We start from the raw sequence: 57,671 nt of genomic DNA, 5'->3' as shown, positions 1-57,671 counted from the left end.
CGCGAACTTATCGTCAAACATGACGGCAGCAGGATCATTAGATTAAGTGAAATTGCCAAAGTGACCGACGCTCATAAAGAACGAGATAGCATTACTCAGGTCAACGGCGAAGAAGCCATCGAAGTTGCTATCTACAAAGAAGGTGATGCAAATGTGGTTAAAGTCGCCGAACTAGTGCTAAGTCAACTCGAAGTAGTTAATGATATACTTCCAAAAGGACTAACTTTAGAGCCTATATATAACCAAGCGACGTTTATCGACTCAGCCGTAGATGAAGTACAAATTGCAGCCGTGATTGGTGGCTTATTGGCTATGTTGATCCTGTATTTGTTTCTGCAAAACAGTTGGACCACATTTATTGTTTCGCTTTCAATTCCAGTTTCTGTCATCGCCACTTTTAATTTTATGCACGCTAATAGCATTTCTCTTAATATTATGAGTCTTGGTGGTATTGCATTAGCCATCGGTCTACTTGTCGATTCTGCTATAGTTGTACTCGAAAATATCGCCCGTTACAAAGAACAGGGTTTAGAGCCAAAAAAAGCAGCAGCGATTGGTACCAAAGAAGTGGCGACTGCCGTAACTGCATCAACACTGACCACTATGGCCGTATTTTTTCCACTTGCATTTGTAGAAGGCATCGCAGGACAACTATTTTCAGACCAAGCACTTGCCGTAACGTTTGCGTTATTTGCATCGCTAATTGTTGCCATCACATTAATTCCAATGTTAGCAGCAAGAGAAACTAGAAAGTTTGAAGAAGAGCAAGACCCATTTATCCAACCTACAATTAAAGAAAAACCAACTAATAAGATTGCATTGGCGTTTTGGTATTTAACCTGGCCTATTAAAAAGCTAATTTTAGTCGTGGTTTATTACATTCCGTTAATTGTCACTATTGTATTAAAAGCCGTTATACGCCTATTTGTTAAAATTATTTCCTTTATTATGGTGCCATCAGCTAAAGGTTTTAATTTTGTTTACAACCGTTTGAGTGAGGTGTATCAAAATACCCTAATTGTCTCTTTAAAGCGGCCTGCGTTAACGATAACTGCTATCTCATTATTAGCACTAGGTAGCGTGCCGTTAGTTAAAAAGCTTGGTTCAGAATTATTACCTCCGATGGCTCAAGGTGAATTTTTTGTAGACGTATTAATGCCAACTGGCACTAAACTAGAAGAAACAGAAAGACGTTTGACGCAATTAGCAAATGTTGCCAAAACCCTCGAGGCTGTTGAAAGAACCTATAGCGTCGTAGGAACAGGAAGTTTGATGAATGCGTCACCAGGTCAAAGTGGTGATAATTGGGGGCGTCTCAATGTTGTCCTTAAAAAAGGCCAATCATCAGAGCAAGAAAGTATTGTTATGGCTAATTTACGTGCGGAACTAAATCGTATTCCTGGCGTAAATGGCACTATTGACCGCCCTAAACTCTTGACCTTTAAAGCACCAATACAAGTTGTTCTTTCTGGCTATGACTTATCCATGTTGCAAACACAAAGCAATAAACTGGTCGCCCTATTTGAGTCAAACAATTACCTAACCGACGTCAATCCAAGTTTAAAAAAAGGCCACCCTGAAATAAAACTTGAGTTTAATCACGGTAGACTAGCCCAACTTAATTTAACTGCGGCTCAAGTCTCTGACGTTGTTGCGGCACAAATTGGCGGCAAAGTCGCAACCAAGTTGTCTGTTGGCGATAGAAAAGTCGATATTTTGGTTCGCACAAACGAAAATGACCGCAATTCAATTAACGATTTAAAACAGTTAATCGTCAATTCAAATTCAACAATGCCAATTTCGTTAGCCGATGTCGCAGAAGTGAGTTTAACCACAGGTCCAAGTGAAATAAATCGGTTACAACAGCAACGAGTTGCCCTTATTGATTTAAATGTTACTGGTATTGATTTAGCAAAAGCGGTCACAATCGTTAACGGCATTATTACGGAACAAAATATGCCACTGTCAATTACATGGGCTGTGAAAGGGCAAAATGAAGATATGCAAGTTTCCTTTGAATCATTAACTATTGCCCTCATCTTGGCCGTATTTATGGTGTATATCGTAATGGCGTCACAGTTTGAGTCTTTATTACACCCGCTCATTATTTTATTTACTGTGCCATTAGCAGGAGCCGGATCGATTTACGGTCTGTACTTAACAAACAGTAACATCAGTGTTGTCGTCTTTATTGGTTTTATTATGTTGGCTGGTATTGTTGTCAACAATGCCATCGTCCTAATTGATAGAATAAATCAGCTGCGAGAACTCGGTATTGAAAAACGACAGGCTATTTTGGAATCAGCGCAAAGCCGATTGCGTCCTATAATAATGACAACACTGACAACAACTCTCGGACTGCTTCCCCTAGCGCTAGGACTGGGTGACGGAGCAGAATTACGTTCTCCAATGGCACTTACCGTCATTTTTGGACTGATATTTTCTACCTTGCTGACGTTAATTTTTATTCCATCGTTATATTTACTGATCGATCGAAAACGATTTGTTGCTCCTGTCGATGAACCTGTTAATCACCTTGACTCAATTGCTCAGTAGGTTGAAATGAATAATTTAAATAACAACACACAAACTGCCAGTAAATCATTGGCAAACTGGGCGATTAAAAAACCCGTAACAACCATAATTATGTTCGTGTCATTGCTTATTTTGGGTATTTTTGCCAGCCGGTTACTGCCGCTAGAAAAGTGGCCAGGGATTGATATTCCAGAGTTGTATATTAGTGTTCCCTACCCAAATTCGACACCAGCTGAAGTAGAACGCCAAATAACTAAGCCAGTGGAGGAGGCTTTAGCAACGATTTCCGGTATCCAGCAATTTAGAACTTGGTCCAAGGAAACCGGCGCAGACATTTCTATCCAGTTTAAATGGGACGAAAATATAAACGCTAAGTCTATTGAAGCGAGAGAAAAAATTGATGCAATTCGCGATCAATTGCCCGATGATCTAGAGCGCATTATGGTATTTCAGTTTAATACGAACGATATGCCTGTCTTTAACTTGCGTATATCTTCGGATCGAGATCTGTCATTAGCTTATGACTTACTTGAACGTAACCTAAAACGCCCTATCGAACGTGTAGCGGGCGTTTCTCAAGTGACCCTATATGGTGTTGATAAACGCCAAATTAGCATTCGTTTAGATGAAAATAAAATTGCGTCTTATCGTTTAAATTTACCCACGGTCGTAGAAAAACTTCGACGCATGAACTTCAGTCAGTCAGCCGGTTATCTTAATACCTCCGACGGTAAGATAATGATAAACCCAAATGGTAAATTTGAATCCGTAGAAGACGTATATAATCTTTATATCGAACAAAACATCAAACTTGGCGATATTGCCAATATTCAATTGGAGTTGCCTGAACGTCAAGATGGTCGTCATTTACATCAAACTTATGCCATTGGCATGGATGTCATGAAAGAGTCCGGCGCTAATTTAGTACAAGTTGCGTCCGATGTAATGGAAGTCGTAAATGAAGTTTCTAATAGTGCGCAATTTAACGGCATCAACTTGTTCGTAATGCAAAACACTGCCGAAGATGTTACCAACTCCCTTAGTAATTTATTGGAAGCCGGTTTAATCGGTGCCCTTCTGTCAGTTATCGTTTTATATTTGTTCCTGCGTCATGTGGCGACAACGATAATCGTTGTTTTGTCCGTACCTTTTGCAATTTTTATCACGTTAGGTGCGATGTATATGCTGGGCTATAGCCTCAATATATTGTCGCTTATGGGCTTAATGTTGGCCGTCGGTATGTTAGTGGATAATGCGGTGGTAGTTACCGAATCTATATTTCACGAACGTCAAAATGAAAAAGACCAAATAAAAGCGACAAACCAAGGCGTACAAAATGTATCACTTGCTGTTATTGCAGGGACTTGTACTACAGCGATCGTTTTTTTACCAAATATCATAGGTAAAAAAATTGATATCACTATCTTCTTAGAACACGTGGCTATCGCTATTTGTATTTCCTTATTCGCTTCACTGTTTATAGCGCAAACATTGATCCCATTGCTAACCAGCAAAATTAAAAACATCCCGATTAAAAAGAACAAAGAAGACGGTAAGCTAATGAAGTTTTACCAAAAATCGTTAAATTGGGTGATGAACCATCAGAAAAAGTCGTTTTTAGTTGGATTTTTACTGTTTGCTTCTATGGCTATTCCTATGGGCGCCGTGACGAGTGATGAAGCCGACGGTGTCGATAACACACGCATGTTTATCAACTACCAACTGCAAAAAAACTATTCTAAAGACGAAGTTGAAAAAATAGTAAACCGAATGGAAGACTATTTATACGCCAATCAAGACAAGTTTGAATTTGATTCAGTCTATAGTTATTACACTAATGGTTACGCGAACTCTGTAATTAATCTAAAAAAACAACTTACGCGCTCTGCTAAGGCCATCAAAACTGATATCGAAAAAGACTGGCCAACCTTTGTTCGGGCCCGACCACAGTTTGGCTGGGGTGGCGGCAACGGCGGCGGCATCCAAGTGACCTTAAAAGGCAATGCGACGGAAGTATTGATGGAAATTGCAGACCAATTAATTCCTGTTATCTCAAACATTGAGGGCTTGGAAGATGTAAATTCTGAGGTCACTGGTGATCAAAAAGAAATCCAAATAATTATTGACCGAGAACGTGTGCAACGTATTGGCCTTAGTAGCCGAGATGTTGCTCAAGCAGCGGGGACGGCACTTCGCGGTTTAAACTTGCGTACGTATCGTGACCGTAATTCTGGTGAGATCCAAGTACGGTTAATGTTTGCACAGGACGTTGAAAAATCACTTGAACGTTTTCGTTCTATCGTTATCCATTCCGAAGACGGTATTGACTATCGTCTTGATCAACTTGCTGAGCTCAAAATAGTACCTAGATTGAGCCAAATCAGTCGATTTGAACGCCAAACCAGTTTAAATATTGGTGCAAACATGGCGGAAGGCACAACCTTAGAACAGGCAAAACTACGAATAGAAGAAACCTTAAACCAAATACAACTCCCTACTGGTTATAGCTGGAGCCTCAATGGCAGTTTCGAAAGACAACGTGAAGCTGAAAGCGTCATGGAAGTTAATATGTTGTTGGCCTTAGCCATGATTTACATCGTAATGGCTGCATTATTCGAAAGTTTGATCTTGCCTACTGCGGTTATCACCTCGTTATTGTTTTCGATTTCAGGCTTGTTCTGGGCACTCATGCTAACCGGCACCAGTATGTCAATCATGGTAATGATTGGGATCTTAATTTTGATGGGTATCGTCGTAAACAACGGAATTGTATTGGTCGATAGGATTAATCAATTACGGGAACAAGGTTATGCAATTAAAGAAGCCGTTTTAGAAGGCAGTCGTAATCGTATTCGTCCAATTTTAATGACTGTGGCGACTACCGTTTTAGGTTTATTGCCACTTGCTGTCGGCAATGCCAACATTGGCGGCGCAGGCAGTCCTGAATATTCACCAATGGCCATAGCGATTATGGGCGGGTTAATGTTTTCAACTGTGACCAGTCTTTATTTTATACCACTTGCATACGTGCTTTTGTTAAAACTCAGAGACCGAAGCCATCGTTTGTTCGCCCGCAGTAACAAAATTGTAGGGAAAGTTATTTAAACTATTTTAAAACGGCTAGATTAAAGTAATCTAGCCGTTTTATTTGGTTTTAGAAAAAAATACACAAGCCATTATGAATATAGTGAAAAGTCGGTTTTCACTAAAATGATGCAACCTTGCACAGTTGTACCTCATATCCTCCAAGCCCTTTTGAATAGTTAATTTTTTTCACTTATATAACAACATGTTAATTTGTGGAATACAACTTGCCATTACTTCTTACCTAAGTACTTAGTTTTTAGCGTGTGTTCCTGTTCATAAGCAATTTATGGCATCGACCGTTAAAATCCACACCACATTTTTATAAGGCAATGCGATGTTAACATTGCTTAACAAGGAATATTTATGGGCAATATTATTTTTTATCCTGTGTCCCTGTTACTAAAATCAATTGGGATAAGAAACTGTTTTGTCTTAGCGATTACGTCCCTGTCGATTTATCTCACATTAAATATGTTAAATATTTTCAATGTGCTGTCGATTGGAATTGTCCAAATAAATATTTTATGTTTACTCTCTAGCTACCTTTTATTTGGCACTTTATATGTCACTTACCACTATTTGAAAACATCCCTTAGTTTTCTTGATGAAATAGACATAGAACAATTTGATCCCCGTAATATAAAATCTTTAGCCAGCCAAAATCATCCACTTGCTGCTAAATTTGTCGAAGTTCTCCGCGAACTAAGCCGCTCCAATGAACAAAACACTGCAAGATTAAGAGAGGTGGCCTACTCCGCCCAACAAGTGATCGGTACAGCCAATTCGGTTAGTGAAAACGTACAGCGTCAATCTGACGCCACTACAAGTACTGCGTCGGCCATAATAGAAATGACACATTCTTTACAGGAAGTCAGTAACAAGATAGAACTGGTTCATAGTGCCGCATGCGGAGCGAGTAGTACCGCATCACTAGCGAAAAAAGAGCTCATCAATTTAACTGAAAAGTTACATAACGTTACTATCGAAGCCCAGGATACGCAAACTAGAATGGAAAAACTGAACGTTATGGCGACATCCGTTGAAAAAGAATCCCATGCCATTCAAAAAATTGCCCAACAAACCAACTTACTTGCGCTCAATGCATCTATTGAAGCAGCTCGTGCTGGTCAGTTTGGCGTTGGGTTTGCCGTCGTCGCCGAGGAAGTGCGCGAACTTGCTACCCGCTCACACCTTGCAGCTGACAGTATTGTTCGGGCGGTCTTAGAGGTATCTAATCAAACAAAACAGATATTAGACAGTATGACCACCGTTGTTATAGAGACTCAGCAAAGTTGTGATGGCGCAGTGATAGTAGATCAAGCCCTAACTCAAATAGAACAAACAACAAACGATGTTCAGGAACAAATTGCCATTGTAGCGACCAACGCCGAACAACAAGCTGTTGCGACAAACGAGATTGCAGAGCATGTAGATTCAGTTGTGGTTGTTGCAAAAGAAAATGCATTAATTGCAAAACAAACAGAGCATGTCGCAGCACATTTGGAACATTTAACTGAGCAGTACGCCTAAAACTATAGGGAAGCTTATGATAGAAATTTGTATTTATTCAGCTGTTATTTTTAGTTTTTTTGTTTATTTTAGATACACAAAAAAGCGACAGCTGGTCACTTCACAGTGTCGAGGCGTTGCTCAGATAAGTCAGTTAAAAGATCTCATTTCTCTCACTCAAAAACATCGAGGAATGAGTTCAGCTTTATTAAACGGCAACACCCAAGCTCGCACTGATCTGGTAAAAATAAAACGAAACATCAAATCCGTACAGTCTAATCTTGCTAAACCTGAGTTAGAAATTAACCATGTTCGTTGGGATAGTTATATTGATCACTGGACTCGGCTACAAAAAAATACAACAACGATTACAGTTTTAGAAAACTTCAGTCAACACACCAAATTAATTGAAAATTTACTGTATCTATTAGAGGATATTGCTGAGAATAGTGCATTAAATGGTACGCAATTGCCCTCATTACCTTCCGTTGGATTCACTTGGCGCGAGTTAATTCAAACGTCGGAATTTGTTGGTCAGTGCCGTGCGATTGGCGTTGGTATAGCCACTATGAAACACTGTAGCCAGGTCGATAAGATTAGGCTAGCGTATTTACAACAAAAACTAACCAATACCACTGAACACGTTTTAGACCATTTATCCTCGGTGGATCCCTATACCTTTGAACAAAAACAAAAAGTTGAATTAGCAAAAAAACAAATAAACCAGCTCAACGGAACAATCTCCAATGAGTTTATTGATGCATCAACAATTGTGGTCGAGCCAAAAGTCTATTTTGAGTTTACGTCCGTGACGATGGCGACATTAAATGATATTTTTGAATTGCAGCTACGTCAGGTGCTAAGTGCATTAAATCTCACTAAAACTCAGCAATCAATAGTACCTCTGAACGGCGTTAGTAGTTCTGTATAGCGGAACTCGTAAGCTATTTGATCGCGTTTAATTAATGGAAGCAGACCAACTTGACGCCACCGTCACATCAGTTGTTTTTTTAGCGACCGGTTTAACACCTGTAAAGCCCCAACCGGTATGTTTTAACGCTTGTTCTATCAAATTTATGAGTGAATAAGCCAAACCAGTTGATAGTCCTAACGTTAAACGTCGCTTATTTGTGCAGTCTATGTGAAGGGTTTGTTCATCTATTTTTATACCGCAAGCTAAAATTGGCTCACCTTCATCTAAATCAACTTTAATTGGTTCCGCCGATTTATTGATCTTGCCTTGTAATTCAGCCTGCTGCTTTTGAAATGCCATGATCTCAGATTTATGGGGGCCAGCTGTTTGCTCTTTTATCACCGGATCGTTTTGTGTTGTTTGGTTTAATTGCGCTAAAAACAACATTACAAAACGTCGTGTCAACCACACTTTGTGGATGTCTCCCTTAGCTTTAATCGACATTATCATTCGGTCGTGTACTGCATTATATCCGACTTGGATCTGTTCCATTAGGCATCTTAATTGGTAAACAATGGGGGTTAGTATAACGTTTCCAGGTCACAATAAAAACCGGCAGACTCGTTAAGAAATTTCAAAGGTAAACAAAAAACGCTGTTAACGAACAAAAGGAGAGAAATTGGCCAATCAAATAATTGACCAATAAGTTAGTGAACTTAATCGGTAAATCTATAAAATATGCGCTGATATACGCATTTAGACAACTCGTTTATATGTTGTATAGCCATTAGTTGGCGCAGTATTGGGTTTAAATATAGCAATTGAAAGTGGGGCCATTTCAACTGCCAAATAAGATGCTGAAATTCTAAGTTGAGTGGGATACATGCCGAGTAATTCAACCATGTTCCCCATATTCATTAATTTTGAATAAGGGATCATCAACTGTTCTTTCACTGACTCGTTTTTGGGATTCACCACTATAATACAGGCATCTTCCACTTTGTCCGTATAGCGCAGAAACGCAATTAAATCCGATGAATGGACCGTTTTAAATTCGCCAATTCGAAGCGCCCTATTCTGTTTGCGAGTTGCCACTAATTTTAAGGTCCACAACAACATCTCGTTATCTTTCGTCACTTTATCCCAGCACATCGGCGCTCGCATTTCTGGATCATCTCCCCCAATCATTCCCAACTCACTGCCATAATAAAGATTTGGTGAGCCCGGAACGCAAAACTGCAGCGCCATAGCGAGTTTACGCTGTGCAATATCAGGTACTAACGTCGCCAGTCGCGCAGTATCGTGATTGTCTAGTAGAACCCAGGACTTTAATAATCCTTCATAATTTGAGTCTACAACCATCTGATTAAGTTGTTTATTCGCTAAATTTGCTGGGATAGCACCGAGAACACTTTGGATTATCAAATGCCGCATTGTAAGATTCATAATGCCATCAACACTGCCTAACCATTGCTGTGGATAGCTCCATACTTCACCAATAATAAGCGAGCCGGGTTTATGCTTGTGGGCCTCATACGTTAATTCAGCCAAGTAATTAAAGCCAATGTCATGAGCAACATCCAAACGCCATCCATCAACACCGTCTGTGAGATAACTTTTAACCACAGAGTCGTCATCTAAATATACATATGAACGCACAGCTTCATTTTCTAAGTTAAGTTCAGGTAAATTGGTCGCATTATCCCAACTTCGATACCCCACTTCATATTCATCACTGAAACAAAACCAGTCTCTATATATAGAGTCAGGTTTATCTTGCGCTTCTTGAAATACCGGCGCATTTTGACCCATATGATTAAATACTCCATCAAGCACGATTTTTAAGCCTTTTTGATGAACAGCATCTATTAACATTTTTACATCTGATTTAGAGCCAAATTCTGGTGATATGTTTTTAAAGTCCAAACTGTCGTATTTATGATTGGTATACGCCTCATGAACCGGGTTTAAATACAGAACATCTACCCCAAGCTGCACGATGTAATCCAGTTTGTCGGTAAGTGACTCAAAATCCCCACCCCAAAATTCTATTTCGTGACTCCACAATTTGTGTTGTTCTAAATAGTGTCCGTGTTTAGGCGTTTCATTCCATCTTTTTAGAACTTTGGGTTCAGGGTAAAGCCCACATTTATTTTCGAGTTGAGAAGACGGTGCAAATCGGTCTACCAAAACTTGGTAAACGACGGCACCTATTCGCCAGTCTTTTTCTCGATTTGTAAGTATTTGGTTAAGTTCTGTTTCCGATTGAGTGGCGTACGTCATGAGTTCCCTGTTTGCTATATCACTTTTACGATTTAAATTAAGCAGAAAAATTATTCATTGAGGATCATTTGAAACCCACCAAATATTATGCGAGTCATATCAAAAGGCATTTCCATGTCCATTCTTGGGTCTTGCATTAGCCCTTCCATACCCGCATCTCGCGTTTTTTTATCTGGCCAAGTAACCCAACTAAATACTACGGTTTCGTTGGCTTCACATTTAACGGCCATTGGAAATGACGTTATTTTACCGTCTGGCACATCATCTCCCCAACATTCAACCACACGTAAAGCACCGTATTCTTTAAAAAGTGCAACGGACGTTTTAGCATGTTCTAGATAAAGTTCTTTATTTTCAGTTGGTACCGCTGCGACAAAGGCGTCTATATAATCCATTTTAAATTCCTCTTTTGTATACCCTAATTAAGAAAATAACGTCAATGATGAAAGCTGACTTGTTATATCATTTTTTTAACTCAATTAACTTTAGGCTGATTTTAGAATAATTCAAATAACTAAATACATGAATTTTAGATTGTTTTAATAATCAATAGACTTAAAAGGATGAGGGTTTAAAATGGGTATAGAAAGGTTAATCTTAAATGAAGAACAGTTTGCTTTTTGTCTATAAAAAGCAAACTGTTATTAGCGTTAAGGCTTAAAACATCGACTAAAACTGCATTTCAGGCACGTCACCATTAATCCGTAATTTACCCGCTGTTTTTTGCTTTATTTCATCAACGGACACGCCAGGTGCGCGCTCTAACAAAACAAACTCGCCTTCGATTATTTCTAAATAAGCCAAATCAGTTATAACCTTAGTAATGCAATTTACACCAGTAAGTGGCAAGGTACATGCTTCAAGTAATTTAGACTCACCATGTTTATTGGCGTGAGTCATAGTAACAATAATATTGTCAGCTCCGGCCACTAAATCCATAGCGCCCCCCATGCCTTTAACTAATTTACCAGGGATCATATAGCTTGCAATATTACCATTTTGATCTATTTCAAAAGCACCTAAAACTGTTATATCAACATGTCCACCGCGGATCATAGCAAAGCTTTCAGCCGAACTAAAAATTGCCGCGCCCGTGGCTGTGGTTACTGTTTCTTTGCCCGCATTTATCATATCGGCATCAACATTTTCTTTTGTAGGGTATGGGCCCATACCTAACAATCCATTTTCTGATTGCAACATAACTTGCATGCCGTCAGGTACAAAGTTAGCAGCCAAAGTTGGAATACCAATGCCAAGGTTTACGTAATCACCATCATTAAATTCGCGAGCAACACGTTGTGCTATTTGTTCTCTAGATAACGCCATCAGTGTGTCTCCTATTAATCTGCTGTGGTAATTTTTTCGATACGTTTTTCAAACGTACCTAAAATAATGCGGTCTACATAAATCCCGGGCGTATGAATTTCGCTTGGGTTTAGTTCCCCAGGTTCAACTATCTCTTCAACTTCAACAACAGTGATCTTACCTGCTGTTGCCGCCATAGGATTGAAATTTTGCGCCGTGTGACGATAGATACAATTACCATAACGGTCGGCTTTCCACGCTTTGACTATTGCGAAGTCGCCTGTAATGCTTTCTTCTAATATGTAGTTGCGGCCATTATATTCACGTACTTCTTTGCCTTCACCAACTAACGTGCCGTAGCCGGTTGCAGTAAAGAACGCAGGAATACCCGCACCGCCGGCTCGCATTTTCTCTGCAAGTGTTCCCTGTGGCGTTAATTCAACTTCCAATTCACCATTGAGTAATTGCTTTTCAAATAACGCATTTTCACCCACATACGAAGACACCATCTTTTTGATCTGCTTGTCTTCCAATAAAATACCGAGTCCAAAGCCGTCTACACCACAATTGTTTGATACAACTGTCAGGCCCGTTGTGCCTTTTTTCTTAATTTCAGCAATGAGGCCCTCTGGGATACCACATAAACCAAATCCACCTGCGATAACGGTCATGTTGTCTTCCAATCCCGCCATGGCTTGTTCATAGCTTGTCACTACTTTGTCAAACCCTGCCATTTTCAACCCTCTTATTTTATTAGTATTTTTATCTGCCAATAGTTACATAACTCTGTCACTGACCCAATTTTTTAGCGCACGGTTGTCTCAATTAAGAACCATAGGTAAGTAAACATCTTTTGACACATTTTGTTTCGAAGTCATTACACGCTTTATTACAGTGTAGGCATTAATCTCCTAAAGTCATTGCTACTTTAGAACACCAAGGCCACTAAATTTGGCCTGTGTGGCACTTTAGTAGTAATTTTTTTCACCCCATTATTTGGTATTGTCATAACATCAATAAAAATAAAAGGGTTTACCATGTTAAAAGGCAAAATTGCGTTAGTCACTGGGTCTACAAGTGGCATTGGTTTGGCAACTGTTGAGGTTTTGGCAAATGCCGGCTGCCATATTGTTGTGCATGGATTAGTGGAAGATCATATTGGTGAGCAAATCGCCCAGGAATTAGCCGAAAAATATAACGTTCTAAGCTATTTCTCAAATGCAAATATGGCCGATCAAAACCAAATTTTAGAGATGTTCTCTTTTATCGAACAAGAACTTGGCACTGTCGACATCTTAGTTAATAACGCAGGTATACAGCACACGGCACCAGTTCATGAATTCCCTAAAGACAAATGGGATCTAATATTAGCCGTTAATTTATCCTCAGCATTTCATACTACTCAGGCTGTACTACCAAAAATGCAGCTCAAAAAATGGGGACGTATCGTCAATATTGCGTCTGTACACGGATTAGTAGGCTCAGTTAACAAGTCTGCTTATGTCGCCGCTAAACATGGTTTAGTTGGACTAACGAAAGTGACCGCTATAGAAAACGCTAATATGGGTGTTACGGTTAATGCCATTTGCCCAGGTTGGGTGGAAACACCATTAATCAATCAACAAATTCAAGATATTGCAGATAAAGACGGCTCTGACCTTGCGACTGCTAAAGCAAAACTCGTCACAGCCAAACAACCCCGTGCAGAAATGGCAGCACCATCGCAAATTGGTGAATTGATTCAGTTTTTATGCAGTGATGCGGCGGCTGGAATAACCGGAGCATCGCTACCTATTGATGGCGGTTGGACAGCTCAATAAATCTATTTTACGTTTACTTAATAAAAAACGCAGCTTTGGCTGCGTTTTTTATTACTATAAATTGTGAATCAAATCTAAAACCCAGACCTCTATTATTCAGCTTGAACAAACCGACTAATTTCACTATACAAAGATTGGCATTCGTCTGGGACAAGGTCTTCGATGTTCATAAAGGCGTGAATCATCCCTTCAAACTGTACGTGTTGAGTCTCAACGCCTTTGGTTATCAATCGCTCTAGATAAGCTAGACCTTCATCTCTAAGAGGGTCACACCCTGCTGTAATAATTAGTGTCTTAGGGTAGTTCTCAGGTAACGGGCCAAACAAAGGCGACGCTAATTTTCGGTCTTCATTGGCAGTAAAATAATGATCGAAATACCATTTAATTCGGGTATTTTCCAACAAGTATCCCGTGCCATTTTCTATATAGGACCCCGTGGAGCCGGTGTAATCAACACTTGGATAAATTAATATCTGCTTGTCTATCGTGACACCAGATAAAATAGATCCATAACTGGTTTGACGCATCAAAATACTGGTACAAATTGCGCCACCGGCACTATCACCAGCAATAAAAATTTGACCATTGTGCTGCACGTCGCCCAACACCTGTTGAATATTTTTAATTGTGATCTCGGCATCTACCAAACCACAAGGGTACGGATGCTCTGGAGAGCGTCTATATTCAACTGCCACAACATGGCAATGGCTATGAATGGCAAGTTTTCGACACATAGGATCATACAATTCAATATCGCCACACATATGCCCACCACCATGAAAGTACACAAGTACTGGCAAGGGTCGTTGAGTATCGGGACTAAACAATCGTACGGGCACTGATAAGGTTTCATGACGAATTTCTTTATCCGCAATAAAGGAAATTTCCGGAACCTTAGTTACAAAAGCTGACAGTTTTTGTAAATTTAATCTCGCCTGCTCCGTCGTCAGCGTTTGACCAGATGATTTAAACGCTTTGGCTGCAACGTTTACCGTTGCAATAAAGTCCGTTAGCTTTGGTGATAATTCGCCACGCATGCTTATTGTCCTATTCTGTCGTTGGTTCAGTTTTGTCAGATAAATCAGATTTCGGATTGGTTTCAGGTAAAAAGAAACTACCTAGAAAGAAGCTTGAACTAACAAAACTTATTAATACAAATGCATAGAAAAAATCCCCCTGGTGCCAATCGACAACGAGGCCAAACAACCACAAGACAAGGGTTGCCACCGAATAACTGATTGACCAGAACAAACTGAAGACTACGGTAATTTTACCCGCGCTCATTTTTTTCATTTCATGTGGGATAGAAACCAATGCCGTTATAGGGAAAAATATAAAGAACCCCAGTAAGATAGCGGAGCCTGTTTGAATTAATGCGTTTTCTGAAAACGACAACCCTATAACCATTACCGTTTGGATTAAGCCTGACCAACGAATAACGGGGACTCGCTGTTTGATTTTACGGCTATATAACATGCCCGCAATCGTGCCTATAATACCCGCGCCTATAACCCATTTACTCGCGGATATTCCGGCTGTTGGATAAAAGGTAAACAGGCAAATATAAAACGCCAGCAAACCAGAATACGTTAAAGCGTACGCCCAGTTAAAGCTATCGGTGATACCAGACTTATAACTATATTGAACTGCGCCTTCTTGTTTCTCTTGCGCTGCAGAACTAGTCCCATCAAATTTAACGAACAACCAAAAAATTGCCAGCAATCCACTTAAAAAAGAAAACAATACAAGCGTATTTTGCCAACTACCGGTAAGCGCATTGATGTCGTTCATACACCACAAAACAATCGCCGTACCAACATTAAATGCGACTGCATTTAGACCATTAATCGTGGCGCGTTCCTCTACTGCAAACCAATTCATCACAATTGGATTGAAGTAAACAATCATTAATGCCCCGCCAAGTCCCATTAAAAATCGACTAACCAATAACCAGTCGTAGCTAGGCGCATAAGGAGTCATCAACCCAACGGTGACCAATAAGCAAGAAACAAAGAACGCTCCTTTTATTCCAAAACGAATAGCAAAGTAAGCCGCGCTAAACGTACCGACTATCTTTGCAAACGTGACAGCCCCTGAAATAAAGCTCGCCGACGCCAAACTGGTCAAATCTAAGTTGGCCATTATTTGGCTCATACTTGCAGTTCCCCCCACCCATGCCATCGCGAACAAGACATAACTAAGAAAAACAATCGCTTCCACTAGGTATTTGTTACTAATATTCATATATGCTAATTTTTCATTTAGAAAAGTGATGGTAGGAGATTAACGCAGGGTTTATCAAAAATATCTTCTACCTTAGTACACTATGCTTATCCGCAGTCTGCCTTTAAGCTAACGATTCGCTTATATTTTGGGGTAATACTTTGTTTACATGGCTGTCTGTCGATACGTGGTTTATCGGGTTGTTGTCTCTCGGCTATTTATTGCTGCTGTTTTTTATCGCCTATTGGGGACAACAGGGCAAAAACTCTAGATGGACAAATCACCCTTGGATTTATAGCTTGAGTCTGGGCGTGAGCTGTACCTCTTGGGCGTTTTACGGGATCATTGGTCAAGCTGCAACAAGCGGTCAATGGCTTGCTTATATCTATTACGGTACGATAGCCTGTTTTATTCTAGCGTGGCCGATGCTGTTAAAAATGCTCAGAATAAGCAAACAACAAAATTTAACCTCAATTGCGGATTTTGTTGCCTGCCGCTACGACAAATCATTAAACATTGCGGGTATCGTTACCGTTATCGCCCTTTTGGGGACAATTCCTTATATTGCCCTACAACTTAGAGCCATTAGCCAAAGTTTTGATTTAGTGACTGGCAGTTATCGTTCAGGGGTGAATACCACCATTATCGTCGCTATGGTACTTTCCGTATTTAGTGTTTTATTTGGTGCTCGGCATGTTGTTGCAAATAAACAAAATAATGGCCTGACTTTAGCTATCGCTTTTAGTTCTATAGTCAAGTTACTCGCCATCACCACAGTCGGCTATTACATTACGTTTGGCGTATTTGACGGGTTTTCCGATTTACTTGTTCAACAGCAGCAACTTCCTCAAGCCGAAGTCAAAACGACTTCGTTTTATATGCCAATAGCGCAGATTGCCCTTGGTTTTATTTCAATTTTTATTACCCCGCAACTGTTCCATGTCATGGTGATAGAAAATCATAACGAACAACAATTAAAAACCGCCCGATGGCTTTATCCATTGTTTCTGATATTAATTAACTTGTTTGTACTTCCAGTCGCAATTGCGGGACAAATCACCTTCCCAGGTGGCAGTGTCAATGCCGATACTTATATATTAACTTTGCCACTATATTTTCAACAAGAATGGTTAAGTATCTTTGTTTATATTGGTGGTCTTGCGGCTGCAACGAGTATGGTTATCGTTGCCTCAATTGTACTTTCAACTATGGTTTCAACCGAATTAATTACCCCGAGTCTATTACGCTTCAACCCCAAATATGTAGATCAAAACCAGCGCTTTTCTACTTTATTGTTAAATTTTCGTCGATTTGCGATTGTTGGCATTTTAATGCTGTCATTGCTATTTGAACGGATAGTTGACCAACAAAGCCATCTTTCAAGTATTGGTATCTTATCGTTTGTGTTACTGGCTCAATTTGCCCCAGCTGTGATAGGCGCATTGTATTGGCGCAGTGCCAGTTCGAGCGGCGCCCTTACCGGTATCGTTGTCGGTAGTTGTCTATGGTGTTATACCTTGTTATTGCCCACAGTATGGCCTAATTCATATCTCGTTGAACAAGGTTTGTTTGGCATTTCATGGTTGCAACCGACCAATTTATTTGGTCTAGGAATGTTAGATGTCACAAGTCACGGCGTATTTATCAGTCTCGCCATCAATACTCTGTGTTTTGTGTTGTTATCGCTAAATAGTCGGCGCTCTGTTGGTGAAAAAATACAAGCGGAGATATTTTTAAAAAAACCAACAAATAGAGTTACTTACCAGTTAACCCCAGATGACCTGTACCGTTTGTTAAATCGGTTTGTCAGTCTAGAAGCTGCAAATGATTTAATGCTGCATGTAGATGCAAATCTATCAAAACAATCTCCTGCCTCACCACAATTAACAGAGTTCGCACGTAAAAAACTCGCCTCTGTTTTAGGCTCAGCATCAACAAAATTAGTCATGAACGCCGCGGTAGAGGACAGTAATCGGCACATTCAATTAGAAGATGTTGCGAACATTGTCGATGAAGCAAGTCAGTTATTTCATTTTAATCGAGAATTACTTCAAGCCGGTGTTGAAAACATCGAGCAAGGTATAAGTATCGTTGACGCCGATATGCGACTAGTTGCCTGGAACTCACGTTATATTGAACTACTTGATTATCCCAAAGACCTAGTCAAGATTGGTATGCCTATCCAGGAGCTTATTCAATTTAATGCTGAACGAAAAATGCTTGAAGGCGACGACATAGAAACTATGGTCGCTCGACGTATCGAGCATATGCAGGCCGGGAACAATCACTATTTCCAACGTGTATTACCCACAGGGGTTGTTCTTGAAATCAGAGGCCAAGCAATGCCAGGCGGTGGTTTTGTGAGTACTTTTTCCGATATCACCCGCCATATCGAGGCTGAAAAAGCCCTACAATATGCCAATGAACATTTAGAACGTAAAGTTGATGAACGAACATTGGCACTGAGTAAAGCCAAGGCGGAAGCCGAACTTGCAAACCGAAGTAAGACCCGCTTTTTAGCCGCGGCAAGTCATGACTTAATGCAACCATTTAACGCGTTGTCGTTATTCACAGACATGTTAAAGCAACAAGTCAAAGGGACAAAGTCTGAAACCATCGCAGAGCATATCCAAGATTCTTTAGGTGTTGTAGAAAGTTTGTTAACCGATCTCGTTGAAATTTCAAAACTGGAAGGTGGCAGTCAAAAAATTGTTGAAGAACCTTTTGCTATTCAAGACGTTCTAGATCCACTATTTCATGAGTTTAGTCTGTTGGCAAAACAACAAAACATTCGCTTTGATTTTCAATCAAGTTGTTTATGGGTGAACTCAGATATTCGTTTATTGCGCCGCATTGTGCAAAACTATTTGTCTAATGCGTTTCATTATTCACCTACTCAAAAAGATGGCAAACAAGCTCGAGTATTGATTGGCGTTCGTCGTTATCCCGATAAAGTCCAAATTCAGGTGTGGGATAACGGGCAAGGTATCCCTCAGGAAAAACAAGACGTAATCTTTCAAGAGTTTGAGCGTTTAGAACAAAACCGCGACAAGCCGGGCTTAGGTTTAGGTCTAACCATTTCTAAACGTATCGCTCAATTGCTCAATATTGAATTGGCTGTGCGATCAGTTGTCGGTAAAGGATCGGTATTTAGCGTTACACTGCCCACTTGTGCACCTGAAATAAAAAGCCAAGTAGAAAGCCCAGAGCTAATCGAATCAAATAGCCCATTGTTTAACGGGCATACAATATTGGTTATTGATAATGATGAGTTGCTATTAGAGGCGTTAAAACAACAATTAGAAAGCTGGGGGTTTACCGTTTTAGCGATAAAAGATCGTCAACAATGGCAAGAATATTGTGAATCAAAGCAGATAGATACGCTTTCAGACTACAAACCTAAACTGGCGGCAGCTATCGTTGATTACCACTTAGATGACGGCGACAACGGCATCGACTTTTTCAACCACATTTTAGCCTATTCGGACACCCCTATACCTTGCATTGTTTGCTCTGCAGATACATCGGAACAGGTACGGGAACAAGTTAGCTTAGGTGGCTTTCAATTTACCAAAAAGCCAGTTAAATCACTGGCTTTAAAGAAACAACTAAAACAGTTACTGTTTAATTGATGGGACAGGCTGCGCTATATAACGGGAGAATCCCTTCGTCCATATATTGTAAAACGACTAGTTTAACGTTAACTGTTGGAAAGCCATTCCTGCCATAGTGCGGTTAGTGACTTCTAATTTTAGTAAAATAGCAGACACATGTTTCTTCACTGTCGTTTCTTTAATATTTAAGTCATAAGCAATTTGTTTGTTCAATTGTCCATCTGCGATTTGTGATAAAACCACATACTGTTGCGGTGTTAGCAATGCTAATTGTTTAGCAAGTTTTTTATCATTATGATTGGTTTGACTCGGTAAGTTGGCATCTTTTGGTAACCAAGTATCCCCTTCTAGTACCGCAGTAATTGCATCGGATATTACCGTTAGATCAGCCGATTTAGGAATAAAAGCCGCCGCCCCAAAGTCGATGGCTTTTTGCATGATCTCAGGGGCATCATCGGAAGATACCATAATAATAATGATATCCGGGTGATGGTTCTGTAAACGAGTTAAACTCGTAAAGCCATTATTCCCTGGCATATGCAGATCCAAAAACATAATTTCCAGCTCTGGAGTTGACTCTACGACACTAAACAACTCATCTACACTATTTGCTTCTAGCATAGTCACGTTGGGCAAACACTGACCTACGGCTTGTTTTAGTGCGGTCCGAAATAACGGGTGGTCATCGGCAATTAATATTGTGGAAGCTAACATCATTTGTACTCTGTAAGGCAATTAATTTTATGGTAAAAAAAAGAGCTGGATGACGCCAGCTCTTTTTACAGCACAACAATAAATAAAACTGTCTAGTTTAGAAACGGTAACCAATGGTGATATGAGCCGTGCTCGGATCGCCATAATAACCGATTAACGTTTGGTCAAACCCAGTACCTGGTGTCCAGTTACCGTCGTCGTCTTTACCGACAAACGTATAGCCACCAACTAAGTACTCTTCATCTGTAATGTTTTTCAGATGAATAGCGCCATACCAATCGCCATTTAAGCTTTCCCAGTTCAAGCTTAGGTTTAATAGCCCATAAGCATCTTGAGATAAGTAGTCTGTCTCTTCATACAACACGTATTCATCACGCATGTAGTAGCTGCCTGACAAGATAAAGTAACCTACATCAGTATCCATCAAGTAATTAGCCGATAAGTTAAGCGTATAATCTGGCGTACTTGCTAGCCCAACGAGTTCAGTTGCTATGTTTTCTGCTTGAGTTAGCTCAGCGTCTAAGTACCCTAATGCAACGTCAAAGGTCAATTCTTCAGTTGCGGCAAATGTCACTTCCGCTTCAATCCCTTGCACTTTCGATTCAGCCGCGTTGGCTAAATATTGAGGGATTGATGTTGCATCATCTGTATCAGCTAATACGATATATTGACGGTCTTTATGGTCGATTGAAAATACCGTGATATTGGTTCTTAATACGTCGTTCCAATCTTTTTTCATACCAAATTCAATTGAATCAACAACTTCTGGATCTGCAGCTTCTTCGTTACCTTCAGCACGAGGATTAAATGTACCTGACTTAAACCCTTGTGAGTAGCTCGCAAAATACATAGTTTTAGCATCTGCTTGATATTCCACACCAATACGTGGAGTAAAACGAGACCAGTCTGCTGATTTTGCACTGTCGAGCACATCATCACCATTGGTATCCATACCCAATGTCATCGTTTCAGGTAAGTCTGCAGGTCTCACATAGCCGTCAGTCCAACCAGATTCTGGGTAATGTTCTCCCCAGTGGACCGTGTTATTAACAAATGCAGTTTTCTCTTCAGTTGTATATCGAGCACCAACTGTTAACGATAATTTATCAGAAATGTTGTAGCTACCTTGAGCGTATGCCGCAACACTATCGCTGTTGTTACATCCGGTAACTTCTCGTGTAAATGAACTTGCGCCAAATACTCTGCCCAAATGCCCCAAAATTGCGTCATAATGTCCACACGACGTCGCATCAGACATAAACAAACCACCCACTACCGTATAATCATCACCAGTATGAGATAACTGTAATTCATGACTCGAGTTCTCATCGTCATAAATGGCTGGAACATCAAAAATATCTGTTGCCGTGTTGTCAAAATCGATATTGGTTTCAGAATAACTTTCTCTAGAAGAGCCGATATATTTAATCGAAGTATTATTGTTAATATCATAACGAGCCATGAAACTTATACCTTCGAGCTCAACACTATTCCAAGTTGGCATATTGGTATTCGAATCATATATATTGGTTGCTGCCGGATTGGTGTCAATAAGACTCGGCAATAAACGATGTCCGCCTTTGGCGTTGGAATCATCAACAGTTTTATCCCACGCTAAACGGAAAAACAAATCATCCGTTGCATGATACTCAAGGGTTAAACGAGTTGCCGACAGATCTTTATTGTAGTTTTCTTTGTCCTGGCCGGTTGGCGCAATAACAAATTCGCCAAACCCATCTCGGCTAAGATCTGCATGGCCAAATCCAACGTAAAGTTTGTCTTCAATTAAAGGCATTTGACCTGTAACTTTGATGTCTGTTTGGTTATAGCTACCTAATGTGCCTTCAATATTAAATTCTTTATCGCCTGACATTTCATTTGTAACGTATTTAATGGCACCACCAATGGTATTTTTACCATATAAGGTTCCTTGCGGTCCGCGCAATACTTCAATTCTGCTCACATCAAGCAGATCAAGAACGGCACCTTGTGGACGCGCCATGTAAACGTCATCGATGTAAATACCGACGCCAGGTTCATATCCCCAAAGCGGATCCTGTTGTCCGACACCACGAATGAAAGCCGTTAATGTCGAGTTCGTACCACGGCTTGTTTGTAGTGTTGTATTTGGCGAATAGCGCTGAATCTCGGTGATAACAGAAATACCAGCCTCAGCTAAATCCGACGCACTTACAGACGTTAATGCGACTGGAACTTTTTGAATATTTTCTACTGTTTTACGAGCAGTTACTTCAATGACTTCCAGTGCCTCTTTTTTTTCTTTTGTTGGTTCAGCTGAAAACGCATTCGCACTTGAAAGTGCAGCGCTAATGGCTATTGCCAAACTAGTATATCTAACGCTTTTCTTATTCATGTAATTACCCTGTTGTAGTTATTTTTATAGCTTTAAACATTGACTCGAAAAACTGTATACCAATTTGTAAAATAAATAATTTGTACATTAGTAGTATACGGTTATCCATTGAATTTCCCAACTAAGACCATGAAACTAAATAAGTTTCCAAGCCTTAAGTAATAAAACTGTGGTACTGACCTTGTGTTCGATCAAATACGGAGCAACTTGACCGCCAAATTTTTCACCTGAATTAACTGACCAACCGTGACCAAAGTCATCAAATTTAATTAACTCGAGTGAGCTGTCCTTTTTGCTGTCCTGCCAAAGTTGGTGATGCACACCCAAACTGCTCGATTGTGAAACCTGCTGCGCTTTACTCAACATTACCCAGCTTTGCGCCAAACTATCGCTATTTAGCGGGTTAACAATATTGTCCGCTTTGCCAACAACAAGCGTGACTTGCGGCAGTAGTTTGTCTTTTAGCAATGGGGTTAACATTTTTGCGAGTTGCACCGGTGGTTCCGCGGGGCCATTTTTCATACAAGAAATCGCCTTCACTAACGAATCTGCACATGGGAAACCAATGCCCGAAACAACAGCACCGGCTTTGAATATTTGAGGATGTGAACTCAACAGGTTTGACACCATTGCGCCGCCAGCTGAAAGACCAGCAATATAAACGTCTGAAGAATGTAATTTAATTTTTAGCGAGTTGATCATATTTACAATTGACTGGCTTTCGCCTTCAATGCCAATCTGATCAATAGGTGAAAACCAGTTAAAGCAAAGTTGCACATTGTTGCTTTTATTTTGCTGTGGAACGAGTAATGCGAATCCTAAAGCTTGTGCAGCATCCGCTAACCCACTTTGATCCGCAAAGGTTTCACCGTGCTGACCACAGCCATGTAGCAAAACAACAAGTGCTTTATTATTTTGACCACTCGATAGATAAGTGGCCGTAAGCTGTCCAGGGTTGTCACCAAACTGGGTTAAGGCAGTAAACTTTGTTGTAGCAAGTGTTGAAAAACTAACGCTAATTAACGTCAATATTGCTAGGTAAGTCGATTTCATTTTCAATCCCGTGTTTTACAGTACAGGTTGATAATGAGACAGCAGGTATAAATAGAAAATGGTACTTTAGAGCCAGACGCCGAAAATTATGAATTCTGACAAGGTTTAGATTTTATAAGCTCTTGTTTTTGTTGACGAGATAATTTTTTAATCGCTATTTCACGTTTGGTTGCTGTGCTTCTACAATCGGCTATTTCTTGATAAACCAAAGTTACAGGGAGTCGTGCCCGCGTATATTTCGCACCAGTACCTTTGTTATGTTGCAGTAATCTTCTAGTACAATCTGTCGTGATCCCAGTGTATAGCGATTTATCCTTACAGGACAAAATATAAACAAACCAACTCAAAATTAGTGCTCCCGAAACTGAATATCGCTAAAGGTAATGAATTTTAATGCTAAAGTTAAGAGGAATGTTAACGTCAAAGTATGGAGGATGTTAAATTTTAGGCTATAATTCATCGCTGAATACACGACGAGCTTGCCTTAGTACGCTGTTTACTGTAGCCTCCAGCGCGTTTGTACCATCCACCAATTCACCAATTTGAGAGTATTAATGTCCTTTTCTTCATTAGGTTTGTCCGAGTCTATCCTTAAAGCGTTATCTGAAAAAAATTATGAAACACCAACGCCAATTCAAGCTCAGGCTATCCCAGCTGTACTATCCGGAAAGGACTTAATGGCAGCAGCCCAAACCGGGACAGGTAAAACGGCAGGCTTTACTCTGCCGCTATTGCACCGCTTAGCGGACGGCAAAAAAGCCAGCTCAAATCAAGTAAGAGCCCTTATCCTAACGCCAACACGCGAACTTGCAGCCCAGATTGCAGAAAACGTTGAAATGTATGGCAAGCACTTAAATTTAAATTATGTCTGTGTCTTTGGCGGCGTAAAAATCAACCCACAAATGATGGCGTTGAGAAAAGGTGCTGACGTTTTGGTTGCTACCCCTGGTCGATTGATGGACTTATTTAATCAAAGAGCAGTGCGTTTTGACGAACTTGAAACCTTAGTCCTTGATGAAGCTGACCGCATGTTAGACATGGGCTTTATTCACGACATAAAACGTATTCTAAAATTACTGCCAACAAAACGACAAAATTTGATGTTTTCTGCAACGTTTTCGGACGATATAAAAACTCTAGCCAAAGGGCTAATGAATGACCCTGTAGAAGTGTCTGTATCTCCGGCAAACGCGACGGCGAATACGGTAAATCAAATGCTGTACGAAATTGACCGAAGTAATAAATCTAAGCTTCTTATCAAGCTAATCAAACAAAATAACTGGCAACAAGTGTTGGTTTTCAGTCGCACAAAACACGGCGCAAACCGATTAGCACGTAACCTAGACTCTAAAAACATCACAGCCGCTGCGATTCATGGCGACAAAAGCCAAGGTGCTCGCACCCGCGCGTTAGCAAACTTTAAAGATGGTTCTATACGAGTCTTGGTAGCAACCGACATCGCTGCACGTGGTATCGATATTAATGAGTTACCACAGGTAATTAACTTCGATATGCCGAATATTGCAGAGGACTATGTTCACCGTATTGGTCGTACAGGTCGTGCGGGTAGCGAAGGCATCGCAGTTTCTTTTGTATGTGAAGAGGAATTTGATAGCTTAAGTAAAATTGAGCAATTAATTCAAAAACATATCGACCGTTCTGTTGATGAAGAGTTTAAACCTAGCTTAAAGGTGCCAGCGTCTCGCCCTATCCGTGCACCGCAAAAGAAAAAGCCAAAAAAAGTTAAATCTTTAGACTTAAATTCTGACGACGCTGAGAAAAAAGGCTCGATGGGCAAAGGGTCTAATAAACCAAACAATCGTTCTGGTAGTGGCCGGGCAAATAATAATTCTGGTGCTCGTCGCAGCAATGGGCCTCGTAAAGCAAATACAAGTAACCGTGGTTCCAGTGGAGCGCCACGTCGCTCAAATAACGGCTGAGTATAAACAACCGTTTTATTTGCTGTTATGTGTTTCCGTGGCTAGGTGCTATTAATTAAATTCGGTTTGTTTGTAAGGGTTTAGTGTTAATTCTAGCTTCACATATCAAGTCGCAAAAGTAGAACACGTAACGCTTGGCTTATATTCGTTCTTCACAGATTTTAGCCAAGCATTACTTAGCCTCTTAGCGAGGCGATAAGTAAACTCATTAAATGCTTATAAATAATGGAACGTATTTTAATTAGTGCGTTCCTTTTTTTTGGGCCTAATGTAATATTTTTATCAAATTTTGCTGGATTGTTACTAGACTATAATTTAAAAGTGGCTCTAATAATTAAAAGTAACTCTGATAATTATCAAAAAACACTTTGATTTAACACAACTTTTATCCGTAAATAATAAGATAAACTTATTGTATCCGTAGCCATTAACAACTAGGAAAAATAGTGCCTTCTCAATACTTGCTCGAATTCATTTATTTACTCATCGCCGCTGTAATCATGGTACCAATTTGCCAAGCTATTAAACTTGGTGCTGTTCCAGGATTTTTACTTGCTGGGTTAGCCATAGGTCCATTTGGTCTCGGGCTTATTGCACAGGTAGAAGATGTTAGTCATATCTCTGAATTTGGTGTTGTCTTACTGCTATTTTTGATCGGAATGGAGATGAAACCTGCATTTCTATGGAAAATTAGACGACTGGTTTTTGGTCAGGGCTCATTGCAGTTAGTGCTTACCGGTACGGTTATTACTTCCATTTGTTATTACGGGTTTAATTTAGATTTTGCAGCGTCAATTATCATTGGTCCAGCGCTCGCATTATCTTCTACAGCATTTGTCCTTCAACTTTTAAATGAGCAAAAGTCTTTAAGTTCTGAATACGGGCGAAGCTCTATGGCGGTTTTACTGTTTCAAGATTTAGCCGTCGTTCCTTTACTAGCCATGATCCCTCTGTTATCCGCCGATCAGTCAAGCGATATTCATTTAGGCTATGCATTTTTAAAATCCATTGGGATCTTAGCGCTTGTTATTTTGGCTGGTCGTTACTTGCTTAACCCAATACTTTATCGAGTCGCACATGCTGCTAATTCAGAAGTATTTACTGCCTCTGCCCTTCTCATTGTTTTAGGTACCGCCTATTTAACCGAACATGCTGGTCTATCAATGGCAATGGGAGCATTTTTAGCGGGATTGCTTATTTCAGACAGCGCGTTCCGTCACCAAATCCGAGCCGAAGTCCAACCGTTCCGTGGTTTGTTACTCGGGCTATTTTTTATGTCGATGGGTATGTCGCTAAACCTAGATGTATTAAGTCAGTCGCCCCTATTTATCATTGCAATGGTATTTGCACTCGTCGCTATTAAAGCGTTGATTCTGTGGCCTATAAGTCGCTTATTTGGCTTAAATAAGCACAACGGCTTGGCTGTGGCTTTGATATTGGCTCAAGGTGGCGAATTTGCACTTGTATTGTTTTCCATCGCATTTAATAGTCACATTTTAACTCAATCTACATTTGATACTTTGTTATTAATTGTCCTCATTAGTATGCTTGTCACACCTATTTTGGCTGCAATTGCTTACAAATTACATTTAAAGCCATCTGACAAACCGCTTGAACAAAAAGAAATTGAATTCCAACCCATTGTTATTGCCGGTTTTGGTCGTGTTGGACGCCGCGTTGGCGACATATTATCGCTTGCTGGAGTGCCCTATGTGGCGCTTGAGAGTGAAGTATCTTTAGTGAAAAAATACCAAGCATTGGGAATGCCAGTCTTTTATGCGGATGTCACAAAGCCTGAAACATTACATTCGGCAGGCATTGCAAATGCGGAGTCAATTATCGTGACGGTTAATGACTCAGAAGTGGCCACCACGCTCGTGGAAATTTTGAGCCAACACTACCCATCAATTAAGATTTATGCTCGTGGCCATAATGCTCCTATTTGTAAAAAGCTTATGGATTTAGGCGCTTACAAAGTCGTTTCGGAAAATTTAGAAGCAAGTATCGAGTTGAGCCGTCAGTTACTGCTTAGCTCTGGATTTACCTTCGAACAACAAGACGAGCTGCTAACGGACTACAAGCAAGATTATTACGAACAAGTTCATCCAGATAATGCAAAAGTAAAAAAATAGCTTAAAAGTTAAATTGAAAATCAACGTCTTACCGTCAATTAAAGGCCATTTGGAAACAATCATTCACCATTTGGCCTGTTAATCTTTCTAATCGAACATAATAGACTGCTCAGCATTACCCAAGAGGAGAACTATTATGAAAGTATTAACACTTGCAGGAAGTAATTCTGCAAATTCAATAAACAAACAACTTGCCATTTATGCTACATCATTAATTGAGAATGCAGAAGCTGACATCATAGATATTAACGACTATGAAATGCCTATTTTTAGCATGGAACGCGAAGCCGAATTAGGTCAACCTGAACAAGCGAAACAATTTCACCAAAAAATTGCTGATGCCGACGCAATTGTGATTAGTTTTGCAGAATATAATGGCAGCTATTCGGCGGCGTTTAAAAACCTTTTTGATTGGACTTCGCGTATTGATCCAAAAGTTTATCAAAATAAACCTATGTTGCTTCTGGCCACTTCGCCAGGTCCTGGTGGGGCTGCTTCTGTATTAAATACAGCGGTAACGTCAGCACCGTATTTTAATGGCGATGTTAAAGCATCATTGTCAATACCTAGTTTCTACGACAATTTTGACGTAGAGCAAGGCAAACTCAGTAATGCAGAGTTAAATGACAAACTCCAAACTGCCGTTGCGCTATTAACACAATAATTGACGCACTTTAAACTTTGACAAGAGTAATACGCTATCACCAAATATTTTGTTCTACTTTTGTCATTAATTAGACTTGTGTAACAGTCGAGGGAAACGTTCAGTTTCCCTTGTTTTTTTGCTAATTAATTTCAACAAATCTTCAACATTCAAGTAAAGAAAATCCGCTAACTGCCGCTATAATTAAAGTCTCTTTTCACCTTGGTACCTGTAGTTTTTATGATGACGCATTTTGTAGTGGCTGGTCGAAATCTATTGCTCATTTTTATCTCCATGCTTGTATTGGCCTGCAGTGACAGCAATAAGACAACAACAATTGATGAAAGTTTTACCGTTGAACTCGACTCAACGGAGTTAACTGTCGAGATTAATTCTACAGCGCTCCTCAATTATCTTGTTGTGCAAGAAACTGAATTTGATATCAATGTCGCAATCACATCCGCACCAAGTCATGGCACCTTAGCGGTTGATCAAACAAATAAACAGATCAGCTTTATGTTAGGAGACCAGACTGGTTCTGGACAATTTACGTTGTTGTTTTCTAGCCAAACTCAAACGTCAGAAATGACCGTAAACTACGTTGCGACTCCCATTTCAACTGATCCAGGAACTGATGATCCAGACCCTGACTGTACAGGCTCAGTTGATGACTGCCCCCTTAGTGAACTCAACCCAAATCTCATTTATTTTCCTAGCAATTACATAACCATTTTTGAGGGCGAGACGGTTGAAATTGAAATACAGCGTAACTACACAGATGATGACGAAGTCACCGAACAATTTTATTTCAATTCTGCGGTGATTAAAGGTCAGCTTTCAGCTGATAAGAACAGCCTGATCATAGAAGCCTTTATCGGAGAAGAAGATACATATGGTGAAATTGTAGCCGTAACTGAAAAAAACGGTGTGGTAAATGAATCGACCATGTATATGATTTATTACAATAAAAACCGAGACTTAGAAACCACTCACATACCTACTTTAGCGGTCAAAGATACCACGATCAATGTTCCAACAGGTCAATCAACCACGCTCGATTATGACTTGTATGACCCCGATTCCGACCGCATTGCCTATCGCATTATTAAAGGCCCAAAATGGCTGACGACCCACGTAAATTTAACCCAAACAGGGATCCAAATTACCCTATATCCAATCGCGTCATTTGACATAGATGATAACGAAATTACGGTAGAAATAAGTGACGCACACAACAGTAGCCAAACGACATTTACCTTAACGTCAACTGGTGAAGTTACTATCGATGAACCACCTCAAATCTACTTAGAACGTAATGTAGACCTGAGTTTATTAATCAAATTGCAGGGCGTGGAAACAGACCTAATCGCGACTTTAGCATTTGCCGCGTTTGACGACTTAGAAAGTAACTTAGAATATTCGGTTATCGCCTCTGATCCTGCATTCAGTTATCGCATTGATTATCCATATGTCTATGTTTACAGCGACGACGTAACCGATTTAAACCATGAACAAATAACGATTGTTGCTAGTGATGGTAATTTTAACTCCAAACTCACCTATCACTTATACATTAAAAATAACTTTGTCGAGTTTCTTGGTGGCCACCCGAATAGTTCACCGTTAATTGATGTTGCACAAACTATTGACGTGCTCGAGACCACCGGTGTGTTATTGCCTTATGCCATCGCTGATCTTGAACTTCACGATTTTACAGTTACATTTGAATTTGATGATAGTCTTTTACAGGTCATTTTAGAAAACGAAAATTTAGCAATCACTGCCCTACCAAACGAAACAGACGATGATATCGAGACAACCATAACACTTATCGCTACAGATGAGTTTGGCGCTCAATCGAGTGCCGATATTAATGTAGTCGTAAAAAATAACACCCCACCGGTAATAACTTATACAAACAGTATTGAGTTAGTGGAAGGCGGTACAGCCGAAATTCAAGTTGACGTAACCGATGCCGAGGAAGGTACATTACCGTTTGCCCTAAGTTACGACACAAATAAATTTGCGATTGTTGTCGAAGGTAGCAGTCTATTTGTAACAGCACTCAATGTATTGGAAGACTACGACGGTGTAATCGACGTAACTGCGGTAGACGACTTTGGCGAACTGGCCCTCGTATCGATTCCGGCCAAAATACGCTTTACAAATACCGCACCGGTGATCACGGCACAATACACCGAAGTATCTATGTTACCTGGTGAAACACTGCAAATGCGATTGACCTATGTTGATCCAGATACCGACGAGTTGAATCTATTTTCCACGGTAAACAACTCAAACTTAACATATAGTTATGATCCTAATACGCAAATATTGGCCCTCGCCGTCTCTGAAGATAGCCCTTATGAACAGGAGTTTATCTTTTCTACGTCGGCATCAGACGGATTCTTATCGACGTTTTTGAATATCACAGTTACCGTTCCTATTATTCCTACGCCACCGGAGTTAACGGTGTCTGCTTATTTAAGTAACGTTTCCGAAGGCGCTGATTTGATTATTAACTATCGAGTTTTTGATATTAACGGCGACAATATCGCTATTACCATTACAAATTCGTTCCCTAATCAGTTAGCGCTTACCGAACAGGACGGGTATATTGAAGTGTCAGTGCCAGATAACGTTTTGGTCGACACTTTATTGTATTTTGACATAACGGCTCGTGACGACTCTGCAAATGCGTTTGTGACCACTGAAACTGTTTCGTTAAATGTTATGCCGGTCAATGATCCACCAGTAATCACTCTTTCAGAGAATAACCTAACGTTAATTAATGACGACATTGTGTCTTTACCGCTAAGCGTTGTAGATATTGATAATTTGTCACTAAGTGTTGAGGTGCGTACACCAACCTCTGCGATAATTCCAAGCCAGATCGTCGTCCACGGAGCTGATATAAATAGCATTCGCATTTCAGGCGCGAGTAAGGGTTCTGTAATCGAAAACGCTCAACTTATTTTACGTGTTTACGACGACGAAACCTATACCGAAGTGCCATTTGTCGTTTCAGTGATTTTGGAAAATGAACCACCGATAACCAACGATACCGGTAGCGTTTTAATGCTGCAAAACTCAACGTTTACTTTTAACATTACGCCTAGTGATCCAGATTCTGCCACAGACGGTGATGTCGTCTCTGTCGTTTCGGTAGAAAGTGGAGACCCGGAATTATTAGTGATTGTTGGTGACCCCAATAGTCCACCCACTAACACCGTAACCGTGACGTCATTAGCAGTGACAGAGGAAACGGACGTGTTTGTTTCCGTTACTATTACTGATGGCTATGTGAGTGTACTTAAAAGAATACGAGTGAACATTCGACCTTAAATTTGAATTGAGTTAAATTTTACCCATAGACTTGGCGTTATGACATTCTATGGGTAAGCTAGGCGCAACTCGTATCCTTTTACTCACTGATAATTATAAGAATTCAAGAATGAATGAACACAATTGCACACCGCTAAATGACTACATCGAATACGCCCCTGATGTCATGCTGAAACGTTCAGAAACATTTTTAAATAATATTAAACGTCGCCACAGTATCAGACAATTTAGTGACAGACCCGTTGACCAAAAGATCATAGAAAATTGCATAAAAGCCGCGGGTACTGCACCGAGCGGAGCAAATCATCAGCCATGGCATTTTGTTGCAATACATAGCTCGGAGATCAAACAACAGGTTAGAGAACAAGCCGAATTACACGAACAAGGTTTTTATGACGGGCGCGCAGGCGACGAATGGCTAGATGCTTTAAAACCCCTTGGCACCAATGCTCAGAAACCTTATTTAGCGCATGCACCTTGGCTTATCGCTGTTTTTTCCCAAAAAAAAGGTGGCCTCAAAGCCGAAGATCAAAAAACAAATTACTATGTTCATGAATCTGTCGGTATCGCCACGGGTTTCTTGATCAATGCCTTGCACGACTGTGGTTTAGTCACGCTGACACACACGCCAAAGCCAATGCAATTCCTGTCAAAAATATGCCAACGACCTGATAATGAGCGTCCTTATATGTTGATTATTGCAGGCTACCCTGAAGAAGGTGCTACAGTGCCCAATCATGCTCGGGATAAAAAGCCATTTGAAGATATCGCCACGTTTTTATAGTGCCATTCTAATTTCAACTATTTTATTTAAACGACAATTGGCATTGAATATTGAGCTTTCATCACAATTTATTGTTTATTGAGAAAAATCTAGGTTAAAAAATGAAGTATTCAACGTTAGGAACCAGTGGTTTAGAAGTGTCTAGAGTGTGCTTAGGCACAATGACCTGGGGCAACCAAAACTCGCAAAAAGATGCCGATGAACAAATAGAATATGCACTAAGCAAAGGCGTTAATTTTTTTGACACCGCTGAGCTATATCCCGTTCCACCTGTCCCTGAAAAATATGGTGACACAGAGCGAGTTATCGGCAACTGGTTGAGCCGAAACCCAGAACGTCGAAAAGAAATGATACTAGCGTCTAAAATTGCAGGTCCAGGATTACCTTACATTCGTGACGGTGGAAAAATTACCGGTGCCAGTGTAATTGAAGCCGTTGATGATTCACTTAGACGCCTGAAAACAGACTACATCGATTTGTATCAATTGCATTGGCCTAATCGCACTTCTCCACACTTTGCACAACACCATGTTAACAAGGTTAAGTTTTCGCAAGCTGATAGTAAACTTCATACCGAACAAATGTTGGAAATTTTAAAAGCGTTAAAAACCTGTCAAGACGCGGGTAAAATACGTCATTGTGGCCTTTCTGATGATACGACTTGGGGAATAAATACCTACCTTAAGTTAAGTGACAAATACGATTTACCAAAAATGGTATCGATTCAAAACGAGTTTAATTTATTGCATACCAAAGATTGGCCATATTTGATTGAAAATTGTGTTCATGAAAACATCGCATACCTTCCTTGGTCGCCACTTGCTGCAGGTGCCCTAACAGGTAAATATATTGGTGGTGCAAGGCCAGAGGGAAGCCGTTGGCGGATGGCCCAACGTAACGGCTTATTTAGAGATACAGAACAAACCGACGCCGCAGTTCGGCAATACGTAGAAATAGCGAATAAATATGGCTTTACGCCGGCTCAGTTAGCGTTAGCTTGGACGAATCAAATAGACGGCGTTACATCAACAATTATTGGTGCAACCTCGTTAGCTCAGCTTACAGAGAACATTGAGGCATTTGAAATGACCATTCCTGACGCTATGGCAGAAGAAATTGCGCTAACATTGCGCCAATATCCGGCAACATTTTAATACCGCAAATTAAAATAATAGAAACTTCATTTTACTGCAGCAAAAACACAAACGCCGCTAAATTAAGCGGCGTTTGTATTTGTTGTACCATTAAACATGTATTGTTTAATGCAGCATTCAAATTTAAATTACGGTGATTAAATAATCTAAGCCACCTACAATAGCTGCAACTTGTGCGATGGTACAATTTTCTGGATCAACCAAATCACTGTCTGGATAAACTTCGGTAGTTGTAACGTACTTAGCGTCCGTCATACCTGCACATAAACCTAGCGCTTTAGTCGCATAATTAATCACGCCTTTCTGGACTAATTCATTGCCTATGAGCTTGCCATCGTTATCCGCGGGCGCAATATGCGTCACTTTTTCCACTGACTTAATAATAGCCGCTTGAAACTCAGGTTCAGGCTTTAACGTATCGCCAACGCCGTAGAAACCATCTGGGATATTCCACGATTTTTGCTCAATTGCATCCCTAGCTGCTAAGGCGGGTCTAAATTCTGAATTGTCAGTATCTGTTGTTTCATGTAAATCAAAATGGGCCAAAGGTTTGACATCAATTTGCGATAAATAGGTTTGTAATAAACCAGACTCTTCAACTGATATGTTGTCATTAATATTAGCCGGGAAAAATGACCGATTAGGATCGTCCGCATTGGGATTCCATCGATTAATAGTTTCAAATCCCCAGGGGCTTAAGCAGGGAATTACAATAAAATTAAAATGCTTTTGATAATCCAGCATGGTCGTTTCACAAAACCTCAACGCGCCCATTACACCACTGGTTTCATACCCATGAACCCCACCGGTAACTAATACTGTTGGTAATTGTGAGTCAGCGTTTTTTGTCTTAACTGCAAACAACGGGTAACGGTCAGAATTGTATGACAGCGCCCCGTATTGGGTTACCTCAAAATGGATTTTAAGCTTTTCTATATGCGGCATGACCGTTTGCTTATAGTCACGTTTTATCGACTGTTGCGCAAACCACTGTTGTTTTTCAGTGCTTCCCCAAGGTTGGCCAGGTACACCAATGTTGTAATCCATTCAATTTCCTTTCTGTACAACTGAACAATCATTTTTGTCAAAATGATCATAATTTAGTTTTTATTGAGGCTCTTTTTAGAAGAGACGGGTTTCTATTATGCGCCTAAATTAAAGTTTAAAAAGATCATCTAAGTGTTCTTTGGAATAATTCCACAGCCATAGTGTAAACACGTATTGCCAAAACGGGATCGTAGCGTTCCCCTTCATCACGCATAAAAGCGTGTTGCGCATTAAATTCGGTCCAACTAAAATGATTACCACAACTTAGAAGTTGCTGGTGTATCTTCATTCTTCCGGCGTCAGGGACATGAGGGTCTTGTTTTCCCCAAACCATTTGCAATTCACCTTTGATATCGCCTGTTCGACTAAATGAATCGTTGTCTTTTTCGCTAGGCAGCGTATCTGAATGAATATCTGTCGCATACAAACAACTGGCCGCCAGAATATTGGGGTTTAATGCCGCTCGAAACGCCAAATGGCCACCAATACATACCCCCATTGCGCCAACTTTTCCTGTGCAATAATCTAGTGATTTAGCAAAATCAATTAACGCTACTGTATCGCTATCATGCGCTTCTAAAGGCTTAGTCCATTTATCATTATTACCTTTATCTTTTCCTTCATCGTCATATCCCAAGACGGTTCCAATAGGGTTTAACTCGTGAAAGACCTCTGGCACTAAAACCACAAATCCATGACCAGCCAAAATTGTTGCTGTGCGTGCAATCGGCGCTGTTCGTTGAAATATTTCAGAGTAGAAAATTATAGCCGGGAAATTACCAGTTTCATTTGGTCGATACACATAAGTGCGCATTGTGCCCGTTGGTGTTTCAATATCATGGAAGTCAGAGGTGGTGATCATTTTTGGTAGTCACTTTTTGTTGAAGAGTGACGCGATCATAACCGCTGTTGTTGGTAAATCAACAACAGCGGCATGATTTATATGGATTAAAACAAATAAGGAAACTAATAAGCCGTACTCAAGCTAATTTTTTCCCCACAGCGCTTTACGCTATGTTGTTTTTTTTGCTCGGATTGATAAACCCGATTACACGGTCAAGTAATATGTAATTGACCGGCACCAACATCAAAGTAATAAACGTCGCAAATAAGATACCAAACCCTAGTGATACCGCCATCGGTATCAAAAATTGTGCTTGGGTTGATTTTTCAAACAACAACGGCATTAAACCGATAAATGTGGTTAAACTCGTTAGCATAACCGGTCTAAACCTTGCGGCCCCCGCAGTTGAAACAGCATCATACAATGCCATGCCTTCCGCTCGTTTTTTATTGATATAGTCAACCAACACCAATGAATCATTTACCACCACCCCGACAAGCGCCAACATGCCAAGCAAACTCATCAAAGATAAGTCCATACCCATAATCCAGTGTCCCAACATGGCACCAAGTGCACCAAATGGAATAACACTCATAACAACAATTGGTTGCGTATAAGATTTAAACGGAATCGCCAATAGACAATAAATAATAAAGAAAACAAATACTAACGCCCATTTTAAGGATCCAAATGACTCCCTTTGTTCTTTAGCTTCGCCTTCTAAAGAGTGTGACAAACCTGGATAATGACCCACTAACTCGTCAAGATAGTCTTTTAAGTCTGCGTTTAATACTGTCATATTAACTTTGGTTTTATCTAAGTCCGCAGTCACATTTATCACACGATAACGGTCTATCCGATTAATCGATGAAGGGCTCACGCCAGGATCGAGCTTAGCAACGTGTGCCAAAGGCACACTGCCGCCATTTGGCGTATTAATAAGGATATGTTCCAATTCTGATATTGAACGTCGCTCGTCCAATGGTAAACGCACCATCACCCGAACATCGTCTCTACCGCGCTGAATACGTTGAACTTGTGAACCAAAATACGCATTACGAACTTGTCTAGAGATATCGTTTCGAGTTAACCCTAACGCTTTTCCTTGCTCTGTTAATTCGATTTGCAGCTCTTGCTTACCGCTAGACATACTGTCATTGATATCAAATACCGTAGGATACGTTGCGAGTCGTTTTTTCACCTTTTCTGCGGCATCTTGCAATGTCTCCATTGAGGTCGATGACAACTGCACATCAATTGGATCAGAACTTCGTCCTAATTCCGCTCTAAATGACATGCTTTCAGCGCCAGGGACTTCTCCAATCTCTTTACGCCACTCGGTTAATAACTCTCGTGAACTTATGGTCGACTCTCGCTTTTCTGGAGGAATTATTTCAAATCGAACTTGCCCCTGATGTGTCGCGCCACCTCGGCCGCCCGTAAATGCCAATATATTCATAATGACGCTTCGTCCATCTTCTTCGACATACTTTTGCTGTAATTGATAAGCTGCATCAGATATTTTTTGAATATGACGATCGGTCACCTCAAATGGCGTTCCTGTCGACATTGACAAGTTCATTCTGACGGTTTCAGATGGAATTCGTGGGAAGAATATAAATTTAGTCCAACCACTCATTAATAACGCAATAACCACTAGCAAGGCACCAACAAACAAAGATACGGTCGTGCCTTTATTTCTAAGAGCTTTGTTTAACAGGGGCTGATAGTACTTCAATATTGCGTTTTCAAAACCATCCGCAAAGCGTTGTTGAAATCGAGCCAAGCCGTTAGTGTCTTCGTTCTTCCGAATTTTAATGTATTTTAAATGAGCCGGCAGAACAAACTTTGATTCGATTAAAGAAAAGATTAATACCGGAATAACAACTGCCGGTAATTGTGCAAATAATGCGCCTCGCTGCCCTTCAATAAATGCCAATGGTAAAAATGCCGCAACCGTTGTTAAAACTCCGAAGGTAACTGGAGTTGCAACTTCCTGCGTTCCTCGTATTGCCGCTTGTTCACCCGAGTCTGACTTTCGTAAATGGGTATAGACATTCTCACCAGTCACAATGGCATCATCTACTACTATCCCCAAAACGAGAATAAATCCAAACAAACTCATAACATTCAAGGTTACGCCTAAAAACGGCATAAAGATGAACGCGCCCATAAAGGAAATTGGGATCCCGATAAAGACCCAAAAAGCGATTGAAGGCCGTAAAAATAACGTTAATAACAACAGTACTAAAAATCCACCTTGCAGTGCGCTCGTTGTCAAAGTTGTTAAACGATTTTTAACAATCATCGAATCGTCGTCCCAGTAACTTAGCTCATAACCTTGAGGCAAGTTGGACTGTTCTTCTTTTATATATTCTTTTACAAGATCGGCAACCTCAATTGCGCTTTGTTGGCCGATACGATAAACATCAATAAACGCTGCCCGTTTACCATTAAAACGTGTCCTAATAGGCGATTCTTCAAAGCCATCATTAACATTTGCAATATCACCCAATCTAACAATACTGCCATCCGTATTTTGTTTTACGACTATTTTGACAAATTCGTCTTTACGGTAGGCCTGCCCTTTTGAACGCAGTAAAATGTCTCCACCTAAGGTTTTCAGATTACCCGCAGAGATATCTAGGCTACTATTTGCGATTGAGTTAGAGATTTGACCTAGTGTTAAGCCATACTGTTGTAACTTGTCCTGCGATATTTCAATCGCGATTTCGTAATTACGAACCCCGGATAAATCTAATTGAGTTACCCCTGGAATACGTAATATATCGTCACGCACTCGTTCTGCAAACTGGCGAATTTCCGCTTCACCATAATCACTTGCAACCGTAACAGTCATTACGTCTCGTTTACGTTGTGCGATTGAAATAATTGGTTTTTCAGCGTCAGCCGGAAATGTATTAATGGCATCCACACGAGATTTTATGTCAGCTAACATTTCTCGTGCGTCATATCCATTGTCTACTTCTATATTAACTCTTGAAGAACTTTCTCCAGAAGTACTCGTGATCTTTTTAATCCCCTCAAGATCTTGTACAGCTTCTTCAATTCGAATACTAATGCCTTTTTCAACATCTTCGGGGGTCGCGCCTCTTAATGATAGTGAAACGCTGATAATGTCGGATTCAAATGACGGAAATATTTCCAATGGGATCCGGCTCGATAGAGAAAATAGTCCACTTAATAATATCGATATCATCAATAAATTAGCGGCTACATGATTTCGGGTAAACCAAGCAATCATCTATTTGTCTCCCTGTCCGCTCGTCGCCTGCTTATCTTTGCGAGGTTTATGCATTTTCATTGCTTCATCAACAGAAACGCCTTTTTCAGCAGCAAGTTGCTTGATCCTTTCCTGAGCTTTCGCCGGCAATTGGTCAAACTTGCGCTCAAAGTTATTTTTTCCAGGCTTCATTTTGGTCACTTTTGCTTCACCATTAATCGTCACAGGTGTTCCAGAACTGACTTGGCCAAGTGACGTCAACACCAGTCTATCGCCTTCTTCTAAACCACTATTAATAATTGCGTCTGAGGAATTTTTCCATAGGATTTGAATTTCGCGACGTTTCAGTACACCTTCTTCTACAACATAAACATAGCTACCTTGGTAAATGGCTTTATTTGGGATAACAATGACATCTGATAATATTTTGCCAGCAAGTCTCGCAGTCAAATATTGACCAATTTTTAACGATGTCATGCCATTTGCTTTAACAACATATGGATCGTCTATTTGTGCAACCACGTATAACTGTTGCGAATTACTGTCAATAGAACTCTCTGTCCTAACCAGTTTTCCTGCCCAGTCTTGATTATCAAAACGACTCGAAAAGTGTACTTGCCCTGGCGCCATTATGTCGGTTTCTTGCTGTTGTTCAGGTAGATTAATGAGTGGTATATCGTTGTTGTTAATAGGCAATCTGACTTCAACATAATCACTTGCAAAAATATCCGCTAAATAGGCGTTGTTGGACACAACTTGGCCCACATCAACTTGTTTCGTTAATATACGGCCATCATAAGGCGCATGAACTTTGGTTCGCTCAAGTGCCAATTGAGCCTTTTCTAATCGAGCTTCTGCAGACAGTACATTGGCTTCAGCAGCTTTAAGCTGAGGCAGTCGCAAAACTAAATCGTTTGGCTCACCACCTTTCCCTATGCGTCTCCAATCAGCACGTGCTTGATCTGACCGAGCTTGTTCTTCAGCCAACTGTTGTTGAGCATCTAATAAACTTGCCTCAGCCACTTTAACGTCGACTTTATAATCTCGATCGTCAATTGTGACTAACCAATCACCCTTCTTAAAAAAGCCTCCTTCACGAAATTTTGGCGAAATGGCATCAATTTGCCCGGATACCTGAGCCACTAACTTACTTTGCGTACGAGGCTTAACAGTACCAAAACTGTCTAAATAGACTTGGTACAATTCTGGTTTAATGTTTTTTACATCCACGGTCATTTGGGCTTTCGGCGCTTTAAATTCGCGTTTAGCTACTGGTGGGTTTGAAAATATAAAAAAGGCCAACGCGATAGCGGCCAGCATAATTACGATTGCTGTAAGCTTTTTCTTTAGCTTTGAGGTCGAGTTTAATGAATTTATGTTACTCATAATGTGACATTGCCTTGTTCATATAATGCTTGAAAATCGCCGCCTAACGCAGTGAATAAATTAATTTGATTTTGTAGTAATTGATATTGCAGTCTAATAACCGAACTCTGTGCGTTAAATGCCCGTGTTTGTGATGTTAAAACGGTGGCGTAGTTAACGAGACCTTTTAAGTACTGCTCAAAAGAAAGTTCTTCTGCTGCAACAGCATTTTGCTCGGCAATTTTATTTGCATTAAGTTGTGCCTGCAGATTTGTTTGATTTGCCTTTAGCCTTTCAATGGTTTCAAAGGTACTTAAAAAAACACTAATGTAGTTTTGTTCTAGTGCCTGCAAATTCGATTTAGCCGCATTTTCGTTCGCTTTTAAACGTCCCGCATTAAAAAGTGGAGCCGCGATATTGCCTATAAAAGACCAACCTAAGTCAAACTCAGTTAATGCTTTGCCGAGATCCGTACCTTCACTACCCGCACTTAACGACAGCGAAAATGACGGAAATCGTTGTTTATGAGCAAATGCAACCGCCGCATTCGACGATAACAGCCCTTGCCACGCAGCGCGCAATTTAGGGTGGTTCTTTACAACATCTGAAGGTGTGTTGGAAAGCGCGTCAAGAGGTAAAATATCTAACGCCAAATCTTGATAATCAAACTGGTTGTCAGGGTAGGTTCCAATCAATGTTTTAAATTGCCTAACCAGATTTTCGAGCGTTTGAGTTTGGGCTGAAATATTTGCCTGCTCATTTGCCAAATCATTGCGAGTTAAGTACACGTCCAGAGCGTCATTCAATCCTTGTTCATAACCGGTTTCTATTATTGCCAAATTATTTTGGGTGTTCTCCAATCGAAGCTTATTAAGCTCCAACTGTTGCTTTGCTTCTACAATCGCAAAGTAGGTTGTCATCACCTCAGCAACTAAAGTATTAATCCTATCTTTATGTTGAGTTTGCAACTTCAAGAAATTGAGATTGATTTGTTGATCAGCCGCAGACAATTTGCCCCAAATATCAACTTCGTATTTAAGTGCAAGGTTTAAACTTGCATTGTCAACAACATCAGCATTTTCGTTTGCCTGACGTACACTGCTCTGCAAATTTAAATCGAGTGAAGGCCATAATGTCGCTCCACTTGCCGTTACGCGATGTTTTGCCGCTTCTAATTCGAAGCTAAGTTGTTTTAACTCAGGATTTTGCGTTACTGCAACTTGAATAAACTCAATCAAGTTTTTGTCAATAACGTCGTGCACTGACACTTTTTGAGCTGAGACAACCGCATTTGACGATGGGTTTTGCCACATTTCAGGGACAGTAATTTGATCCTGCTTTATGCTTATATTGTTATTGGTCGCACAACTTGCCGTCACGCTACTCAGTACAACAACTGTCAATAACCTAATATAACTCTGTTTCACTAAATTTCTCTTCCGTTTTTTTTGTGTCAATCTGACTCATTTTTTATTCTGCCAAATTAGATATTCAAAGTTGAAAACTAATTTCATCCCTTTCGGCGAACAACAATTTTTGCAGGTTGATTCCCCTAAAAACTGCATAAACAGTGTTTTGGAATATAAAAAGGTGAACCTATTAGTAACTAATTTAACGCGAAAGTTCCATCGGCATTTTGATAAATATGCGATATTTTTTAAGCATTTAAAAAAAACGCTTTTTCCCTCCCCAATTAGGGATATGACCATAGGTCATATTTTAAAATGACCATGAGTCACAACAATTGTATGTCAATAAAATCTTAGTGTTAGACAAAATTTGGTCAAATTAAACATTCGCCCTTTAAAAACAATAACGATTAGATCCATTCACTCATAACAACGTGGGTTTTTATTTTTACTATGTCATTTGTTGCATCTAACGACTCTCTTATTTCATGGATTCGTTGCATTGAATTTGCCCTCACAAAAACCAATAAATCCATATCACCTGTTATGCCATGACATGTCACAACTTCCGGAATTTTTTTAATTTCTGGGATGACTTCTGAACACCTTGCACATTGATGTTGGATTTCAAAATAAACACTAACGCCGTCTTTTTGAGATTCGGTCAATAGCACTTGATAACCTTTGATAATATTACGTTGTTCAAGTTTTTTGATCCGCTCAGTGACCGATGAACGCGACAAACTGACTTGTTCAGCAATAGACGAAATACTCGCCCGGGCGTTTAACCGGAGCATTTCAATTATGTGTTGATCAAACTTATCCATACTTACCTTCAAATTGATGGGAAAATTGCATTATGCCTGCAAATTGACGGTCAAATTAGTTTTTTGTTGTTAATTTACGTCGATATGTAAAAGTAAACTCCCTTATACTTTACTCAAATTCAATAATGATGTTGGAACAACGATGAGTCACGCAGGAACATTAGGTGTATGGCAGGGAGCTGGATTACTCGCTACGACACTATTAGGAACAAGTGTTTTTATACTACCGGAAATGACAATTGAAATCGCAGGGGTCAATGCGATTTGGTCATGGACATTTTTGACTTTGTTTATTCTCCCCATAGCGCTTGTTTTTGCAAAGTTGTCGGGGCAATTCCCACATGCCGGAGGACCTGCTAATTTTTGCGAACTTGCTTTTGGAAAAGTTGTTGGTCGTTCTATTGGACTCATATTTTTATTGGTTGTACCGCTAGGCGCCCCTGCTGCGCTGATTATGACATTCCAATTTGTTGATACACTATTGGAATTGAGTGACATTTCAGGATTGATGGTTCAGTACCTCTTTTTATTAATTATATACTTACTAAATATACGCGGTGTTAGTTTATCCGCGACTATTCAATTGGGCCTGACATTAACAATATCCGCTTTGGTAGGGATCTTGTGCTTAGCGTATTTCCTGTCTGCTGATACAGTAAACAACATAACGCCCGCTCTTATAACGGATACTAAACCAATAAGTACCATGTTTAGCGCAGCAGCATTAGCGTTTTGGAGCTTTTTAGGAATAGAAGCCATGGCTCACATGTCGTCGGAATTTAAAGACCCCAAAAAAGATTTAGTCCCAGCGATTGTACTTGGAACCCTATTAGTTGGTGTGATTTACATCGCCTGTACCTTTTTAGTTGCCCATGTAAGTTCACAATCAACCTTAGCGATGGTGGATATATTTGATACGTTGCTAGGTGGCTATGGAAATATCGTGATCTGCTTTTTAGGGATTGCAGGCGGTCTTGCCACCGTTAATGTATATACGGCTAGTTGCAGTAAATTAATGTGGAGCTTCAGTCATAACGGAGTATTACCACCGCTTTATCAACAAAAGAATTCATCTGGTACAGCTCAGATTGCCCTGCGCCACATAGTGCTTTTAATGGCCGTGGTGTTAACGGTATCCCATTTATTTAAACTAGATTTGGCGGTGTTAGTCGGACTCTGCAATGGTGTTTTTGTCGTGATTTATTTAACTTCAATGTTTGCTGCGTTTAAATTATTACCTAAAAAGTACTTCTGGCTCGCATCTATCAGTATTATCGTGTGTTTAACACTGGCTTTTAGTTTGTCTTGGCAAATGGCTTACGCATTGATTTTATTGATTATCGTTGCACCGTTAGCAAAAAGGAAACATTCAATAATTTCAACTACATAATAACGTTATACAATCACCAAATATGGTTTATACTTTTCAATTGTCGACGTAAGCTGAAACATTTTTCAGTTTACTTCGGTCTAGTTAATCGTATGTATATACATAAACAAGGTGGGTTAGTTTGGAATTAAATAGTGCAATCCTAAAACGTAATGCAGGTTTAATTTATGGTGTCATCATATTATTAGGAACTATTCTTTCCGGTATTGTTTATAACTCCACTCAAAATATCAAACAAAATGCCCTACTGCTTGTCGACCATGAAATTAAAGTGTTTGAGCGTTTACAAAATCTAAATTCGTTATTTATAGAGCAGGAGCTTTATCTAAACGAATATTATGCAAATCAAAATCGTGAAGTATACCAAACTAACTTTAACGCAACTGCGGATAAGGTGTCCTCAGATTTAGTCGAATTAGCCAAAGTTGGTGTCGGATTAGAATATATAAATCAACTGAGTTTAATCCAATTAGAAACTATAAAACTTGCTTCCGAATTTGACGATAACATGCAACTTGGTGATGCATCCGACAGCAAAATGTGGGACTTAGCGCGCACCCATTTAGAAATATTGGCCATGTACCGTATTCAAATCAAACCTGTCATAGCCAAAATAACCGAAAGCACCAATGAACGTATCGTCAAACAATATAACAATACTAAGCAAAGTTTAGATACAACCAACCAAATCGTACTGGCATACAGCGTTATGATCATCCTTATCGCTTATTTTGTAGGCCGTGCAATTAGAACGTCAATTATGGTTTCGGTTAGAAACAGAAGACTTGCATTGTTTCCAGAAAGAAACCCAAATGCAATTCTGTCCATTGATGTAACAAATGAAGTTAAATATACCAACCCGGCGATGTTACGATTATTAACTAATTTAAAGATTGATATAGACGAGTTTAAAGAAGTTATCGCAATACCACTCAAAGAAACTAAAAGTAAGGTGTGCACAAACCACGACCAACAAGATAAATTTGAAGTAGAAATTGGTGACAGTACACTTGAATGCAATTTACATTGGTTAAGTGATTTAGAAAATTGGGATTTGCATATTTTAGACATCACCCAGAAAAAACGGGCTGAAGCACAAATGCATTACCAAGCTTTTCACGACATGGAAACTGGGCTATTTAACAAAAACCAATTTTTAGCTGACTTAGAAAAGGTGTGTGATATTGACAAAAACAGTGTCGTCGGTTTAGTTGAAGTCAGACACTACAGCCACTTGATCACCCGCTTAGGTCTTCAACAGACCAGCGAAATCATAGTACAACTTGCTTTGCTGCTGAACAAAGAATTAAAGACACTACTGCAAGACGTCCCTCATACGTTATACCGTACCTCAGACAAACAATTTTCCGTTGTTGTTCAGTCAGATATTTGTAATAGGGAAATTGCCAATTTAGTTAATAAATTAGAAAAAATTATAGAAACGTTTTCCTTTGAAAATACGGTCAATCTAGAATTGGACTTTGGTTTTACGTGTTTTCCAGAACACGCGTCGGAAGCGCAAACCATCGTAAAATCTGCGACTATCGCCTTAGATTCAGCTATAAAAATTGATCATTCACCATTGGTTATTTTTTCAGAGCAATTAGGTGATTCGATATCTAAAGAAATAGAGTTAACCAATGACCTTAGAGTAGCGATTGAAAAACAACAATTGGAGTTGTATTTCCAACCGCAACTGGACATCCAAAAAAACCAAATAATTGGCGTAGAAACCCTAATTCGTTGGCAGTTAAGGGATAAATTTATTCCACCAATTGATTTTATTCCACTGGCTGAAAAGACCGGTTTAATTGTGCCACTTGGAGATTGGATTTTATTAAATGCCTGTAACAAAGCGGCAGCGTTAATCGAACAGGGATATAAAGATATTGTTGTCGCGATAAATATTTCGCCTCAACAATTTAATCACCCTAGTTTCTACGACACTGTTGTCGGTGTGTTAGAAAAAACGCAAGTTCCTGCCGAAAATATAGAACTTGAAATCACCGAGGGTGTCATTATGTACAATGAAACAGATACCATCGCGATGTTACAAAAGCTAAAAGATAGCGGTGTGAAATTGTCTATTGATGATTTTGGTACGGGTTATTCCTCATTAAGTTATTTAAAGCAATTTCCAATAGATAAACTCAAGATTGACCAGAGCTTTATTCGACAAATCGAATTAAACAAAGACGACAAGGCAATTGTCAGTACTGTCATTGAATTAGGGAATAACCTCGGCTTAACGTTAATTGCTGAGGGGGTCGAAGAATTGAGTCATATGGAAATATTGTCTGATTTAGGTTGCCAGGAAATCCAAGGGTATTATTTCAGTCGACCTTTACCGAGCGCTAAATTAGATTTATTTCTTACCGAATTTGGCGCGAAAAACCAACAATCAAAAACGTAACAAGTTGCTGTTTTTAGGGTGGTTTTTATTCCATCAAAAAGCTGGCTGTTCCTTTTAACAGCCAACTTTTGTTGCCGTTCGCACTACCAATTAAGGTACAAAACGGCCACGAGCTGCTACAAACAATTGATACCAATGTTCGCGGGTTAACTCTACCTCAATTACCCGCTGACACGCTCTGATCCTATCAGGATCCACAGTTCCAATTACCGGTTGAATACCTTGTGGCAAACGAGTAAGAAACGCCAGTACAATTGCTTCAGGGCTTGTTTGATATTCAGCAGCTAGTGACGACACTAGCGAAGCGGTCGTAATAATATGCGGAGCTTGCCCGTCTAAAATGCGTCCGCTAAATAAACCTTGGCTTAAACTTCCCCAAGATTGAACTTGAACGTCGTTCAATTGGCAATATTCTAATGTGCCAGCCATCGCATTGTATGTAGCTTCTCCGCCTACATTGGCAATAATGCCCTGATCAATACAATCTAAATGCCCTAAACTGATCTCTAATTGATTGCAAACCAATGGATTTGGTAGTGCTTGCTGCAACAATTGTATTTGCGCACTTGTCATATTAGAAACACCAAACTTGTTAACTTTGCCTTGTTTAATGAGTTGGTCAAATGCAGAAGCCACTTCGTCTGGTTCCATTAATGGGTCTGGGCGGTGCAATAGTAAAATATCTATTTGTTCAATATTTAAGCGCTTCAGACTGGTTTCAACCGAATGTAGTATCCATTCTTTTGAGAAGTCATATCGACCTGGACCTTTATCATCTTCAAATCGGATCCCACATTTAGTTTGGATCGTCATATCTTTTCTAAGATGTGGTCTTTGTTTGAGTACATCGCCAAAGACTTGCTCAGCTTTCCCTCGTGTATAGATGTCAGCGTGATCAAACATTGAGATACCAACCTCTAACGCAGTGTCGATTGCTCTATTTGCGACCGCAACATCATTTAGACTGTAATTAGGTTCATTCCAGTCCCCACCTAAACCCATGCAACCAAAGACGAGTTGACTGCAATGCGGTACTTTTTGAGTTAGAGGTAATTGTTTAGACATGTAAACTTCCTAAGGCTAATCGACTCACTAGCCACGTTATTTAAAAATAGGGTTATAGTATTATGAGTTTGAAAAATAGAAACAGAAAAAACGAAAATACGTATGCATGGTTCTATTTCGTTGAGCTGCGTTACCTATGTAAACCGGAAAAACAATTTTATTATTGCCAAAATCACAGCTCTTAAAATAGAAAAGGTAAAACCTTGGTTTTACCTTTTCAACGATATTTACTCGACATTCTAAATGACTAATTAGTGCTCAGCGCGACCCAAAAATTTAATCTCTGCTGTATTAATTTTTACTTTATCACCAACGGATATATGCTCTGGAACTTGCACCGTCAGGCCAGTAGACATAGTAGCCGGTTTTGTCCTCGCGCTAGCAGAAGCCCCTTTTATAGAAGGATCGGTTTCAGTGATAACTAGTTCCACGTGAGCAGGAAGTTCCACCCCTACAGGTGAACCTTCGATTAACACGACAGAAAGACCTTGTGTATCTTCAGTGATAAACTGGATTTCATCTGCAATGCTTGCAGAATTTAGATTGTATGGCGTGTAATCTTCTGCATCCATAAAGACATACTCATCACCGTCAATGTATGAAAACGTCGCTGAACGTCGTGTCAGATCGGCAAACTTTAACATATCATCGGCTTTAAACGTTTCATCAACCTTACCACCGGTGACTACATCATACATACGCATTCTGTATAAGCTTCCGCCTGCACGCCCCTGCGGAACTGAACGAACAATATCTTTTACGATTAAAACTCGACCATCTATATCGAGTGCGGCATGTTTTTTTATTTCACTAGCTTTAGGCATTACGTTTCCTGTTTAAAAATAAGTTAGCAAGCTGATTGTTAACTCATATATTAATGACCAAAATTCAATCAATTACCTATTTATAAGTAATTTATTTTTTAGGCCAAAATTGATTTTTTAGTCTAAGCTCATTAAGAGTAAATTCAGGAAAGCGTAAATGCAACTTCGAATAGGTATGATCGTCGGTTTTATCCTCTTTTGTTTCGTTTTTTCAACCCAGTTACATGCGGAACGTGTAAAAGTTAATGCTATCTATGTTCCTTTAGCTGATCACTATGCGGCAATTGTGGCGTTTGAAAAGTATGCGGAACAAATGAAATATGCTGATTTTTCTATCCAGCAAATGAAAAATTGGGACTTGTTAAAAACAAAATTTTTGGAAGGCAATACCGAAATAGCTTTTGCAATGGCGCCTTTGGCGTTAAACATGTTCACGGAAAGTCCAATTTTTAAATGGATAGGCTTGATGCATCGTGACGGCAATGGATTAGCAATCAACAACGTGCTTGCCAATCAACTGGAATTGCCCGATGACCACAACGAACGCAAACCCAGTCATGACCTTGCCCAAATTGTTAAATCCGAAATAAACTCAAATCAGCGAGTCCTAATTGGCGTACCACATTTGCAGTCTTCGCATGCCGTAATCTTGTTTCATTATCTTAAAAACAACAATTTACTTTTGAGTTTCAAGCCTAATTTTAACGACCAAATATTAGCGATTGCCGTTAACCCTGCAGAGTCACTCAACTTTTTACGTGGCAACAACAATTTAAACAGGCCAGTAGCCATTGAGCAGTCTTTACCATGGATAGATGTTGCCGAATCACAAAATGTTGGCAAAGTCGCATGGTATTCAAAAGATGTTTTAAACACGCAAAACGGCCATGTGGAATGTATTGCCCTTGCAACAAATATCGCGCTCGAAACTAAATCAAAAGCCATAAAAGAGGTTTTTTCTATGATTAAGAAAGCGGGTAAATATATCGAAGAAGCAAGAAACGGTGATCCAGAAAAATTAAATGAAATCATTAAAATGGTACAAAAACATATCCCCGCTCATACAACGGAAGCAATTAGGTTAAGCCTAGATCCGACATTACGTGTGATTAATTACGAACATTTAGATATTGATAAACCGGGACTTAAGTTAATGATGAATTTAGGGTTAGAGAGCGGCACGATAACTTCACCAGTCAACATTAATAATTTTGCAGCTAAAGAATTTGATACTTTATCAGTAGCGGGTAACGATGAAGACAATTAAAAAGAAATTTACTTCGATAAACCGTTCTATATTAAGTTGGCTTTTAATCATAAGTTTAATGCCCTTAATTGTTGCCGTCTCGATTAACTACAACTTAGCGAGTGGCCAAATAAAGCAAGAAGTTGTAAAACACCTTGTGAGTAAAGCGTCATCACAGGCTTCTTTTATTAACAATTGGTTTCAATATCGATTTATGGACGCTAAAGATATTTCATCAAGTCCTTCAACAATTTCTTTATTGTCTGAACTCATCGAGCAACATAAAAACCAAGCGTCAACCATACAAAATTTCACAAAAAGTTATCAGCACCAACTCGTTGTGTCTAAGTACAAAGGCTATTTCACAAAGCGATGGCTTGATTATGATTATATTGCAGATTTAATTTTGGTCGACGGTAAAGGCAATGTTTTATTTTCGTTAGGTGATAATACAACGCTAGGTTCTAATCTTTTTACCGGTCAATATTCCGGTACTTTATTGAGTAACGTTATGCAAAAATCCTTTGCAAATGGCAGCGTTAACTTTTCAGACTTGTTTGAGAATCCAGCAAATAAGCACCATCTAACAGGCTTTATTACGTCCCCAGTTTTAGACAATAAGGGACATAAAATGGGCGTTATGGCCATGCAACTTAAAATGGACAGGATCCAACGGACGATTGAGTTATATAAAAATGTCGGCACAAATAATTTTATTGTCAATCAAGACCGAAAATTAAAAATGCACTCTGAGTTCGGTTCAAACATTAAATTTGAAAAAGTTATTCCGCAGCCATCAGACGACAACAAAGTCCAATATAATATACGCGACACAAAAATCGAATTATTTGATACCTTGGGATTATTTTCCAAACCGGTAATTTCCGTTCATAAAGACATTACCATTGGCGATGTCAATTGGGTTGTGGTGAACGAAACTGAAAAAGGTTATGCCTTTAGTAGTAACGATAAAATCATCACAATATCTATCGCTATGTTAATTTTAACCACCATACTTGTCGCAGCATTTTCAATCTATATTTCATCGCAGCTCACCTACCCTATCGAAATACTTAACTTAGTGGTTCAACGTTTCCGTGAAGGAAAAAATGTTAGTAAAAACCTCGTTTATAGCAATAACGAAATTGGTCAGCTATCTAAAGCATTTAATGACTTGATTGTTGAACGTCAACATCAAGAAAGCATCATGAACGAAACATTAGATGTGCAACAAGCAATTTTAGATAACTTGGGCGAAGCCCTTATCATGATTGATGATAAAGGTTTAATCCAAAAATTCAGTCGCTCCGCTGAAAAACTATTTAAATATACAGAGTCAGAAATGATCGGCGCAAACATTAGTAAGCTAATGCCTAAAAACGTCGCAATACACCACGACCATTATTTAAAAACACAGGACGACAATATCAATCGAAATATCATTAATACAACAAGGTTGGTAAAAGGCGTTGATAAAACTGATAAAGAATTTGATATGGAGTTGGTTGTTACAAAAATTGTTGTCGGTAACCGAAAGCTCTTTATTGGTTTGGTTCGAGACGTCTCTGCTCGGCAAGAAACACAGCGGAAATTAGTAAAAGCGCTAGAGGAAGCTGATGTGGCTAATCAAGCCAAAAGCGAATTTTTGGCCAATATGAGTCATGAAATAAGAACGCCAATGAACGGGATTTATGGTTCATTGCAGTTGATTGAAGAACAAGTAGATGACTTGATGGTTAATGATTTAATTGAAAACGCTTTGTTTTCGTGTCGATCTTTACTCACCATTATTAATGACATTCTGGATTTTTCAAAAATAGAGGCTGGTATGTTAAGCCTCGAAGAAGTTCCTTTTGAAGTTAACAAAATCGTTAAAATGGTACTTAATGACATTAAACCTATCGCCGTTGAAAAAGGTCTCGAGGTCATTTTCAAAAAAGACACAGACTTTAAAGATGGTTGGATTGGGGATCCTATCCGAGTTAAACAAATATTGTTAAACCTGGCATCTAATGCAATTAAATTCACCGAGAAAGGCCACGTACAAATCAGCGTTTCATCTGACTTAGACCCATGGGGAAATCCTCGACTTAAAATAAACATATTTGATACCGGCATTGGTATGTCTAAAGCCGGACTAGCTCAATTATTCAAACGATTTGAACAAGCAGACCGTTCGACGACTAGAAAATATGGCGGTACCGGTCTAGGAATGGCTATCACTAAAAATTTATTACAAATAATGAATGGTGAAATTGAAATTAAGAGTGAATCTGATGTTGGTACTCAAGTGTATTTAACATTACCCCTAAGTAAAACCAATGTTGAAATTAAACACGAAGACAAGATTGAAACTGAGTTGGTTACTCCAAACCTTGCTGGTAAAACGATACTATTAGCCGAAGACAATATGATTAATCAGGTTGTATTCAAGTCAATGATGTCAGCAACAAATGCTAAAATTATCGCCGTAGAAAACGGTAAACTGGCTGTAAAAGCGTTTATCGAACATAAGCCCGACCTTGTATTTATGGATATTCAAATGCCTGAAATGGACGGTATTGATGCGTGTTTAGAGATAAGAAAAATTGATAACAATTATACGCCGATCATCGCGTTAACAGCGAATGTCATGAAAGAAGACATCGACAAATATGAAAAAGTTGGCTTTGATGGACATATAGGGAAACCCATTGAACTCGCAATCCTGTATCGTTTAACTCAACAGAATATTGATTCACAAGGCTAAACTCGAATCAATCTGCGTGATCAAGACGCCCTATATAAGCGCCTTGAATAAGCTCATAGCAGTTATTTGTTGCTATTTAACGCATTAAATTTCGCCATTTGCTCTTCCGTTGCAGGTAATTGATGTTTTTCTTTCCATTCAGAATAAGGCATACCATATACACTTTCACGAGCCGTATCCATGTCAATATCGACGCCTAATTTTACGGCTTCAGATACCGTCCACTTAGAAAAACAATTGCGACAAAACCCAGCCAAGTTCATAAGTTCGATATTTTGAACATCTTTACGGCTATCTAAATGGGCTAATAAACGGCGAAAAACCGCGGCCTGGATTTCTATTTCTTTATCCATGATCATTACTCTCTTTAACTATCAAACAATTGGGTTGGTTTTTAATACTTATCTATTTGCGAAATGGCCTTCAGTCTAAAAATGACAGAATAACTAGCCCCACCTGCAGGTGAAGATGGCGGGTATTTCTGCGTTATTCTCTAATAACAAAACATCAAATTTAAAATAGATGTTTGAAATGTCGATTTACTTCTCGCAATCTGTCGTTTGTGCTGACATCTCATCAGTCGACACTTCAACTCTATCGGCTTTCGATATGTACTTAGGCTTAGGGTTTTTATGCAACTTTGCGTTGCGCTTTTTAGCTTTTGCCTTGAGTGTATCATTGATCTTTTTACGACGGTTCATAGCGTCAGTTCTCTCATCTATCGATTATCAGTCTTTACCACTTAACCATGGATTTACAGCACTAAATGTCTCTAAATAAAGACCTTCGACCTTTTCTCTTGCCCAAGGTGTTTTGCGTAAAAACTTTAAACTGGATTTAACCGACGGATCTGAAGTAAAACAATTAATTTTAATTAATGTACCTAACTTTGGCCAACCATAATAGTCAACCAACTTGGTCACTATTGTCTCTAATTTAAGCCCATGAAGTGGGTTGTTTGGCTGGTTATCCATATAATAATCGACTCTCTTTAATTAACTGAATATTAACGCTGTTAAGTTAGCTTCCTAAAACGCGCGGCAATATATCACAATTATCGTTTAAATTGGGTAAATACCAACACTCAAAAATAACAGATGGCCAACAACTGAGGTTGTATGGCCATCTACGATGCGCTGATTGTTTATGACAACTAAACGCGAATTGGATACCAGTTAGACACTAACCGGTATTACGCATCCCAGTTGCAATACCAGCCATAGTGTACATCAACAATTGTTCATACGTCGGATGTTCTGGGCTTTGACGTAACCGCTTTAACGATTCGATCTGCATTAAATGAAGTGGCAATAAATACGGTTTACGCACTTCAAAACTCTGTAAGTTCCACGCATCTTTTTGTAAAGCTTGCTTTTGACCCAATAAAGCCAATACCGACGCTTCATCCGATTTTAGTTGTGAACGCAACTCTTCACCTAACACTTGTAACTCTGGCTCAACAAGACTTTGGTCATATAACGACGACACTGTACGGTCTGATTTCAAATAAACCATTTCGGTCAATGAAATACGAGCTTTAAAATATGGCCAATATTTTAGCATCTCACGCATCGTATCTGTATTCTCTGCTAATTGCTGTTCAATCGCTTTACCTAACCCCAACCAACTTGGAACAACTAGACGATTTTGACTCCATGCAAATATCCAAGGGATCGCTCGTAACGACTCAATACCACCGTCTTGGCGACGTTTCGCTGGGCGTGAACCTAGCGGTAAAGCAGATAATTCTTGCTCAGGTGTCGCTTGTCTAAAATATTTTACAAATTCAGGACGGTCTTGAATATAACTACGATATTGCTCACAACTACTCTGCGCCATAGTATCCATTAGGTCACGCCATTCCGTTTTGGGCTCCGGTGGTGGTGTCACTAAGCTTTCTAATATGGCAGATGCATAAAGGTGCAAACTTCTGACCGCCAAGTTAGGTAAACCAAATTTGTATCGAATGGTTTCCCCCTGCTCAGTCACGCGTAAACCGCCATCGAGTGTACCTGGAGGTTGTGACGCAATCGCCGCATGTGCTGGACCGCCCCCACGGCCAATTGTACCGCCCCGCCCGTGGAATAACTTAAGGATGGTGTCATGTTCTTTAAATACTTTAACAAGCGCTTCTTGTGCTTGATACTGCGCCCACGTTGCGGCTAACACGCCCGCATCTTTAGCCGAGTCACTGTAACCAATCATCACATAATGTTGGCCTTGAATGCCTTTAACATATTGTTCTACTTTCAACACGTCATTCATAACTTGCGCAGCATTGTTTAAGTCATCAAGCGTTTCAAATAAAGGCGCTACTGGCATATCCCAAGTTACACCACAGGCCTTCATAAGTAGCTTAACCAGAAGGACATCACTCACTTCGCTGGCCATTGAAATAATGTAGATACCGAGTACTTCTTGAGGTTGGCTTGCCACCATTTTGTATGTATCGATAACTTCTTTAACATCGGCAGAAAACGTTATATTTGGTATTAACGGACGATTATTATTGAGTTCAGCAATTAGAAAAGCTTGCTTCTCTTTTTCACTCCACTGTTCATAATCCCCTAGACCTAATGCGCGTGTCACTTCGGCCATAGCAGCATTATGGCGCTCACTATGCTGGCGAACATCGAGTTTAACCATCGAGATACCAAAACAATGAATACGTCTGATCACATCTAATATTGAAGAATTGGCAATACGGTGTAAACCATGGCTAATTAAACTCTCACGGCATAACATAAGCGGTTCAAGTAATTCTTCGCGGCTTTCAATCACACCACGTGTCTTACCATTTTGCAGCAATACAATGCTCTGTTTTAACTTGTTAACAACCGCTTTTAGTTGAGTGCGGTATGGACCGATGCGCTCGATGTCAAATGCCATTAATTGTTCAGATGCGACCGACATAGACAATTCTAAATAAAGGTGTTCAAAATCTTTGAGATACAATTCACAGGCTTTTAGGCGGGCATTAATAATCGCTTTTTTACTTAATTCGGCAGTTACAAATGGATTGCCATCTCGATCCCCAGCCATCCAACTTGCTAACGTAATTGGCGCCGCATCAATCGGTAACGAGGTTTTGGTAATTTGTTGAGACAAACCATCCAATTCACGCACAAATCTAGGAACGGCTTCCCATAAGCTATCAGCGATTACTTCTAAGCCCCAACGAGATTCATCTAACGGCGTAGGACGCTCCTGACGTATTTCATTGGTAAACCATGCTTGCTCAATTAACTCGGCAATACGTGTTTGGTCGTCTTGATTATTTTGTAATTCATCAGCGATTTGATGATATTTGTGGATAAATGTACGCCGGTTTATCTCCGTAGGATGAGCTGTAAGCACAAGCTCTACATGCAACTTAGAAAGTGCTTGGTGAAATTTATCCGGATTAACATTTACCAATTTTTCACCCAAAGCTTCTAACGGGTGCGGTAAATCGAGTTGATCTAACCCTTCGTCACTTACCGTATATTGTTGCTCTGCAACATTGGCCAAATTCAAGAACTGGCTAAAGGCCCGAGCATAAATGATCATATCCTCTTCAGAGCATTCTGCAAACAACGCTTGTAACTCTTTTATCACACTCGGATCGTCATTTAGGGCGTCACGTGATTTTAAGCGAATATGCTCAATTTTATCAATCCATTGCTCGCCATGTTCAACAGCAATACTGTTCCCTAGTAAGGTCCCTAATATACGAACGTTTTGTTGTACCGGTTCTAACATGAATGCTCCAATAATGTTGATTACGCTTATTAATTTATATCTTAAAAAACATATTTATTAAATTTAAAACTTGAGCTTGATGTTATTTCAGAATTTATATAATTTAAAATATATATAAACAATACTAACCATAGACTTTTGTATATGATAAATTTCACAAAATCACCAACTTTACGACAGATGCAGATATTTTCTGCGCTCGTAGAAACCAATAGCGTTTCTTTAGTCGCAGAAAAGTTGCATATATCGCAACCCTCAGTATCTATTCAACTCAAAAATCTATGTGAACAATTAAATACAGAACTGTATGTGGTGAATAATAGAAAAGTTCATATTACCGAAGCCGGTTATGCGGTTTATCAAGCGACCTTAGGCATCGCCAATACCTTTGAAGACTTACACATTAGATTAGATGCGTTTAACGGATTAAATGCAGGTAAGCTACGTATTGCTGTAGTATCCACCGCCCAGTATTTCATGCCTAAGCTGCTTAGCGCGTTTTGCCGAAAGTATCCCAATATTGACGTGCAATTGACCATAAACAACCGCCAAACCGTATTAAAACGTTATATGGAAAATTTGGATGATTTTTATGTATTAAGTCATTGGCCTGAAAACTTGGAAGCTGAAAAAATACCTTTTGTGGATAACGAACTTGTTGTCATGGCAAGTGATACCCATGAATTGACTCGTCAGCCCCACATCAGTTTAAATCGTCTGCAACATTACCCTTTTATTATGCGAGAGCAAGGTTCAGGTACACGCATGAGTATTGATATGTTTTGTCAGCAGCACAATTTAAAACTCAAAGAACGAATGACAATAGAAAGTAATGGAGCGATAAAGCTCTTTGTAGCCGAAGGGTTAGGTCTTGCTATCTTAAGTCGTTCAACGTTAGATCACAGTAATGTCCCTGGATTAACCACCTTAGATGTAGACCAATTTCCAATTACCAACCAATGGTTTTTAGTCCGTAAAACAGGGCGTAATTTATCCTTATTAGCCGAAACTTTTGAAGCCTTTGCCAAATTAAATGTTAATCGACTCTTATCTTCCTCGCAATAATCCACTTAATATATGTCGCCTGAAAAGGTTTATAGCAAAAATTTAACAATTTTTTATTGGCGACAAAATAAACAGCTGTTATTTTTATAAAAGGTTGGTCAATAAATAATATTTAGTCGTAATTGTTTTTAGATCAAAAAAAAGACACTACTGGGGAAGTAAGGACAGTTATTTAAAATAGACTAAAGGGAAATATTATGAAAAAAATTGTGATTATAATAATGGCTATATTGTTGTCATGGTCGTCAAATACATGGGCAAAAGGTAAATTTGGGATTGATGCGTACTCATTAACTAAAGCGGTTTGTTATCAAGGTTCCACTTATAAAAGCACCTTTCAACGAGTCGGAAATAAACGCTGGCAAGAAATTAATGAGCGAGGCTCGCGGATCAACTGGCAAGAACAAAATCGAGATGAATGGTCAGTTTATCTCAACGACCCATCCAGAAAAATGAATTTGCAACTAGACTTACACACCACAAAAGTCAGTTGGGGCTATTACAACCAAGGCACAAATAACGAATTGTGCCGAATAAAATCAACAAACAATCAAGATCGCAGACCTGCACAAACACAATCGCAAGAACAGTTATGTGAATCCATGATCCAAGGGAAAGTTGCTTGGGCACGCGGTGGAAGCCGTTCTTGGAGTCCAACAAACGTTAAAAACTTGTGTAAAAACAGCCCTAATGCCGCTAATACCGTTCAGTGTTTTAAATCTGAAATTAACAAACATAATAATTGGCAACAAGGCATTCAAAATTGCTCAGGCAATAAACGTGCAATTGAAGCTGGTCCAATTTGGAATCAAAACGATGCTAATAATAAATGTAAACAATTAGCGAGTAGAAATGGTGGTACATGGACAGGAAAATGGTGGACAACAATCCAAGGTAAAATGTCCGTATGTGAAATTAAGTTTTAAGCTACATACTTACCACGACGGGAATGAGCTTAGTTATTGCCCACTAAGCTCATTTCGGTCATTAATCGAGGGCGTTCAGAATTCTGTG

The 57,671-nt window shown here is 39.6% G+C and carries 41 protein-coding genes (1 of these 41 running past the window's edge); 18 read left to right on the top strand and 23 right to left on the bottom strand.

What is annotated here, in order from left to right:
* From KO525_RS05510 to KO525_RS05495, 4 genes are all read left to right on the top strand, one after another.
* Positions 1-2,556 carry the 3' portion of an efflux RND transporter permease subunit gene (locus KO525_RS05510; RefSeq protein ID WP_215962795.1) on the top strand. Its footprint begins 720 nt before the window's first position, so 2,556 of the gene's 3,276 nt are visible here — the last part of the coding sequence; the start codon falls outside the window, past its left edge; it ends in the stop codon at positions 2,554-2,556.
* 6 nt (positions 2,557-2,562) lie between these two features.
* Complete coding sequence (locus tag KO525_RS05505) at positions 2,563-5,640, top strand: efflux RND transporter permease subunit (RefSeq protein ID WP_215962794.1); 3,078 nt, start codon at positions 2,563-2,565, stop codon at positions 5,638-5,640.
* 345 nt (positions 5,641-5,985) lie between these two features.
* On the top strand, positions 5,986-7,152 hold the full coding sequence (locus KO525_RS05500) for a methyl-accepting chemotaxis protein (protein WP_215962793.1): 1,167 nt from the start codon (positions 5,986-5,988) through the stop codon (positions 7,150-7,152).
* A 16-nt stretch (positions 7,153-7,168) separates the two neighbouring features.
* Positions 7,169-8,062: a nitrate- and nitrite sensing domain-containing protein gene (locus tag KO525_RS05495; RefSeq protein WP_215962792.1), complete on the top strand. Its 894-nt coding sequence runs from the start codon at positions 7,169-7,171 to the stop codon at positions 8,060-8,062.
* Positions 8,063-8,089: 27 nt separating this feature from the next.
* Here KO525_RS05495 and KO525_RS05490 read toward each other — a convergent pair whose 3' ends face one another.
* The 5 genes from KO525_RS05490 to KO525_RS05470 form a co-directional block, all read right to left on the bottom strand.
* Positions 8,090-8,596, bottom strand: coding sequence for a hypothetical protein (locus KO525_RS05490; protein ID WP_215962791.1), 507 nt, complete (start codon positions 8,594-8,596; stop codon positions 8,090-8,092).
* Positions 8,597-8,800: 204 nt separating this feature from the next.
* Complete coding sequence (locus KO525_RS05485) at positions 8,801-10,327, bottom strand: glycoside hydrolase family 13 protein (RefSeq protein WP_215962790.1); 1,527 nt, start codon at positions 10,325-10,327, stop codon at positions 8,801-8,803.
* Between the two features lie 50 nt (positions 10,328-10,377).
* Complete coding sequence (locus tag KO525_RS05480) at positions 10,378-10,722, bottom strand: DUF1428 domain-containing protein (protein WP_215962789.1); 345 nt, start codon at positions 10,720-10,722, stop codon at positions 10,378-10,380.
* Positions 10,723-10,996: 274 nt separating this feature from the next.
* Positions 10,997-11,653 (bottom strand): 3-oxoacid CoA-transferase subunit B, encoded by a 657-nt coding sequence (locus KO525_RS05475; protein WP_215962788.1) that lies wholly within the window; start codon positions 11,651-11,653, stop codon positions 10,997-10,999.
* A gap of 14 nt (positions 11,654-11,667) precedes the next feature.
* Positions 11,668-12,366 carry a CoA transferase subunit A gene (locus KO525_RS05470; RefSeq protein ID WP_215962787.1) on the bottom strand — a complete coding sequence of 233 codons (699 nt, stop codon included), beginning with the start codon at positions 12,364-12,366 and terminating at the stop codon, positions 11,668-11,670.
* A gap of 303 nt (positions 12,367-12,669) precedes the next feature.
* Here KO525_RS05470 and KO525_RS05465 point away from each other — a divergent pair, with 303 nt between their 5' ends.
* The gene (locus KO525_RS05465) at positions 12,670-13,452 is read left to right on the top strand and encodes a 3-hydroxybutyrate dehydrogenase (protein WP_215962786.1); all 783 of its coding nucleotides are present in this window, start codon (positions 12,670-12,672) and stop codon (positions 13,450-13,452) included.
* 92 nt (positions 13,453-13,544) lie between these two features.
* Here the strand turns inward: KO525_RS05465 and KO525_RS05460 are convergent, their stop codons facing one another.
* Entirely contained in the window at positions 13,545-14,489 is a 945-nt protein-coding gene (locus tag KO525_RS05460; protein ID WP_215962785.1) for an alpha/beta hydrolase, read from the bottom strand.
* A gap of 10 nt (positions 14,490-14,499) precedes the next feature.
* Positions 14,500-15,696, bottom strand: a complete 1,197-nt coding sequence (locus KO525_RS05455; RefSeq protein ID WP_215962784.1) for an MFS transporter — start codon at positions 15,694-15,696, stop codon at positions 14,500-14,502.
* A 140-nt stretch (positions 15,697-15,836) separates the two neighbouring features.
* Between KO525_RS05455 and KO525_RS05450 the strand changes: the two genes are divergently transcribed.
* Positions 15,837-19,307, top strand: a complete 3,471-nt coding sequence (locus KO525_RS05450) for a PAS-domain containing protein (protein ID WP_215962783.1) — start codon at positions 15,837-15,839, stop codon at positions 19,305-19,307.
* Positions 19,308-19,364: 57 nt separating this feature from the next.
* Here KO525_RS05450 and KO525_RS05445 read toward each other — a convergent pair whose 3' ends face one another.
* The 4 genes from KO525_RS05445 to KO525_RS05430 form a co-directional block, all read right to left on the bottom strand.
* Positions 19,365-20,006: a response regulator gene (locus KO525_RS05445; protein ID WP_371744376.1), complete on the bottom strand. Its 642-nt coding sequence runs from the start codon at positions 20,004-20,006 to the stop codon at positions 19,365-19,367.
* Between the two features lie 94 nt (positions 20,007-20,100).
* Positions 20,101-22,377, bottom strand: coding sequence for a TonB-dependent receptor (locus KO525_RS05440; RefSeq protein WP_215962782.1), 2,277 nt, complete (start codon positions 22,375-22,377; stop codon positions 20,101-20,103).
* A 135-nt stretch (positions 22,378-22,512) separates the two neighbouring features.
* On the bottom strand, positions 22,513-23,430 hold the full coding sequence (locus tag KO525_RS05435) for a PHB depolymerase family esterase (protein WP_215962781.1): 918 nt from the start codon (positions 23,428-23,430) through the stop codon (positions 22,513-22,515).
* A gap of 86 nt (positions 23,431-23,516) precedes the next feature.
* Complete coding sequence (locus tag KO525_RS05430; protein WP_256448301.1) at positions 23,517-23,777, bottom strand: GIY-YIG nuclease family protein; 261 nt, start codon at positions 23,775-23,777, stop codon at positions 23,517-23,519.
* A 207-nt stretch (positions 23,778-23,984) separates the two neighbouring features.
* On the opposite strand from KO525_RS05430, the gene KO525_RS05425 reads away from it, so the two are divergent.
* The 6 genes from KO525_RS05425 to KO525_RS05400 all read left to right on the top strand — a co-directional run bounded on the left by KO525_RS05425 (position 23,985) and on the right by KO525_RS05400 (position 33,428).
* Positions 23,985-25,370 (top strand): DEAD/DEAH box helicase, encoded by a 1,386-nt coding sequence (locus KO525_RS05425; RefSeq protein WP_215962780.1) that lies wholly within the window; start codon positions 23,985-23,987, stop codon positions 25,368-25,370.
* 446 nt (positions 25,371-25,816) lie between these two features.
* A complete protein-coding gene (locus tag KO525_RS05420; RefSeq protein ID WP_215962779.1) occupies positions 25,817-27,502 on the top strand; it encodes a monovalent cation:proton antiporter-2 (CPA2) family protein in 1,686 nt (561 codons plus the stop codon).
* 136 nt (positions 27,503-27,638) lie between these two features.
* Positions 27,639-28,166 carry an NADPH-dependent FMN reductase gene (locus KO525_RS05415; RefSeq protein WP_215962778.1) on the top strand — a complete coding sequence of 176 codons (528 nt, stop codon included), beginning with the start codon at positions 27,639-27,641 and terminating at the stop codon, positions 28,164-28,166.
* Positions 28,167-28,385: 219 nt separating this feature from the next.
* A complete protein-coding gene (locus KO525_RS05410; protein ID WP_215962777.1) occupies positions 28,386-31,490 on the top strand; it encodes a hypothetical protein in 3,105 nt (1,034 codons plus the stop codon).
* Between the two features lie 109 nt (positions 31,491-31,599).
* A complete protein-coding gene (locus KO525_RS05405) occupies positions 31,600-32,274 on the top strand; it encodes a nitroreductase family protein (protein WP_215962776.1) in 675 nt (224 codons plus the stop codon).
* A 101-nt stretch (positions 32,275-32,375) separates the two neighbouring features.
* On the top strand, positions 32,376-33,428 hold the full coding sequence (locus KO525_RS05400) for an aldo/keto reductase (protein WP_215962775.1): 1,053 nt from the start codon (positions 32,376-32,378) through the stop codon (positions 33,426-33,428).
* A 123-nt stretch (positions 33,429-33,551) separates the two neighbouring features.
* Here KO525_RS05400 and KO525_RS05395 read toward each other — a convergent pair whose 3' ends face one another.
* The 6 genes from KO525_RS05395 to KO525_RS05370 form a co-directional block, all read right to left on the bottom strand.
* Positions 33,552-34,475: a M14 family metallocarboxypeptidase gene (locus KO525_RS05395; protein ID WP_215962774.1), complete on the bottom strand. Its 924-nt coding sequence runs from the start codon at positions 34,473-34,475 to the stop codon at positions 33,552-33,554.
* Positions 34,476-34,599: 124 nt separating this feature from the next.
* Entirely contained in the window at positions 34,600-35,337 is a 738-nt protein-coding gene (locus KO525_RS05390; protein ID WP_215962773.1) for a dienelactone hydrolase family protein, read from the bottom strand.
* A gap of 145 nt (positions 35,338-35,482) precedes the next feature.
* Entirely contained in the window at positions 35,483-38,584 is a 3,102-nt protein-coding gene (locus KO525_RS05385) for an efflux RND transporter permease subunit (protein WP_215962772.1), read from the bottom strand.
* Complete coding sequence (locus KO525_RS05380; RefSeq protein ID WP_215962771.1) at positions 38,585-39,949, bottom strand: efflux RND transporter periplasmic adaptor subunit; 1,365 nt, start codon at positions 39,947-39,949, stop codon at positions 38,585-38,587.
* Positions 39,946-41,355, bottom strand: a complete 1,410-nt coding sequence (locus tag KO525_RS05375) for a TolC family protein (RefSeq protein WP_215962770.1) — start codon at positions 41,353-41,355, stop codon at positions 39,946-39,948. Before KO525_RS05375 ends, KO525_RS05380 begins: the two co-directional genes overlap by 4 nt.
* A gap of 392 nt (positions 41,356-41,747) precedes the next feature.
* On the bottom strand, positions 41,748-42,164 hold the full coding sequence (locus KO525_RS05370; protein ID WP_215962769.1) for an Lrp/AsnC family transcriptional regulator: 417 nt from the start codon (positions 42,162-42,164) through the stop codon (positions 41,748-41,750).
* A gap of 142 nt (positions 42,165-42,306) precedes the next feature.
* Here KO525_RS05370 and yjeH point away from each other — a divergent pair, with 142 nt between their 5' ends.
* Positions 42,307-43,554 carry an L-methionine/branched-chain amino acid transporter gene (yjeH, locus tag KO525_RS05365; protein WP_215962768.1) on the top strand — a complete coding sequence of 416 codons (1,248 nt, stop codon included), beginning with the start codon at positions 42,307-42,309 and terminating at the stop codon, positions 43,552-43,554.
* A 121-nt stretch (positions 43,555-43,675) separates the two neighbouring features.
* Positions 43,676-45,967, top strand: a complete 2,292-nt coding sequence (locus KO525_RS05360) for a bifunctional diguanylate cyclase/phosphodiesterase (protein ID WP_215962767.1) — start codon at positions 43,676-43,678, stop codon at positions 45,965-45,967.
* Positions 45,968-46,057: 90 nt separating this feature from the next.
* On the opposite strand, the gene KO525_RS05355 is transcribed toward KO525_RS05360, so the two are convergent.
* Complete coding sequence (locus KO525_RS05355) at positions 46,058-47,032, bottom strand: aldo/keto reductase family oxidoreductase (protein WP_215962766.1); 975 nt, start codon at positions 47,030-47,032, stop codon at positions 46,058-46,060.
* Between the two features lie 251 nt (positions 47,033-47,283).
* Positions 47,284-47,856: an elongation factor P-like protein YeiP gene (gene yeiP, locus KO525_RS05350; protein WP_215962765.1), complete on the bottom strand. Its 573-nt coding sequence runs from the start codon at positions 47,854-47,856 to the stop codon at positions 47,284-47,286.
* Between the two features lie 157 nt (positions 47,857-48,013).
* Between yeiP and KO525_RS05345 the strand changes: the two genes are divergently transcribed.
* On the top strand, positions 48,014-49,123 hold the full coding sequence (locus tag KO525_RS05345) for an ABC transporter substrate-binding protein (protein WP_215962764.1): 1,110 nt from the start codon (positions 48,014-48,016) through the stop codon (positions 49,121-49,123).
* On the top strand, positions 49,110-51,851 hold the full coding sequence (locus KO525_RS05340) for an ATP-binding protein (protein WP_215962763.1): 2,742 nt from the start codon (positions 49,110-49,112) through the stop codon (positions 51,849-51,851). Before KO525_RS05345 ends, KO525_RS05340 begins: the two co-directional genes overlap by 14 nt.
* 62 nt (positions 51,852-51,913) lie before the next feature.
* Here KO525_RS05340 and KO525_RS05335 read toward each other — a convergent pair whose 3' ends face one another.
* The 4 genes from KO525_RS05335 to ppc all read right to left on the bottom strand — a co-directional run bounded on the left by KO525_RS05335 (position 51,914) and on the right by ppc (position 55,592).
* The gene (locus KO525_RS05335) at positions 51,914-52,204 is read right to left on the bottom strand and encodes a DUF1244 domain-containing protein (protein ID WP_215962762.1); all 291 of its coding nucleotides are present in this window, start codon (positions 52,202-52,204) and stop codon (positions 51,914-51,916) included.
* A gap of 186 nt (positions 52,205-52,390) precedes the next feature.
* Positions 52,391-52,552: a DUF2986 domain-containing protein gene (locus KO525_RS05330; RefSeq protein ID WP_215962761.1), complete on the bottom strand. Its 162-nt coding sequence runs from the start codon at positions 52,550-52,552 to the stop codon at positions 52,391-52,393.
* A gap of 27 nt (positions 52,553-52,579) precedes the next feature.
* Positions 52,580-52,825: a VF530 family DNA-binding protein gene (locus KO525_RS05325; protein ID WP_215962760.1), complete on the bottom strand. Its 246-nt coding sequence runs from the start codon at positions 52,823-52,825 to the stop codon at positions 52,580-52,582.
* 208 nt (positions 52,826-53,033) lie between these two features.
* A complete protein-coding gene (gene ppc / locus KO525_RS05320; RefSeq protein ID WP_215962759.1) occupies positions 53,034-55,592 on the bottom strand; it encodes a phosphoenolpyruvate carboxylase in 2,559 nt (852 codons plus the stop codon).
* A gap of 144 nt (positions 55,593-55,736) precedes the next feature.
* Here ppc and KO525_RS05315 point away from each other — a divergent pair, with 144 nt between their 5' ends.
* Together KO525_RS05315 and KO525_RS05310 are read left to right on the top strand one after the other, a co-directional pair.
* On the top strand, positions 55,737-56,657 hold the full coding sequence (locus KO525_RS05315; protein WP_215962758.1) for a LysR family transcriptional regulator: 921 nt from the start codon (positions 55,737-55,739) through the stop codon (positions 56,655-56,657).
* A gap of 197 nt (positions 56,658-56,854) precedes the next feature.
* Positions 56,855-57,583 (top strand): mannan-binding lectin, encoded by a 729-nt coding sequence (locus KO525_RS05310; protein WP_215962757.1) that lies wholly within the window; start codon positions 56,855-56,857, stop codon positions 57,581-57,583.
* Positions 57,584-57,671 lie beyond the last annotated feature (88 nt).

Origin of the sequence: Psychrosphaera sp. B3R10 (assembly GCF_018861025.1) — a bacterium.
Lineage (GTDB): Bacteria > Pseudomonadota > Gammaproteobacteria > Enterobacterales > Alteromonadaceae > Psychrosphaera > Psychrosphaera algicola.
Note: the sequence above shows the minus strand (reverse complement) of the source record. Positions and strands in the feature narration are given on the sequence as shown.

What these genes read in the sequence shown, in the direction of transcription:
- KO525_RS05505 (WP_215962794.1), top strand. Translation starts at nt 2,563, where the DNA reads ATGAATAATTTAAATAACAACACACAAACTGCCAGTAAATCATTGGCA.
- KO525_RS05500 (WP_215962793.1), top strand. Translation starts at nt 5,986, where the DNA reads ATGGGCAATATTATTTTTTATCCTGTGTCCCTGTTACTAAAATCAATT.
- KO525_RS05495 (WP_215962792.1), top strand. Translation starts at nt 7,169, where the DNA reads ATGATAGAAATTTGTATTTATTCAGCTGTTATTTTTAGTTTTTTTGTT.
- KO525_RS05490 (WP_215962791.1), bottom strand. Translation starts at nt 8,596, where the DNA reads ATGGAACAGATCCAAGTCGGATATAATGCAGTACACGACCGAATGATA.
- KO525_RS05485 (WP_215962790.1), bottom strand. Translation starts at nt 10,327, where the DNA reads ATGACGTACGCCACTCAATCGGAAACAGAACTTAACCAAATACTTACA.
- KO525_RS05480 (WP_215962789.1), bottom strand. Translation starts at nt 10,722, where the DNA reads ATGGATTATATAGACGCCTTTGTCGCAGCGGTACCAACTGAAAATAAA.
- KO525_RS05475 (WP_215962788.1), bottom strand. Translation starts at nt 11,653, where the DNA reads ATGGCGTTATCTAGAGAACAAATAGCACAACGTGTTGCTCGCGAATTT.
- KO525_RS05470 (WP_215962787.1), bottom strand. Translation starts at nt 12,366, where the DNA reads ATGGCAGGGTTTGACAAAGTAGTGACAAGCTATGAACAAGCCATGGCG.
- KO525_RS05465 (WP_215962786.1), top strand. Translation starts at nt 12,670, where the DNA reads ATGTTAAAAGGCAAAATTGCGTTAGTCACTGGGTCTACAAGTGGCATT.
- KO525_RS05460 (WP_215962785.1), bottom strand. Translation starts at nt 14,489, where the DNA reads ATGCGTGGCGAATTATCACCAAAGCTAACGGACTTTATTGCAACGGTA.
- KO525_RS05455 (WP_215962784.1), bottom strand. Translation starts at nt 15,696, where the DNA reads ATGAATATTAGTAACAAATACCTAGTGGAAGCGATTGTTTTTCTTAGT.
- KO525_RS05445 (WP_371744376.1), bottom strand. Translation starts at nt 20,006, where the DNA reads ATGATGTTAGCTTCCACAATATTAATTGCCGATGACCACCCGTTATTT.
- KO525_RS05440 (WP_215962782.1), bottom strand. Translation starts at nt 22,377, where the DNA reads ATGAATAAGAAAAGCGTTAGATATACTAGTTTGGCAATAGCCATTAGC.
- KO525_RS05435 (WP_215962781.1), bottom strand. Translation starts at nt 23,430, where the DNA reads ATGAAATCGACTTACCTAGCAATATTGACGTTAATTAGCGTTAGTTTT.
- KO525_RS05425 (WP_215962780.1), top strand. Translation starts at nt 23,985, where the DNA reads ATGTCCTTTTCTTCATTAGGTTTGTCCGAGTCTATCCTTAAAGCGTTA.
- KO525_RS05415 (WP_215962778.1), top strand. Translation starts at nt 27,639, where the DNA reads ATGAAAGTATTAACACTTGCAGGAAGTAATTCTGCAAATTCAATAAAC.
- KO525_RS05410 (WP_215962777.1), top strand. Translation starts at nt 28,386, where the DNA reads ATGATGACGCATTTTGTAGTGGCTGGTCGAAATCTATTGCTCATTTTT.
- KO525_RS05405 (WP_215962776.1), top strand. Translation starts at nt 31,600, where the DNA reads ATGAATGAACACAATTGCACACCGCTAAATGACTACATCGAATACGCC.
- KO525_RS05400 (WP_215962775.1), top strand. Translation starts at nt 32,376, where the DNA reads ATGAAGTATTCAACGTTAGGAACCAGTGGTTTAGAAGTGTCTAGAGTG.
- KO525_RS05395 (WP_215962774.1), bottom strand. Translation starts at nt 34,475, where the DNA reads ATGGATTACAACATTGGTGTACCTGGCCAACCTTGGGGAAGCACTGAA.
- KO525_RS05390 (WP_215962773.1), bottom strand. Translation starts at nt 35,337, where the DNA reads ATGATCACCACCTCTGACTTCCATGATATTGAAACACCAACGGGCACA.
- KO525_RS05385 (WP_215962772.1), bottom strand. Translation starts at nt 38,584, where the DNA reads ATGATTGCTTGGTTTACCCGAAATCATGTAGCCGCTAATTTATTGATG.
- KO525_RS05380 (WP_215962771.1), bottom strand. Translation starts at nt 39,949, where the DNA reads ATGAGTAACATAAATTCATTAAACTCGACCTCAAAGCTAAAGAAAAAG.
- KO525_RS05370 (WP_215962769.1), bottom strand. Translation starts at nt 42,164, where the DNA reads ATGGATAAGTTTGATCAACACATAATTGAAATGCTCCGGTTAAACGCC.
- yjeH (WP_215962768.1), top strand. Translation starts at nt 42,307, where the DNA reads ATGAGTCACGCAGGAACATTAGGTGTATGGCAGGGAGCTGGATTACTC.
- KO525_RS05355 (WP_215962766.1), bottom strand. Translation starts at nt 47,032, where the DNA reads ATGTCTAAACAATTACCTCTAACTCAAAAAGTACCGCATTGCAGTCAA.
- yeiP (WP_215962765.1), bottom strand. Translation starts at nt 47,856, where the DNA reads ATGCCTAAAGCTAGTGAAATAAAAAAACATGCCGCACTCGATATAGAT.
- KO525_RS05345 (WP_215962764.1), top strand. Translation starts at nt 48,014, where the DNA reads ATGCAACTTCGAATAGGTATGATCGTCGGTTTTATCCTCTTTTGTTTC.
- KO525_RS05340 (WP_215962763.1), top strand. Translation starts at nt 49,110, where the DNA reads ATGAAGACAATTAAAAAGAAATTTACTTCGATAAACCGTTCTATATTA.
- KO525_RS05335 (WP_215962762.1), bottom strand. Translation starts at nt 52,204, where the DNA reads ATGGATAAAGAAATAGAAATCCAGGCCGCGGTTTTTCGCCGTTTATTA.
- KO525_RS05330 (WP_215962761.1), bottom strand. Translation starts at nt 52,552, where the DNA reads ATGAACCGTCGTAAAAAGATCAATGATACACTCAAGGCAAAAGCTAAA.
- KO525_RS05325 (WP_215962760.1), bottom strand. Translation starts at nt 52,825, where the DNA reads ATGGATAACCAGCCAAACAACCCACTTCATGGGCTTAAATTAGAGACA.
- ppc (WP_215962759.1), bottom strand. Translation starts at nt 55,592, where the DNA reads ATGTTAGAACCGGTACAACAAAACGTTCGTATATTAGGGACCTTACTA.
- KO525_RS05315 (WP_215962758.1), top strand. Translation starts at nt 55,737, where the DNA reads ATGATAAATTTCACAAAATCACCAACTTTACGACAGATGCAGATATTT.
- KO525_RS05310 (WP_215962757.1), top strand. Translation starts at nt 56,855, where the DNA reads ATGAAAAAAATTGTGATTATAATAATGGCTATATTGTTGTCATGGTCG.